The organism is Rhizobium album, assembly GCF_003122325.1.
Taxonomy (GTDB): Bacteria; Pseudomonadota; Alphaproteobacteria; order Rhizobiales; family Rhizobiaceae; genus Metarhizobium; species Metarhizobium album.
In genome coordinates, this window is the sequence record NZ_QFBC01000012.1 from 52,501 (window position 1) to 109,855 (window position 57,355).

Consider the following 57,355-nt stretch of genomic DNA (forward strand, 5'->3'; position numbering starts at 1 on the left):
CGGCAAGACCGTTGAGAAGCAGAGTGCTTATGCCAGGTCGGGAACCTTGCCTGACGACATCTTCCCCGGCGGAGAACCTCACTTCCTGCTTGAAGAGCGAACGAGTGATCTGCTCTTCCTCTACAGAGATAGCGTCCCGCGCCTGTAGATTGGAAATAAGCGCATCAATCATAGTGGGTTCCAATCCATTCTAATGTCGGCAGGAAAATAGGTCGACAAAGCTACGGGAACAGACGCGCAATATCAGCGAGGCGACTTCTGTCATGAACACCTTGGGAGTGAAGCTGCAGCATGAGAAATTCCAAGGATTTCCCCGCTTCAGAGTCAGTGTCAATGCCGCGGGAGGCGCAAGCCTGTTCGTAAACCATACGCAGCTCGTCGAGGCTGGCTATTTTTTGAAGGGAATTGAACGGGGCGGTCATGTGCCCCTCCATATCTTGGGGCGGGAGCACATAGTAACCACCGGCCACCGACGCCCTTTAGATGTGTCGACGATGCATAAGCATCCCACCGCCCCCTGCACGACACAAGCAAATTGATTGACAAAAGTTGGCGATTTCGAGCGGTTTATTTCCAAGAAGAATGTCATTGTTAATTGACGAGCTGCCTTTTACGGCTCATGCGCCAACGCCAGGAGGACGGCGCCATGGAAAGTTTCGCGTACACGCTCACGGTCAAAGGGAAGCAACCAGTGAAGGGCATCGGCTCGGCAAATGACTTGGAATTGCTCGTCGCCCAGATGAATTTGGCAGGCCTGACGCCGCCGGATTGGATCATCGCTAATCCGACAATCACCGGCCTGGATGGATCGAAAACTTATATCCACGATGAAGGTGGCAAGTGCGAATGGCGGCTGCGGTGGGTGCCCTTCACCTAGACGAGAGATGCGGCTTTGACGTCCTGTTCCATCAACCCCCGCCTCAGCTTGCGAACTGCCGACTGAAACCGGCTCAACTCTTCTGGCGTCGCGGGGCGGGCGCGACCGGCCTGGGTCAGAATTTTTGCTTCCTCTTCCAGCGCGGCCATTGCCTGTTTTGCTGGCAGCTTCATAAAGCCCTCTTGCTCCAAGAAGGTGCGGAGCAAATCGATGTTGGCTTCGAGTGAGCCCTTCTGTTCAAGCCGAAGGTTATTGACGGAAAGTTGGCTGATTAAAAAACCGACTGGCAAAATGGAAATCCTTGCTCATTTACAGAATTGGCCAAAATTCGATATGGCGAGAAGCAACCCTTTGGCAATTAAGTGCAGCGCGGAAATAACCTAACTCAGCTCCGGTTAACAAGACTTCGTAGAAGGCTACGGTACAGGTCTTGTTTTTGTTGATCAACCCGAACATCGCACGCTGTTGGAGAATTGTCGTTGTCTTCCCCTCTAGTTCAACGACGACCCTAACCACCAGCTTTGTTTTCTGGGGATTTCGCGAATAGGACGTCGAGCCATCTGCGTGCAGGAACATGTCGAAGTTCGAGGGAGCCGTTTGGCCCGCACGATAGAATTCAAGAAGCATCTGACACCGCCAAATCATTGCCGATGCGGAATTGTAATGGCACGTCCCGCGAGGTGGAAATCCTCCCAAAGGTTGCAAGATCAATCCGAGTGTACTCGCATTGACTGCATGGATTGAATTGACTCGCGAATTGGGTGACGCGTTTTCTAAATGTTCCACTGGAAATATTTTTGTCAGAAACTCAGTCTTGATGTACGCGATATCTGACATGGCGAACTGATTTTATCGTGCGCTCGCCACGAACGATCAAAACAACCCGGTAACATCACAACAATCTAATGTTGCGGCGTCGTAGCGTCTGTTCTTCTCCGACTACAAGCTCTGCAGCCTATTCGGAGGCACGCTTCATAAGGGCATGGATCTCTTCAAAACGCCGTCTCTCCTTCGGGTCCTTGGAGTCCGCTGAATAACATGTCCTAGCAAATACAGAATTCCTGTAATTCGTACGGGGCTTCGCCGCTTTTGAACTCGCATTCCAATTCTGTGTCGATATCCTCCGGCTTCACGCCCTTTTCTGTCGTGTAGGTCAGCCTTACGCCAGGGGGTGTGAGTTCCGGGAATTGAACCGCACGGCGTTTGCCAGAGGCTACTTCGTTAAATAAGCAGTCACGGCGCCGCTATTGAGCCAAATTGAAGAACGTAATAACGTGCTCCCGGAATCTTGTAACCCAGCCAGAGGCCATAAGAGTCATACACGCCGTATGATGACTCAACCGGAAAGCTGGCTATCTTTCATCGAGAGGGTAACTAGGACACCGCCCTCAATCCATTTGTAGTCTATGGACCCGCCGAGCTGACCCGAGATCGTCCGATGCAGCAGCTTGCTTCCATAACCTTCCGTCGACTTTGTCGACTCAGTATCATTGCCCGTCTCGCTCCAGACGATTTTAACGTCGTCTTCGATCAGCGTTCCAGAAATGTCGAGCAGTCCCTTGTCGCTAGGCCCCGTATTTCATTGAATTTGTTGCCAGCTCATGGATAATGAGTGCCAAGCCTGTTGCCGCCTTCTCCCCTAAACCCATACGCGGAACCGCAACGCCTATTCGACCGTAAGCGGAGTTGCCGTATCACGTTGACGGCTGACACCGTCGGATTACGCCACCGCCCGGCTATGGATTCTGCTGCTAGTTCTCATGAAGATAATGAAATCCAGATGTCCAACGCCGCTAGTGGCACATAGATTGCGGTGATGGCGGCGTAAAATTTCCTCTCCCGTAGTAGAAACGCAAGGGCAGGAAGAACGATCATCGGGATGTCCGTGATTGCCCAAGTTGAGGAAACAGGACTGTTGAAGCCAACCACGTTCAGGACGAACCCGCACAATAGGAACACCGTTATGCAGAGCAGAGCGAAACGACCGTCGCGCTCAAAGTAAACCCGTAGTCCCTGTGCCTCATCCTCGCTGCGACTGGGCAGCAGAAGCGCTGCGGTGAGAAACAGGGTAAGGGTCATCAAAACCAGAAAAATGAATTCGCTGAACTGAAACGTCTCTCGAAGAGTGGGGAGTTGATTGATCGCCCACCAATATTCCAATTGCATGCTGAACAAGATGCCGCTCCAGGCAAGCGGTACCCAATCGACAGGCGACGTCCTGCGGATACGGAAAATGGTTACAAGGCCGGTCAAAAGGCGTGTTACCGAGAGGCCCAAGGATCATGGATATGACCGTGGCGAGAATTGGAAAATGCATGATCGGCCTTTGGCGTCCTACTGCGTCCCACCCAGATTATAGCAAGGCCCGTTCTCGTCTAGCGTCCGTTCGCGTTTTGGAAAACTACGTTCGGTCCTAAGCGTCGGCTCAGAGTCTCATGAAATTCCAAGGCAGGAGACTCTCAATCTGTCTTTGCCGGTGCCCGCCGACAATCGCTGTCAATGTGGCGGTGAGGTAGCTCAGTGGATCGACAGCGTTGAGTTTGCATGTCTCGACAAGTGAGGCGACGGTCGCCCAATTCTAAGCCCCTACATCGTGGCCCGCGAAAAGCGCGTTTTTGCGACTAAGGGCTATCGGCCGGATTGTTCGCTCGACGGAATTGTTGTCGATCTCGATGCGACCGTCGGTCAGGAAAATGCAAAGGCCGTCCCAGTATCTGGCGATGTAGGCCAGAGCTTCGCCGAGCGGCGATTTGCCAGCGACGCGGGCGCGATTGTGCGTCAGCCAAGTCCGCATGTCCGCAATCAATGCCGCTGTTCGTTCCTTCCGCCTAGCGAGGCGAGCGTCGGCGGGAAGACCGCGCAGCTCCGCCTCTATCCGATAGAGTTCGCCAATCCGCCTTACACCCTCCTCGGCAATTGATGCCGAACCGCTGCGCGTGATCTCGACCAGCTTGCGACGAGCATGTGCCCAACAATAGGCCAGCCGGATGTCGGGACCGACACGATCCGGCGCGATCAGCCGATTATATCCCGCATATCCATCGACTTGGAGGATGCCTGTGAATCCTTGCAATATCCGCTCGGCATGTAGGCCGCCGCGACCAGGTGCATAGGTGAAGGCTACCCCTGGCGGCGCACCGCCACCCCAAGGTCGGTCATCACGAGCCAGCGCCCAGAAGTATCCGGTCTTGGTCTTGCGGGAGCCAGGATCGAGGACCGGTGCACGGGTCTCGTCCATGAATAGCTTCGTCGACCGCTTCAGGTCTGCGATGAGAGCATCGAAGACCGGGCGGAGTTCGAACGCCGCTCGACCAACCCAATCGGCGAGGGTTGAGCGGTCGAGATCGATGCCCTGACGGCTCATGATCTGAGCCTGCCGATAAAGCGGCAGGTGATCGGCATATTTGGAGACCAGCACATGCGCGATGGTCGCCTCGGTCGGCAATCCGGCGTGGATCAATCTTGCAGGTGCTGGAGCCTGGGCAACGCCATCGGTGCAGGCACGGCAGGCATATTTGGGGCGACGCGTGACGATGACGCGGAACTGCGCCGGGATGATATCGAGTCGCTCGGACACGTCCTCGCCGATGCAATGCAAGCAGCCGCCACAGGTGCAGATCAAGCTCTCCGGTTCGATGATCTCCTCAACGCGAGGAAGGTGGGCGGGAAGAGAGCCCCGATTGGTGGCGCGAGGTTTGGGTTGCTGCGGCCTGGAGGGGCTATCGGCTTCATCCTCGGCGTGGATGGCTGCAATCGCGGTTTCCAAGTCTTCCAGTGCAAGGTCGAATTGCTCAGGATCAGACTTCTCGGATTTACGGCAAAGCTGCCTGTTTGAAAGCGGCGACCAGTTTCTCCAGCCGCTCGATCCGCTCATCCTTGCGGGCTTCACGCGCCTGCGACGCAACCAGCATCGCCTTCAGGGCAGCAATATCGTCTGGAAGATCGACCGCATCCAACATACTGGAAGTTTATCAAATTGGGCGGCGTCCCGCTGTCAAAATTTACGAACCGAGTCATCGTGACGCACCTACTCGATTGCTGTCGGCGCTCTTGTCTCAACGGAGCGGACCCGCCGCCAGTCGAGCCCCGCAAATAGCGCCTCGAACTGGGCATGGCCCAAGGTCATCAGACCGTCTCGGATGTCTGGCCAAGTGAAAGTGTGCTCCTCCAGTCGTTTGTAGGCCATCACCAGACCGCTGCCATCCCAGTAGATCACTTTCAATCGGTCAGCCTTGCGTGATCGGAATACGAAGACCGTCCCCGTAAATGGGTCCTTATGCAACTCGTTCTTGACCAGAGCGGCCAAGCCGTCGTGACCCTTGCGGAAATCGATAGGCTTAGTCGCCACGATGATCCGAACCCGGTTTGAGGGAAAGATCATGACGGAACCGCGCAGGCACGCGCGACAGCGGCGATCCGGGAGGCGGATGCGCCTTCTTCCAAACGGATCGTGACAGCGCCGACGATGATCTCGGGACGGCTGGCTTTTTTAATGGGGTCAGGACAAGAGCAGTCAAAAATCCTGCGCTAAGCTCGAACGGAGCGTGAACGTTCGTCGCGCACTCGCATAATGGTCTGGCGGCTGGTCGCAAGTTTTCTGGCAATAGCCGAAACGCTCAATCCCGCCGCCAGGTCTTCGCGTACGCTCTCTTTCTGTTTTTCGCTCAGCGTCGAGGGGCGTCCCAAGATTTTCCCTTCCGACTTTGCACGCTTCAGGCCTGATTGCGTGCGCTCGATCAGCAGATCCCGTTCGAACTGCGCGACGGCATTGAGGACCTGCATGGTCATGGTGCCAGACGAACTGGTGAGGTCCGCACCGCCAAGCGCAAGGCAATAGACCTTCACGCCCATTCCCGCGAGTGCCTTGACAGTGGTGCTGACATCGATCGCATCACGGCCGAGGCGGTCGAGTTTGGTGACAATCAGAATGTCGCCGTTCTCCAGCCTATCCATGAGTTTGGAAAAGCCGCGGCGCTGCGCGATAGCGGTGCTTCCGGAAACCGTCTCGGTGACGATCCGGCGCGGCTCGATGTGGAAGCCAGCGGCTTCGATCTCTTGAATCTGGTTGTCGGTGGTCTGCCCGGTTGTTGAGACGCGGACATAGGCAAAGGTGCGTGGCATGAGGTCGATTTCGTCCGAATACGATGTCCGAAACATCCGTTCTGTTCGAAATCCTGTCAAGATAATTTGTGGACAGGGTGTTTCGCCCCTGTACGAAATCGAACCTTTGCGTACAGGGCAGGTCCGTTGGCATGCAGATGTAAGGAGTGGCAAATGGCCAAACGGAAACTGCTCAAGGCTCAAGATCGGCAGACGCTTTTCGACATTCCGGCCGACGAGGACAGTTTGATGCGATATTATTGCCTGTCGCCAACTGACCGCCTTGAAATCATGGTCCGTCGGCGTGAGCATAACCGGCTCGGCTTTGCGGTGCAGCTCTGCCTTATGCGGCATCCGGGTCGCCCGCTCCTGGCCAATGAACGGCCTCCTCAGGCGATGCTTCATTATATTGCCGAGCAGATCGGAGCCAACCCGGCGTCTTTCGATTTCTATGCCCACAGAGAGGAGACGCGCATGAACCATGTCGCTCATCTGTTGGGCTATCTGGAAATGAGAAGCGCCACCGCAGAAGACCGGCGTGCGGCACTGCTGTCTGCAATTGACGCCGCCTCGACGACCGACAAGGGCATGCCGATTGCCAATTCTGTCATAGCGGCGTTCCGGGAACGTCGTGTTCTTCTGCCCGTTCCAAACGCGATTGAGCGGATGGGATTGGCGGCTCGCGCCATTGCTCGGCGGCGCGCCGAAACGGGTCTACTCTCGGATGTTGGTCCGGAAAAGCTGAAGATACTCGATGGATTGTTGGAGGTTGACACCGCGATCGGCCACACGCGCTTTCACTGGCTGAAAGCTACCCCGGAGGCGCCCGGAGCAATGAACCTGGTCGGATTGACGGAGCGCATCGCGTTCCTGCGCGCACTCGGCATTGATCCTCGCCTGCAGGCCCGCATCCCTTCCGGCCGTTGGGATCAGATCGTACGGGAAGGAGACGCTACACCGGCCTGGCTTGCCAGCGACTTCAACGCCAATCGTCGGCGTGCAACGATCGTGGCGCAGATCATCAAGCTCGGCCAAAAGCTCACGGACGATGCAGTGACGATGTTCATCAAGCTGATGGGCCGGCTGTTCTCTCAAGCCAACAATCGGAAAAAGCAGCGTCATATGAGTTCCCGTCCGGAAACGTCGAAGGTGTTGCGGCTGTTTCTCGACACGATCGTTGCCTTGCAGGCAGCGAACGACAACGACGCCGATCCGATGACGATGCTGGAGAGGCGCGTGGGCTGGCACAGGCTGCTGCAGATCAAACCCGGTCTTGAGGCGATGGTGGAAACAAACGAGGAGCCCGCATTGGTGATGGCGCGCGAACAACACGCGACCGTGCGCAAATATGCCGGACACTTTCTCCAGACATTCACGTTCCACTCTCGACGGCGCCACGACCCAATGCTGGCCGCAGTCGCCACGTTGAGAGCATTTTATGCGGATGGGCGCCGTGTGTTGCCCGATCGCGTGCCGGTCGCGCACCTGACAAAATCGGAGCGTGAACTTATTTTCGAAAGCGGAAAACCGGATCGAGCACTCTACGAGATCGCAACCCTTGCGCTGTTGCGCGATCGGCTCCGGTCGCGAGATGTGTGGATCGACGGTAGCCACTCATTCCGGCCGATCGACGAACATCTGGTGTCGCAACCGGCCTTTATCGCCCTGAAACAGGAAGAAAAGCTTGGTCTCGGCGTTCAGAGCGACGGAGTGGCATGGCTGGCTGAGGTCAGGGAGACGATGGACTTCAATCTAAAACAGTTTGCCCGGCGAGCTCGTTATGGAAAGCTTGATGGCGTCAGGTTGGAAGCCGGCACCCTGATCGTGACTCCACATGCCAGCGACATTCCCGCGACAGCCAAGGATCTGAAAGCCGAAATCAGTGAGATGTATCCGCTGATCGAAGTCCCGGATCTGTTGCGAGAGGTGCATGAATGGACGGGGTTTGCCGATCAATTTACCCATGTCCGGACAGGGGACGCGCCGCAAAATATTGCCGCCATGCTCGCTGGCGTGCTGGCTGATGGCACCAACCTTGGGCCGAAGCGTATGGCAGGGGCGTCCAAGGGGATCAGCGCTCACCAGATCGGCTGGATGCGAAGCTTCCATGCCCGCTCGGAAACCTATCGGCTCGCGCAGGCCTGCGTGACCGATGCCCATACGCGTCATCCCCATTCACAAATCTGGGGCAATGGCACGACAGCCTCTTCCGACGGGCAGTTCTTTCGGGCCAGCGACCGGGCGGCCAGACGCGGCGACATCAATCTCCACTATGGTAACGAGCCCGGCGTGAAATTCTACAGCGGTCTCTCCGACCAGTACGGCTATTATAGCATCCTGCCGATCAGCCCGACAGAAAGCGAAGCTGTCTATGTGCTCGATGGCCTGTTTGACCATGACACAATCCTCGACATCGAGGAGCTCTTCACCGATACCGGCGGCGCCAGCGACCAGCTATTCGGGCTATTCCCCATAGTCAACCGGCGCTTCTCGCCTCGTTTGCGTAATCTGAAGGATCGGAAATTCCACACATTTGAAAAGGCGGACAGCTATCCGGTGCTGGCCAAGCATATCGGCGCGCCGATCAATACCGATCTCATCCTGGAGCATTGGGACAATCTCTTGCGTCTGGGCGTGTCGATCGCCACGCGCACTGTCGCGCCATCGACGATCCTCAAGTGGTGCTCCACGTCCTCGAAATCCAGTGATCTTGCCAAAGCGCTACGCGAAGTCGGCCGCATCGAGCGAACGCTGTTCATGATCGAATGGTATTCGAGCCCGGCATTGCGCCGGCGCTGCCAAGCTGGCCTGAACAAAGGCGAGGCAGCGCATAAGCTCAAACGCGCTGTCTTCTTCCACGAACGCGGCGAAATCCGCGACAGATCGTTTGACAGCCAGGCCTTTCGAGCCTCCGGCCTCAACCTCGTCGTCAGCGCCATCGTTCACTGGAACACCGTCTATCTTAGCCGCGCTGTCGCCCATTTGCGCCAGCAGGGCCGAAACATCCCTGACGACATCCTCAAACACGTATCGCCGCTGAGCTGGGAGCATATAAATCTCACCGGCATCTATTCCTGGGACGCAGAACAGCAGATGCCGGAGGGCTTCAGACCGCTGCGAACTCCGGGAAAATTCCTTATGGCGGCGTGACGTTCATGCTACGTTCGAGCTTAGCGCAGGATTTTTGACTGCTCTTGTCCTGACCCCAAGTTCAGTTACGAGTGTCCGGCGGGGTTTTCAGTGAAGCGAGACATTGGCGCGGAGAGCGGACCTGGGATTTGCACCTAAATGGGACAAGGAGCCACTCCGGCAAGGGAGGCGCCGGAGTGGCTTCGCTCAGAACAGCGCCACGACCTTGTCGGCGATGGCGTTTCCGAGCTTGATGTTGGTTTCGGCGGAAAAATGGATGCCATCGACGCCGTCGGTGGCTACGTGGTCGCCCGCAGCCAGGAACTCGACCTTGGTGAAATCGGCGAGCGCCTTGTAGAGGCCGGCGAGTTGTTTCGACTTCTCGTAACCGCCGCCAAACATTCCCTCGAACCACGGATCGGGCATCGGCGCGAGCGGCGGCGGGGCGACGACCAGCACCCGCGGCGCCGGATAGGGCGTGCCGACGCCGCCGGCCGAGGTCAGCACCTGGCCGACCAGCTTGCCCATGCCGTTGGCGATCTCATAAGGCGTGCGGTGGAAATAGGATTTCGTATCGTTGGTGCCGAGCATGATGATGACGAGATCGAGCGGCAGATGGCTGGCGAGCGCGGTGGGCAGATAGGCGCTGCCATTCAGCCGGGCGTCGTTCGGATCGTCGAGACTGGTGGTGCGGGCGCTCAGGCCCTCCTCAATGATGTGGTAACCGTCGCCAAGTTTTGCGGCCATGGCGCCGGTCCAGCGCTGCTCATAGGGATAGCGCAGGGTGGGTGCGGATTCCTTCACGGGAATCCATCCCCATGTCAGGGAATCTCCGAAGCACAGGATTGAGCGCTTTTCCGCCATTGACGTCCTCCTTGAATGGCTGTTGACTTTCATTTGCCGGCGCGAAGGCCGTATAAGATGGCCGCGAACAGGATGATCAGGCCCTGTGCGACGAGTTTGCCTGCATCGCCCACGCCGAACATCGTCATCACGACGAAGAGAAAGGCGAAGCAGAGCACGCCGAAGAAGGGTCCCCAGACGCCACCCTCGCCCCGCCCGAAGACGACCCCGCCAAGAATGGTGGCCGCGACCGACAGGATCGGCAGGTCGAGGCCGACGCGCACGCTGCCGACGGCGATGGATGCTGTCTGTACAAGTGCTGCAACCGCAGCCATCAGGCCGGCGAGCGTGTGGGCGAGAATGACCGTGCGCTCCACCGGCACGCCGGAAAAATGCGCGGCCGGCATACTTTCCCCGACGGCGGCGACGAAGCGGCCGAAGACGGTCTGCGACAGGAGCAGCGCCATCAGCGCCGTCAGGACGATCCAGAAGAGCACGGGGCTCGGCACGCCGATGAGGCGGGTATTGAAGAGATCTGCAAAAATCTTCGGCACGTCGCCCGGCGGCTTGCCGCTCGAAAGATATTGCACGAAGCCGACCAGCACGATCGACAGCGCCAGCGTAACGATGACGGCGGAGACACGGCGCTTGGCCACCATCACGCCGTTGAAGAAGCCGATGGAAAGGCCGGTCACTAGCGCCAGCGCGACGTAGAAACCAAGCGAAGCGCCGGGGAAGATGCCGGAGGAGATGCAATAATTGATGAGAAGGATGACGCCTCCGCCGGAGAGGTCGATCGATTTCACCCGCATCACCAACAGCTGGCCGAGCACCAGAATGCCGAGCGGCACGACCTGGCGTACGAAGACGCCGAGCACATTGGCATTCATCATCTGCGGGCGCGCCACGAACAGGATCACCAGCAGCAGGGCGAGCAGGTAATAGGAGGGCGGAATCTTGGAGACGCGTCGGAAGACGGACGAATTGACGAGGGCCGACATGATCAGAGTCCGATCTTCTTGCGCGACTGGAGTGCAACGACGGCCATGAGCAGGATGCCCTTGACTGCCGTCTGCACGAAGGGCGTGATGTTGAGCAGGTTCATGCCGTTGGACAGCAGCGCCAGAACCGCGACCCCGATAACCGTGCCGTGCAGGCTGCCGACGCCGCCGGACAGCTGCGTGCCGCCGATGGCGACCGCCGTGATGGCATCCAGTTCCATCAGCAGGCCGACATTCGGATCGCCGGAGACGATGCGCCCGGCAAGAAACACGCCGGCAAGAGCCGCGAAGAGCGAGCAGATGACATAAGCAAGCAGGATGTTGCGGTTGGCGGGAATGCCGAAATTGCGCGCCGCATCGGTCGAGCCGGAGGCGACACCGCCGCCGATGGCGAAGAGATGCAGGCCATAACGCGAGCCGTAGAGCAATTTCCAGGCGACGAGGATCATGACGATGCCCCAGAAGACCGGCAGTGGAATGCCGAAAAGCGTGCCCTCCACCATCCAGCGCACGCCGTCCGGCACCGTGCCACCGGAAACCGGGCGCAACACACGGGTGATGCCGAGCACGACATATTGCATGGACAGCGTCGCGACGATGGGATGCACGTTGAGCCGTGTGACGCAGTAGCCGTTGCACGCGCCGATCACGCCGGCAAGCAGGAAGACGGCTGGGATGGTGACAAAGCCTGGCAGATCGAGCGCGAGGATCGCCGTGGTAAAGCTGACGACCGAACCGATCGAGAGATCAAGCCCGCCGACAAGCACGACGAACATCTGGCCGACGGCCGTGATCAGCAGCGGCATACCCTGCGCGACGAGATTGGCGAGATTGCTCCATTGGCCAAACTGGCTAGTGGTGGTGGCCAGCCACAATGCCATGGCGAGTGCGATGACCAGTGGCAGCAGCCACAAGCCCTGCCTGCTGCCGCGACCGGTCAGCAATTTTGCAAGGGTGAAAGAAGAAGGCATCATCAGTTTGTCCAGTCCATCAGGCGCTGAGGGCCGCGTCGAGAATGCCGTGCTCGGTCGCATCCGCGGCCCGCATCTCCGAAACGATGGTATTGCCGTGGATCACATAGAGACGGTCGCACAGACCGATCAGTTCGACCGTCTCGCGTGACAGCACCAGCACAGCACCGCCCGCCTTCGCAAAGTTACGCAGGATCCGGTAGATTTCTGCTTTGGCACCGACGTCGACGCCGCGCGTCGGCTCCTCGATGAGGAGCACGTCGGCATCGGTCGCGAGATAGCGCCCAAGCAGCACCTTCTGTTGATTGCCACCCGACAGTGCGCCAACCGCGGCCGAAGGTCCGGATGCCTTGACGTTCAGCCGTTGCATCGTCTCGGTGATGACGGTGCCGTAGCGTTTTGCCGCCTTCAATGCCGGGCGGCCGGCATGCAGCGCAGTGACGATGTTTTGCCCGACGGAATGACCGAGGAACAAGCCCTCGTCCTTGCGATCCTCCGGCACGAAAGCGCCGCCGAGCGCCTGCCAGCGCCTGACACCGCTTTCCTTCGGCACGGGAAGCCGGATGGTTTGCCCATGGCGGGACAACTGGCCTTCGACCGGTGAAAACTGCCCGACCAGGGCTCGCAACGCCTTCTGCTGCCCTTGCCCTTCGAGCCCTGCAAAACCGACGATCTCGCCTTTCTTCACCGTGAAAGAGAACGGCTGCGAATCCGGCTGCAGCTTGAGGCCGGTTACGGAAAGCGCCGCCGTCCCGTCGCCGTCGCCACGCTCGGGAAAGAGGTCTTCCAGCTCTCGCCCGACCATCATCGCGATCAGCGAGGCCGGCGTCATCACCGAAAGCGGCCAGGTGCCGACCAGCTGGCCGTCTTTCAGCACCGTCACCACGTCGCAGATGGCGAAGATCTCGTCCATGCGGTGGGAGATGTAGACGATCGCCTTGCCGGCATCGCGCAGCGCCCGGATATGCCGGTTGAGAACGTCGACGTCGGCGGCATTGAGCGCCGCCGTCGGCTCGTCGAGAATGAAAATGTCGGCATCGGCATCGATGCCGTGGGCGATCTCGACGAATTGCCGTTCGGCAATGGAGAGCTCCGAAACCAGCGTGTCGGGATCGAGCGTGAGGCCCAGACGGGCGAGCGCACCCTTTGTCTCTTCCCACATCTTCCGCCGGTCGATGCCGCCGAAGCGGCCCTTCGGTTCACGGCCAAGAAACATGTTTTCAGCGATCGTCATGTTGGACAGCAGCGATAGCTCCTGGAAAACCGTCGAGATACCGGCTTCAAGGGCCGCGCGCGGATTGGCGAAGCTGACCGCGCTGCCGGCGCGGCGGATCTCGCCGCTGTCAGGCTGATGCACACCGGCCAGGATCTTCATCAAGGTGGATTTGCCTGCACCATTTTCGCCCATGAGGGCGTGAATGGTGCCCGGCGCCAGCGCCAAAGAAACATCGCGAAGTGCGACGCTGCCGCCAAACGCCTTTGATATTCCGGCCATTTCAATGAGATGCGACATGGTTTCCCCCGTATCGATGCCGGGAGACAGGCCTCCGCCCGCCTCCCGGCCCGGTCCGCCTACTGCTTGGCGTAGAACTGCTTGAGCTGTTCCTCGGAGAGTTCCGACGGCCACCAGACGTTGGCCGACAGGTCGTCGCGGTAGTATTTCTTGACCTTTTCGAGGTCCCAACCTGGCGGATTGTAGTCGTAGTGCTTGTGTAGCGCCTTGCCTTCCAGAAGGGCGACGGCAGCGCGGATGCCGGCGGCACCCTGGGCAGGGCTGTATTCCGACGATACCGACTTGAAGCCGTCGGCGATCCACTGGCCGAAGAAGCCGTTGTTGCCTTCGCCGGAGATCGGCGGGATGGGCGTGCCGAACTGCTTGAAGACGTCAACGCAGGCACGCGTCATGTCCGCGCCCGACGACCAGATGCCATCGACATTCGGATCGTTGAGATAAAGCGTCTCGCAGACCTTCTTGGCCTTGTCATATTGCCAGTCACCGTGTTCTTCGGCGGCGATCTTGAGCTCCGTCCCTTCCAGCGACTGCTTGAGGCCGTTGTAGCGGTTGGTGTCCTCCGGATGGCCGGCGAGGCCGCGCAGCACCCAGATATTGCCCTTTCCGCCCAGTTCCTTGACGAGGAAGTCGCCCATCACCTTGCCGAAATGTTCGGCGCCGCCCTGGATTTCCGTCGTATAGGCATCGGATTCGATGCGGCCGGTATGCAGCACGACCGGGATGCCCGCCGCAATGGCCTTCTCGATGCTGGCATTGGCGGAGGTCGAGGTGACCGGCTGGACGATAATCGCATCCACCTTCTGGGCAATCAGGTCCTCGATGTCGGCGACCTGCTTCTTCTGGTCGAAACCGGCATCGAGCAGGACGAACTTGGCGATGCGCTTGTCGCGGTCGGCCGCGGCCTGCGCCTCGTGCGCCACCTGCACGGTCCAGGTGTTGGCATTGACGCCGAAGCTGCTCATGCCGATGACCCAGGGGGCATCCTTCTTGTACTTGCCCTCTTCCACCGTGGGATTGTTCTCGGCACGGGTCGTGACGCCATCGAGCAGCGGCACCTCCTGCGCAAAACTGTTCGTCGCGAAGACCACGCCGGCCAAAAGAACCGACAGGCTGATTTTCCTGATGATGCTGCTCATACTTCTCCTCCAAAAGCAGGCGTCCCATTGGGGAAATTGCCGGCCGGAAGGCATGTGTCAACGACAGCCCGCAACCGATGTCACGCGCTTTGACGGAGCCTCGAAACGACCTGAAACTTTCCTCCGAGCGACACAAAACCACTGGCGCTTTCGCCTGTCAATAGTTATTCAGAATGAATGAATAATATGCCAATCTTGCAAATCGCCCTCGCAGATGCGAAGTCTCAATCCGAAAAGCGGGCCTCCGGCCCGATGGAGGAGACAGTGACGCGCACCGTTCTATGCTTCGGGGATTCCAATACCCATGGCCAGATTCCGGGCGGCAGCCCGCTTGAGCGTTATAATCGCGGGCAGCGTTGGGGCGGCGTGCTGGAGGAACTGCTCGGCTCCGGCTGGCAGGTCATCGAGGAGGGTTTGAGCGGCCGTACCACCGTTCATGACGACCCGATCGAGGGCGCGCTGAAAAACGGCCGCACCTATCTGCGTCCCTGCCTGCAAAGCCACACGCCGCTCGACCTGATCATTATCATGCTCGGCACCAATGACCTGAAGCGACGGTTCAACATGCCGCCGTCGGAGGTTGCCATGGGCATCGGCTGCCTCGTCCACGATATTCGCGAACTGTCGCCCGGCCCAGCCGGCCACGACCCGGAGATCATGATCGTCGCGCCACCACCGATGCTGGACGACCTGCGCGAATGGGAATCGATCTTTTCCGGCGCGCAGGAGAAATCCCGCAAGCTCGCGCTGGAATTTGAGATCATGGCGGATTCGCTGGAGGCGCATTTCTTCGATGCCGGCACGGTCTGCCAGTGCTCGCCAGCCGATGGCTTCCACATCGACGAGGACGCACACCGCCAGCTTGGCGAGGCATTGGCACAGGAAGTTCTGGCGATCGGATGGACCAATGCGTAAGCCTTGCCGCCTGATTGCCGCCATTTGCGGGAAGGAGCGCTGCCTTGCCTGACATGCGTTTCGCACCGCCCAACCCGCTTCGTATCGCCGATCGCGCCAGTGGCCTCAATTCGCTCAGCGTGCGCAGCCACAACGAGCGCCTCGTCCTCTCGCTGCTGCTGCAGAACGAGGCGACGACCCGCCTTGAGATCGGAGAGAAGACCGGCCTTTCGGCGCAGACGATCTCCGTCATCGTGCGCTCCCTGGAACAGGAAGGCCTCGTGGTGCGCGGCGAGGCGCAGAAGGGCCGTGTCGGCCCGCCAACGACGCCGCTGATGCTGAATTCGGAAGGTGCCTATTCGGTCGGCGTCAGCGTCGGCTATCGCAACACCCACATCGTCGTCGTCGATTTTATCGGCACTGTGCAGCATCAACACGTGATGCCGCATAAGACAGCCGATACTTTCGATGCGCCGGAGGCTCTGGCGCTGGCAATCCGCCAAGCCGTCGCCAGTCTTTCTGAAAGCCGGCAAGCGCGTGTCGCCGGCGTTGGCCTTGCCCTACCCACGCCGCCGATGCGCTCAGGCCCGGATCATGACGTGCTGCACCGCTATCTGGAGACGGAGCTTGGCCTTCCCGTCTTCGTCCAGAATGACATCACGGCGGCAGCCGGCGGCGAAAGCCTGTTCGGCACGGCGCGGCAATTGCAGGATTTCCTGTTCTTCTATCTTGGCGCCCGACTGCATGGCCGTCTCGTGCTCAACCACCAGATCTACAACGGCAATTCGCCGCTGAGCTACGATGTCGGCGTGCTGGCGCTGGAGCGCTCTTTGCCGGCCGGCGACCCGACTGCGGCCAGGCTATGGGAACAACATCCGGCCTGGCCGCCGATGGGACCGGCATTCGCCGTCTGGCAGCAGGCCTGTGCGGAAAGTCTTATCAAATCGACGCAGGCGCTGTTGCAATTCATCGAACTGAAAACCGTGCTGCTATCGTCCTTCATTCCCCCCGAGATCTGCAGCGTGCTGTGCAAGCTCGTCCAGCAGGAAATTCCGTCCGTCAATGCCGTCGTCGGCCGAACGTCCGCAGCGCCAAAGGCTGTCGGTGCAGCAAGCCTTCCGTTCAGTTCCCGGTTCATGGTGAACTGATTGGAGATTTAAGGCCCTTGGCAGGGTTCGAACAGCTGCTGTTATTGGCGATCGGCCGCAGCTATGGCCTGAATGATGCCACTTTCATGCTCTGTTAACTTTTTGCAGTCCGAAGAGACGCGCAAGCAGATCGTTCTGATCGCTGACGGTCCAGCCACCGGAAAAGCCGAAACCTTTCCTGCCGTGTTGAAGGATTGGAAGCCGCCGATCCTGGGCATGGTCTTCTTCACCCGGAAGTGGTCGCTCTCGATTGCCTGTTGAAGAGGCTTGGTTACATAATGAACCGTATCCAGATGCAGTAGCCCATCGTCAACCGACGCTTTAGTCGCCGGCGGAAACGTATTGGCGCCATCCGTGCCGATCTTGCCGGGCGACAATAACGGCTCGTCTTTCAGCATCTTGCGGAAGAAGCGCCTGGCGGCATCGAGATCACGCTTCGCCGTCAGCAGAAAATCGACCGGGTTGCCGCATTTATCGATGGCGCGGTACAGAAAGCGCCACTTGCCGCGGATCTTTACATAAGTCTCGTCAATCCGGACCGAACCACAGTGTGGGCGGAACTGGCGCAACCGCTTCTCGATGACAGGTGCATAGGCAAGAACCCAGCGGTTGATTGTGCTGTGGTCGACCTCAAAGCCGCGCTCGCGGAACATCTCCTCAATATCCCGATAGCTGAGCGGACAGCGAAGCTACCAGGCCACCGCCTGCAGAATCAGCCACGCCTCGAAATGCCGGCCTTTGAAGTCATCCTTCGATTGGCGCTTCAGCTTTTCGGCAATGGCATTCAGAAGCATCGGTTCGCTCCGCAACGTTCGGAGCGAAAATTTCTCCTCCCATGGTCAACATCGGGTTAAATACAAAAATTTGCGGCAGGCCCATGTTGCTTCTCCATCCGAACCACCCAAAGATAAACGTCATGAACGGGATCATGACCCTTTCCGACCCAATCCCGTACATATGTTCCAGTAGCGTTGCATACGCCCTCAAAAACCCTCGAGCACGATCTTGCCCCTGGCCTTGCCGCTTTCGATCGTCGCATGCGCCTGTTTCAAGTTGGCGGCGCTGATCGGGGTCAGGACCTCGGTCACGGTGGTGCGGATCTTGCCCGCATCGATCAGCCCTGCCACCTCGCCGAGGAGTTTGCCTTGCTCGCCCATATCCGCCGTCTCGAAGATCGGCCGCGTGAACATGAGTTCCCAATGCGTCGACACTGCCTTGCGCTTGAACGGCATGACGTCGAGTTGCTCCGGGTCGTCGATCAGGCCGAACCGGCCCTGCGGTGCAATCAGTTCGACCACTTCCTTGAGATGACGGTGCGTTTCGGTGGTCGAAAAGACGAAGGCCGGCGCGCCGATGCCGAGGGCCGCCACCTGCTCCGCGAGCGGTCTGGCGTGGTCGATGACATGGTGGGCGCCGAGTTCTCGCACCCATGCTTGCGTTTCCGGCCGCGACGCCGTGGCGATGACCGTCAGCCCGGTCAGCGCCCGGACAAGCTGGATGGTGATCGAGCCGACGCCACCGGCACCGCCGATGATCAGGATCGCATTGGCAGCGCCCGGCACCGGCTTGCGGATATCAAGACGGTCGAACAACATTTCGTAGGCGGTAATCGCCGTCAGCGGCAAGGCGGCCGCCTCGGCATTGGAAAGCGTCTTCGGCTTGTGGCCGACGATCCTTTCGTCGACAAGGTGGAACTGGCTGTTGGCACCCGGCCGGATGATCGAGCCGGCGTAAAAGACCGCATCTCCCACCTTGAAGCCCGTCACGTCGGGGCCGGTCTCCACCACCTTACCGGCGGCATCCCAGCCGAGGACTTTCCATGACCCCTCATCCGCAGAAACTTTGCGTCGCACCTTCGTATCGACGGGGTTGACCGAGATTGCCTCGACCGCGACCAACAGGTCCCTTCCCTTTGCGACCGGACGTTCCAAATCGATATCGCTGAGAGAATCCTCTCGGTCGATGGCGCCTGCCTGCCTGTATCCGATTGCCTTCATCTCATGTCTCCTTGGCATGTGTTGCTGTCAACTGAAGATCGTCCTATGCTGCCTGAAGTGCAATACACACAAACAATGCACATAGTATCAAAAAGGGTACTGCAATGGCCAAGGCCCGACACTCCCGTTTCGACTGCAGCCCCGGATGTTCCGTCGAAGCCGCGATCGGCCTGATCGACGGCAAATGGAAATCCGTGATCCTCTTCCACCTTCTCTCCGGCACGCTGCGTTTCAACGAAATCCGCCGGCATATCGTCAACGTCACGCCGCGCATGCTGACAAACCAGCTGCGCGAACTCGAGGACGATGGGCTGGTCGAGCGGAAAGTCTACGCCCAAGTGCCCCCGAAGGTCGAGTATAGCCTCTCGCCACTCGGCCGCAGCATGCAGCCGGTCCTGCATGCGCTGAAGGCCTGGGGCGACAGCAATATCGGCCTCTACGGCAAACCGAAGGAGGTTCCGCCTCCACAGCAGGCCGACCCGGGCGAGCGCACCGGGGCTTGATGCCAGACGGGGATCACGCCGATTTCCTTTCCGGACCGGAATTTTGGCGCGTCAGCGCCATCAGCATCGGGCCGAGCGAAAACTCTCCGCGCGCCGCCTTGCGGGTCAGGTCGCGCAGATAACCGCCGGCCGACTGGATATGCCCTGCCCTTTCGAGAATGCAGGCGATGGCGGTGGCGGCATTTTCCGGCCCCATCACGTCACACGCCTCCTGATAGGCCGACGGACTGACGCCCAGCATCGACCGGACGACGACCGCGGCCGTCATCAAATCACGCCATTGGGTTATCATGCCACCAGATCCGTAATCGCCAATCTGCGGGCAGGCTTTCAGCACCATGCCAAGCGGGAAAGGCATGGCAGGTTCGGTCATCTGTCTGCGCTGCGGCCTGCCGTCCTGCTTGATTTTCAAGCGAGGTTCAGATTCATGGATGGAGTCTGTGTTTGAATTCTGTATGTGACGGTCATTTCCGACAGCATTGCCGGCTGTTTTTTTCGATTCTGCCTGAATTTCCAGCCGGTTGACGATTTCGTCACGAAGCAACGCCATCTCGTCGCGCAACTCCTCCAGATGCTCCGTGCCAGGCGTGCGCGGAATCCGCGATACCAGTTTCAGAAACATGGCTTCCACCGCCAACCAATCACCCGGCGCACCTTCCTTCATCGCCGCTGAAAGCAGCTTGCGCACGTCGCGTCGGCAGATCGAGAGACCTTCTTTCGCCACCAGGAAGCGCCGCCGTTCGGCAGCCACCTGCTGCGCCATCGACGCAAGCTCCTCGGCTCGGGCCAGCATCGGCGCAAGACTGAAGCCATAGGCTTGGTCGATTGCCCCCTCGCCGTCCTTGCGGGCATAACGCTTGCCGTTCGGGCTGTCCTTGCGGATGATCAGCCCCGCCTCGACGAGTGCGGCAAGATGCCGTCTCAACGTCGTTCCGGTGATGCCATGCGCCCGGATGGAGAGCTGCGCATTCGAGGGAAACACCACAAGCCCATGCTCCTCGCCGAGTTCCGCGTGCGGATAAAACGTCAGCAGCGCGTCGAGGACGGCCAGCGCTCTGTCCTGGACACCGAGCATGGCACGCGCCTCGCAGGCATCGCGAAACACCTTCCACTTGTCGACGCTCTTCCCCGTCGGCACCTCGGCGCTCTGCAACTGCCGTCTCACCAAGGCAAGCGTTATCGGCCGCCGCCCGAAGGGCGTCGTCACATTTCCAATCTGCATTTCTTTCACCTTGCTTCAGGCAAAAGAAAATCGATCACCAAAACGGCGCTAAAGACTCTTGACTGCGATTCGAGGAAATGCGATTCTCAAGGTGCTAACACGAGAAGGGCTTCCACGACGGCGACGTTTGGGGGCCTTTTTCTTTTGCTGTTCAGTCTCCCGTTTCCTGCTTGAATTCCTTGTAGAGGCTGTCGAGCCTCCGCTGCACGTAATCGTCGAAACCGGGCGCGGCCTTTCCATCGAAAACGAAAGTCGTTTTGCTGCCGATTCGCTTGAAGGTGACCGGCACGTTGCCGATCCGGCTTTCCGCCACGGTGAATTTCGCCTTTTCAGCCTTGGCGCTGGCCAGCAACAGGGCGCGCTGGAAGCGCTCGTTGCTGGGCAAGGCCTTGAGGTCGTCCGCGGACGACAGCGCCGCCAGCAAAACCTCCGGATCGCCGGATTCCAGCCGTTCGCCGAATTCCATCCAGCGGCGCCTGCCGATATCAGGCGCGGAGCCGATCAGCATGATCAGCGGCAAGGGCACCTGCCGCATGACGATCAGCATCTTCGACAGCGCCTGCTTGTCAACGCCGAGCGCCGCCATGATCGTCTCACGGCCGAAGGCGCGCTCTTCCAGCCGCTGGGCAAAAAGGGCGCGTTCTATATAAGAAAGGTTTGCCCGGGCGTTGTTCTCCTGGCCCTGGCTGACGACAAGCTGGTCATCCGTCAGTTCGCGGACGACGGCGCGAACCTTGCTGCCCAGTTGCCTGGCTGCGGCAAGGCGCCGATGCCCGTAGGCGACTTGGTAACGCCCCCTGCTTTCGGGATGCGGCCGCACCAGGATCGGCACCTGCTGGCCATGTTCGCGGATCTGCTCGACCAGCATAGACAGGTCCGCCGGATCGATCTCGAGCCGGTCCTTGACGAAGGAGCCGTCGATCAGCGCCGGATCGATCTCGACGATCATCTGGCCGGCGGCAAGTTGCCGCTCCAGATCCTGCGCCCTCTCCACCTTCTCGGTGATATTGCCGAGCGTCTTGGTGATGCCGCCCACGGGCGAGGCCGCCCGCATCTGCGGTGTGAGCCCGGCGATCGGTCGGTCGCTGCCGGTTGTCGCGCCGGTCTCCGGCCGCAGTTGCAACGGGGTGGAAACCTCGATGAGATTTTTGCGCGCCATCGATTACTTCCTTCCCCAGGTCGCGCGGATCAGCGCTTCGACCTCGCCATTGACGAGGCCGAGGGATTCCATCGCCCGGTCGTATGTGCCGCGGTTGAACTGCGAACGATCGACTTCGTACAGGGTCTGCTTGGTCACCCCGGCATCGGCGACCGCCGTCGACTTGAGCATGGCATTCTGCAGCATGCGATTGCCGAAAATCGCCCGCATGAAACCGGTCATCTGGCTCTGCGGACCGTCATTCGGCTCGAAGCGGGTCACGAGATAGCGCATCCAGTCGTAGCTGGTGCGACCGCCGGCACGCTCGACGACGGACATCAGTTCGCTCGTCATCGTCAGGAACTGCGACATCGACATGACGTCCAGCATCTGCGGATGCACCGTGATCAAGACTGAGGTCGCCGCACACAAAGCCGACATGGTGAGGAAGCCCAGTTGCGGCGGGCAGTCGACGACGACGATATCGTAAAAACTCTCGATCTCGGTCAGCACCTCGCCAATCCGGGCGAAAAACATCGATTCCACCCGCCCCGACGACATCGCCTTCGGCGTCTCGTGCTCGAATTCCATCAGCTCGAGATTGCCGGGGATCAGGTGGAGATTGGGCGTGTAGGTCGCCCGGACGATATCGGCGATCGGCCGCGGATCCTCGTAGCGGATGGCGCCGTACAGGGTTTCCCCCTCGCCGACATCCAATTCGGGCTGGTGACCGAACAGCGCCGACAAGGATGCCTGCGGATCGAGGTCGATGGCCAGCACCCGGTATCCCCTGAGCGCCAGATATTGCGCCAGATGGGCGGCGGTCGTCGTCTTGCCCGACCCGCCCTTAAAATTCATCACCGAAACGACCTGCAGCTTTTCATGGGTGCGGCGGGTCGGCACGTATTTCGCCGTGCCGTTTCGCTCGTCGAGGACCTTGCGGATGTTCTGCATGTCGTCGGCGGTGTAGAGGCGGCGGCCATTGGCGAGCGGATCCGGGCCATGCCCTTCCGCCGCCACCTGCCGCAGATACCCCTCGCCTATGCCGATGAAACCCGCAGCCTCGGCTGGAGAGAAGGCGCGAAGCACCTTGCGCGACAGCGGCGGAAAAATCTTCGCCTGATGCTGCTGCAGCTGATAGGACAGCTCCTGGGCATCCGTTGCGAGAAGCGACGGAAGATGCTCTTGTGTGTCGTAGGAAACCGGACTCGGCTGCATTCTTGAAACCTCGGGAAACTGCGCATTTTTCGTAAAATGACGATGAACTGCGCAGTTACAGTATGCTCCGATTCGTTACCAATTGACAAACGCTTAACCATGGCGGTTTTGCAGCTCCGAAAACCGGTCGTCCGCGGACGACTGCAGCGGGCCAAACAAAGCCGCCGGGCAACAGGATACTCCGATTGAGAAAATTTATTCTGCGATTTACATAAACAAGAAAATTGTCGTCCTTTGTGTCCGTTCGGACAGGATCTAAGGAAGAACCATATTTCGGATCAGATTTACCCATGTCTTTGCTCGTCGCCGAACACGTCTCCCATGCCTTTGGTTCGACCAAAGCGCTGACCGATTCGCATCTGTCCGTTGAAGCGGGGGAAGTCGTGGCGCTGATGGGCGCCAACGGCGCCGGGAAGTCCACGCTGGTGAAGATCCTCTCTGGTGTGATCCGCCCCGATGCCGGTCGCGTGACATTAAACGGCAAGCCCTATGCGCCGGAGAGCCCGGCGGATGCGGCGACCCGCGGCGTCGTCACCGTGCACCAGTCGACCGACGTCGTCGGCATTCCCGGATTGACGGTGGCGGATGCGTTGCTGCTGCAGCATTATGTGGAGAAGCGCTCGCCGTTTTTCCTGTCGCGCGCATCGGTCCGGCGGCAGGCGCGACGCGTCCTCGACGAAGCCGGCTTCCATTTGCCGCTCGACCGCGATTTCGCCGAACTGGGGGCTGCCGACCGGCAGATGGTGGCGATTGCCCGGGCGCTGTCGAACAAGGCGGAGCTGCTCATCCTTGACGAGCCGACCGCAAGCCTGTCGATGCAGGAGGCGAGCCGGCTCTATGACATCGTCCGCGGCCTGAAGGCACGCGGCATCGCCGTGCTTTACATCTCCCATCGCACCGCCGATCTGGCGGCACTGGCGGACAGGGTGGTGATCCTGCGCGGCGGACGCAATGTCGGCGCCTTCTCGCGGCCCGTCGATTTCGACGCCGCCATCGAGACGATGATCGGCCGGCCGCTCAGCGCCGCGCGCCCCAAAAAGCGCGAGCGTTTCGGAAGGCCGGTGATCGAGTTGAGAGGGGCTCGCCTGTTTCCAGACAGCGCGCCTTTCGATCTGGTCGTCCGGGAAGGCGAGGTGGTTGCCGTCACCGGCGTGCTCGGCGCCGGCAAATCCCGGCTGCTGTCGTCGCTCTTCGGCCTGAAGCGGCTGGCGGACGGCGAGGTCCTGCTCGACGGCAAACCTTATGCCCCGAAGAATCCCGAGGAGGCCATTGCCGCCGGCGTCGTGCTAGCCGGCGAAGACCGGCATCGCTCCTCGCTGATCCCGGCCGGCTGGCCGGGCGAGACGATTGCCGCGACGATCAGCCTGCCGCACCTGCCACGCTGGTATCCTTCCGGCTTCATGTTCTCCGGCCGGGAGCGGCGGGAAGGAAATCTCGCGATCAACCGGCTTGGCATCAAGGCGCTCGATGCCTTGGCCTCCGTCTGGTCGCTGTCGGGCGGCAACCAGCAGAAAGTCGTCATCGCCCGCTGGGAGGCGGAACCCAGCCGCGCCCTGCTGCTCGACGAGCCCTTCCAGGGTGTCGATGTCGGCGCAAGACAAGATATCATCGCCGCCATTCGTGCCCATGCCGACCGCGCCACGCTGATTGCCACCTCCGATTCGGAGGAAGCGCATGAGGTGGCCGACCGTGTCATCGAAATCGATCATCACAGCCTGATCGACAAGGCGCATGGCGGCGAAAACGGCCAGCAAGAGGAAAGCATCTGATGAGCCCGGTCACCGAAAACGCCCATGGCGAAACACCGAGACACACTGACGTCGTCAAGGACGTGGTGCGCAGGGGCGCCGTTTTCATCCTCTTGGCTTTGCTGGTCGTCGGTTTCTCCTGGACGCAGCCGGCCTTTGCCAACATCAACAACCTGATGAGCATTCTGCAGGCGGTCTCCGTGGTGGCGATCATCGGCACCGGCGTGACCGTGACGCTGGCCATCGGCGGCTTCGATCTTTCGGTCGGCGCCGTCGCTGCCTCCGCCGTCATGGCGGCCAGCTATGCAATGATCGTGCTCGGCCTCAACGCCTACCAGACCGTGCCGGTGGTGCTGGCCTTCGGCGCCCTCGTCGGCCTCGTCAACGCCTTCCTCATCGTCCGGCTGCAGGTGCCCGATCTCCTGGCAACGCTGTCCATGATGTTTTTGCTGATGGGACTGCAGCTCATCCCCACGGCAGGCCGCTCGATTTCGGTCGGCCTCATCCTGCCGGACGGTTCGACGGCATCTGGCAGCTACGATCCGATGTTCCTGATGATCGGCCGTTCCAGCCTGTTCGGCCTGGTGCCTCTGGCGGTCGTTCTGATGCTGCTGACGGCGGTGACGCTTTACATCCTCACCGAACGCACGAGGCTCGGCCGGCTGCTTTACGCCACCGGCGGCAACGAATTGGCGACCCGGCTTGCCGGTGCCAACACCGCACGGATCAAGACGTTCGCCTATGTCCTGTCCGGCGTGCTGGCAGCACTCGGCGGCGTCATCGTCGCGGCGCGGGTCGGGCGGGGCGACGTGTCGTCCGGGGCCTCGTTGCTGATGGATTCCGTTGCCGCCTCGCTGATCGGCTTCGCCGTGCTCGGCCTCCGGCGTCCGAACGTCCTCGGCACCGTGATCGGCGCCGTCTTCGTCGGCGTGCTGCTCAACGGCCTCACCATGCTCAATGCCCCCTACTATACCCAGGATTTCATCAAGGGCGCCGTGCTCGTCGGCGCGCTTGCCCTCACCTACGGCGTCAGCCGCGCCAAAAGCTGACACCGGACGATCGCTCGCCAGCAATAACAACGTGGATAGGAAACATGCTCAAGACGTTTAGAACTTTCGCCGCGGCCATTCTGGCCGGCTCCCTGCTCTCCACCGCCGCCGTCGCCGAAGGTATCAGCGGTGCGCCGGCGCCGTTCGATTCCCGCCAGGTCAACATCGCCGTGGTCAGCTTCCTTGGCGGCGGCGACTGGCTGCAGGCCTTTGAGGCCGGCGTCAAGCGCCAGGCCGATGCCCTCGGCGTCAACCTGACGATCTCGCAGGCCCGCAACGACAACGACACCCAGCGCAATCTCGTCGAACAGGCGATCAACCTCGGCGTCGACGGCATCATCATCAACAACGGCCGGCCGGAAGTCTTGAAGGACGTGGCCGAAAAGGCGCTTGAAAAGGGCATCAAGGTCGTCGCCTACGACGTCAACCTCGACAATCCGGCGATCCCGCAGATCGAGCAGAGCGACAAGGACATGGCCAGCCTCGTGCTCGAACAGGCCGTGAAGGACAAGGGCGACGGTTTTGTCGGCGGCGCCGTCTATGTCGCCGGCTTCGCGCCGCTCGACCGCCGCTATGCCGTCTGGAAGGATTTCGTCACCAAGCACAATCTGACGGAAAAGGCCGTCTGGGGCGTGGTCAACGACACCGTGCCGGCGTCCGTTGCCGACCAGACCAAGGCGGTGCTGCGCGCCAACCCGGATATTTCCGTGATCTTCACCCCCTGGGATGAATTCGCCAAGGGCGTCAAGCTCGCCATCGACGAGCTCGGCCTGTCGCAGCAGGTGAAGATCTACGGCGTCGACATCTCCACCGCCGACATCCAGCTGATGGTGGAGCCGGATAGCGCCTGGGCAGCCACCGCCGCCACCAATGCCGCCGTCGTCGGCGAAGTCTCCGTCCGCGCCGTCTCGCTGGCGATTGCCGGCCAGTCGCCCGGCCAGTCGGTGCTGTTGCAGCCGACGCTGATCACCCGCGGCGACCTGACCGGCAACGATATCAAGACGATCGAGGATCTGCAGCAAAAGTTCCCGGCCTTCCTGAAGAGCGATGCGGCAACCGCATCGTGGATTCCCGCAGCCAAGTAAATATTCTGCGAAGCGGCGTCGCGGATGGCGGCGTCGCGCCCCTCCTTGTCAACAGGACAGCAACGGACCATGGCCCAGATCGATCTTCCGACCCCCGACTTCGCCCGCAACATGCGCCTTGTCGGCCATAGCGATATCGGCGGCCGTGGCGACGGTCTGCAGCTGATGGTGCATCGCGGCCATGCCTATATTGCCCATCCCTGGTCGCAGGGATTTTCCATCGTCGACGTCCGCGATCCGCGCAATCCGAAGACGGTGAACTACATCCAGGCGCCGGCCAACACGTGGAACATCCACCTGCAGACCCATGAGGACCTGCTGCTGGTGATCGACGCCCTCGACCTGTTTGCCGATGTCGAGACATTTTCGGACGAGAAGACCTATTATACCCGGTCGGTCGGCGAGACGGTCGCCGCGAAAAAGCGCGAGCGCGCCTGGACGGCGGGCATGACGGTCTACGATATCTCCCGGCCGGATGCGCCGAGGAAGATCGGCCAGCTGAATATCGAAGGCGTCGGCCTTCACCGGCTGTGGTATGTCGGCGGGCGCTATGCCTATGCATCGGCGCTGCTCGACGGCTTCAGCGACTACATCTTCGTCACCATCGACATGGCCGACCCGACCCGGCCAGAACTCGTCGGCCGGTGGTGGCTGCCGGGCATGAACAGCGCCGCCGGCGAACAGCCGGACTGGGGGCAGGGGAGACGGTATGCGCTGCACCACGCGCTCGTGCACGGCAACACGGCCTATGCCTGCTGGCGCGACGGCGGCCTGACGCTGCTCGACATCACCGACCACGCCGCGCCAAAACTGATCAAGCATTACAACTGGTGCCCGCCCTATGGCGGCGGCACCCATTCGCCGCTGCCGCTGCCGGGCCGTGATCTGCTGGTCGTTGCCGACGAAGCGGTGCTCGACAACGAAGAGGACGGCCGCAAGCACACCTGGATCTTCGATATCCGCGTGCCGGAAAACCCGATCAGCATCTCGACCTTCCCGATTCCGAACGAAATCGACTACGTCAAGAAGGCCGGCCACTTCGGCCCGCACAATCTCCACGAAAACCGTCCCGGCTCCTTCGTTTCGGAAACGCTGATCTTCGCCACCTGGCAGAATGCCGGCATCCGGGCCTTCGACATCTCCGATCCCTATCATCCGGTCGAAACGGGCGCACTCGTGCCCGCCGGGCCGACGACCATGACGGACCGCCGGCCGGGTCGGCCGAAGGTCATCCAGTCCGCCGACGTCTTCGTCGATGCGGACGGCCTCATCTATGCGACCGACTATAATGCGGGTCTGGAAATCATCGAATACGGCGGCTAACCGTACCAGGCCCTACGGGTCCGTGCCGAAAAGCCGCTTGAGGATGCCGCCGCCAGCGGCGACATGCACCTCGTTGGACATCAGGAAGGCGGCCGGCTCCCAGCTTGCCTTCAAATCCTCGGAAATATCGAATGCATGTTCGGCTTCGTCGAGCAGGGGGTCGCGTGCGATACCTTGCTGATCATCTCTGTTGAGCGGAACGGACTGGGCCATGAGACCTCCTTGCTTTGCCAAGCTGCGGTTCATCGTCTCAATTGCACTTCACCCCAAAATTATAGGGCAGTGAGCCTGCGAGTTCAACAGCCGCGCCCAAGCCGGCAGGGCAGGGCAGCGGCCAACGGAAAATCTCCCGTCTCACAACACGCCGACTTGATTTTCAAAGCTTCCTTTTTGGGTTAAGTAAGGCCGAATTTTATGGCGCCCGTTGCGCCGGAGACAATCATGACGAGCACGATCAGGCGTTTCTTTGCCTACTACGCACCCCACAAGCGACTGTTTTTCCTGGATTTTTTTAGCGCGATCGCCTCCGGCCTGCTGGAGCTCGCCTTCCCGGTCGCCGTGACCCTGTTCATCGACAGACTGCTGCCGACCAACCAGATCGGCCTGGTCGCGCTGGCGGCTGCGGGGCTGCTCGCCATCTATTTCATCAATGCCGGCCTGCAGGTCATCGTCACCTATTGGGGCCATATGCTCGGCATCAACATCGAGACGGAGATGCGGCGCAAGGCGTTCGATCACCTGCAGACGCTGTCCTTCGGCTATTTCGACAATGCCAAGACCGGCCATCTCGTCGCGCGGCTGACCAAGGACCTCGAGGAAATCGGCGAGGTGGCGCATCACGGCCCGGAAGACCTGTTCCTGGCGATCATGACGCTGATCGGCGCATTTGCGATGATGTTCTGGGTGCATGTGCCGCTGGCGCTGATCACCGTGGCCATCGTGCCGCTGACGGCGCTCGTCACCGCCCATTACGGCGGCCGCATGACGACGACCTGGCGCGCGCTCTATCACCGCGTCGCCGACTTCAACACCCGCATCGAGGCCAATGTCGGCGGCATCCGTGTCGTCCAGGCCTTCGCCAACGAGGATCACGAGCGCAAGCTGTTTGCCAAGGACAACGGCAACTACCGTCGCACCAAGCTGGAAGCCTACCGTTTCATGGCGGCTTCCATGTCGCTCAATTATTTTTCGATGCGCTTCGTCCAGGTCGTCGTCATGCTGGCCGGCGCCTGGTTCGTGACCCGCGGCGAATTGAGCGCCGGCGGCTTCGTCGGCTTCCTGCTGCTGGTCAACGTCTTCCTGCGGCCGATCGAGAAGATCAGCTCGGTCATCGAGACCTATCCGAAGGGCATTGCCGGTTTCCAGCGATACCTAGAGTTCCTGGCGCAGAAGCCCGAAATCACCGACCGGCCGGAGGCAAGGATGGTCGGGCGGCTCGAAGGCGATATCCGTTACGACGGCGTCCGTTTCGGCTACAGCGACAAGCGCCCGATCTTCGACAATCTCAACCTGTCGATCAAGGCCGGCGAGATGGTGGCCTTCGTCGGCCCCTCCGGCGCCGGCAAGACGACGCTGTGCTCGCTGCTGCCGCGGTTTTATGACGTCACCGGCGGTGCCATCAGCATCGGCGGCGTCGACATCCGCGATGTGGCGCTGAAATCGCTGCGCAGCAATATCGGCATCGTCCAGCAGGATGTCTTCCTGTTTGCCGGCACCATCCGCGAAAACATCGCGTACGGTCGGCTCGACGCCACAGAAGAGGAAATATGGGACGCCGCCCGCCGCGCCCGCCTCGACGACGTCATCACCGCGCTTCCCGACGGTCTCGACACGATGATCGGCGAACGCGGCGTCAAGCTGTCCGGCGGCCAGAAACAGCGCATGGCAATCGCCCGCATCTTCCTGAAGAACCCGCCGATCCTCATCCTCGACGAAGCGACATCGGCGCTCGACACCGAGACGGAACGCGCCATCCAGGCATCCCTGGCGGAACTGTCGAAGGGCCGCACGACGCTGGTGATCGCCCACAGGCTCGCCACCATCGTCCGGGCGGACCGCATCCTCGTCGTCGATCGCGGCGCGATCATCGAGCAGGGAACGCATTCGCAACTGGTGACGCTGCGCGGCGGGCTCTACCGCAAGCTTCACGATGCCCAGGCGGAGCAGGAGCCGCCGACGCTTCTGGAGCAGCGGCCGTAATCCACGTCGCACAAAAACGCTGTGAATACAGGAGAATAGCCATGACCGACACCGTTCTCGATCGTTTCCTCCGCTACGTGGTTGTCGATACGCAATCCGACCCGGATTCGCCGGCGCAGCCCTCGACGGAGAAGCAGAAGGACCTGGCACGCATCCTGGTGGCGGAACTGCAGGCCATTGGCCTAACCGACGCCCATCTCGATGAGCACGGTTATGTCTATGCGACGCTTTCCTCCAACAGCGACAAGACGGTGCCCGTCATCTGCTTCTGCTCACATATGGACACGGCGCCAGATTTCACCGGAACCGGCGTCAAGCCGCAGGTCGTTCGAAACTATGCCGGCGGCGATATCCGGCTGCCGGCAGACCCGCAGCAGGTCATCCGGGTCGCGGAGAACCCGGCGCTGCGCGACCAGATCGGCAACGACATCGTGACATCGGACGGCACGACGCTGCTCGGCGCCGACGACAAGGCCGGGATCGCCGAGATCATGACAGCCATGCAGGTCCTCATCGGCAATCCCGACATCCGGCACGGTACGATCAAGGTCCTGTTCACGCCGGACGAAGAGATCGGCCGCGGCGTCGACAAGGTCGACATCGAAAAGCTCGGTGCCCGGTTTGCCTATACCATGGACGGTGAAACGGCCGGGCATGTCGAGGACGAATCGTTTTCCGCCGATGGCGTCGAGATCGCCATCCAGGGCGTCGCCATCCATCCCGGCTTCGCCAAGGACAAGATGGAAAACGCCATCAAGATCGCCGGCGAGATCGTCGCGGCCTTGCCGAAAAACCTTTCTCCGGAAGCCACCGAAGGCAGGGAAGGCTTCATCCACCCGACCGACATCAAGGGATCGATGAAGAAGGCGCAAATCAGCCTGATCGTCCGCGATTTCGTGGAAGAAGGGCTGGCAGACAAGGAAGCGCTGCTCGAAGACATCGTCAAGGGCGTAATGCAGGCCTATCCCGGCTCTTCCTACAGTTTTGCCGTGCGGCAGCAATATCGCAACATGAAAGCGATCCTCGATCGCCATCCCGAGATCAGCGACAACGCCGTGGAGGCGATCCGGCGGGCCGGGATGACACCGGTGCGCGGCAGCATCCGCGGCGGCACCGATGGCTCGCGCCTCTCCTTCATGGGCCTGCCCTGCGCCAACATCTTCGCCGGCGGCCATGCCTTTCATTCGCCGCTGGAGTGGGTCAGCCGCCAGGATATGGAAAAGGCGGTCGCCACCATCGTCGAACTTGCCCGGATTTGGGAAGAAAGGGCCTGACAGCGCCGGCGCATATACTTTTGCCTTAAGTCTCTCTCAATGCCCATGACTTATAAATTGCAAGCATGCGCATAAACGAGATCACCAATTGGGCTTATGGCTTCACGGTTCTGCTGACGGCATTGTCCGGCGCGGCCTTCATGCTGTCTGCAAACAGCGCCAACCAGGAACGCATCGCCGTCGAACAGCATCTGGCCCTGGACGGCCTTGCAAAACATCTGGCGCTGGTGGCGGAAGAACGCACCGACGAAGCGCGTCTCTACGTCATCCGCGGCCACGAACGCCATTTCGAAGCGTTCGCCGCCAAGGAAAACGAAGAGCGAAATCTTGAACATACCATCGAGCGCATAAAAGAATTCGGCGCCTCGGACGAAGAACTGCGTGTCCTGCAGTCCGTCGGCGCCGCCGCAGACGCGCTGGACAGCACCGAACAGGCCGCCGTCGCGGCCTACAGGCGAAACGACGTTTCCGGCGCCAGGCAATTGTTGTTCGGCCCCGAGCACGAACGTCTTCAGGCCCTGCTGCTCGGCCAGGTCGAGCAGTTCTCGACGTTGACGAACGCGCGGACCGGACAGGCGCTGGAAGTCGCCCGTATCCGCAGCGACTGGCTCGGACTTGCTGCCAAGGTCATGCTGGCCCTCACTGCCGCGCTGTTCCTTGGCGTGCTCTACTTCATCCTCAAACGGCGGATTTCCATGCCGCTGACGCGGATGACAGGCATCGTCCGGCGGCTTGCGAACCAGGATTATACGGTCGATGTTCCAATCGATCGCCGCCAGGATGAAATCGGTGACATGCACCAGGCCATCCAGATCTTCCGCACCAACGGCATCGAGCGCGACCGTATGGACGCCGAACGCCGGCAGGACCAGCAGACCAAGGATCTCATCCTGCAGATGATGCACCGCCTGCAGGCATGCCAGAACCGGCAGGAACTGGCGGATATCGTTTCGCGTTTTGCGCCGCAGATCTTCCCGAACCTCGCCGGGCATCTCTACGTGATGAACGACGGCAGGACCTCGCTCTTCCGGATCGGCACCTGGCTCGAGCCGCAGCATTGCAGCGAAACCTTTGCCCCCGACGCCTGTTGGGCATTGCGGCGGGGGCATGCGCATATCAGCAACAGCGCCCACGACGACATTCCCTGCCATCATCTCGACAACCACGTCACGGCCGGCCTGTGTGTGCCGCTGATGGCGCAGGGCGATACGATCGGGCTGCTGTATTTCGAGGAGAGGGAAGGGCATCAGGGCGTCAACGAGGCCTCGCGGCTTTACCTCGAACTGATCGCGGAAAACATCGGCCTCGCCACCGCAAACCTGCAATTGCGCGAAAGGCTGACCAGCCTCGCCACCAGCGATGCCCTGACCGGCCTCCTGAACCGCCGCAGCCTGGACGAAGCACTGAACCATCTGGCACGTGACAACCGGGACGAAGCGGTCGCCTGCCTGATGATCGACATCGACCACTTCAAGCGTTTCAACGACAATTATGGCCACGATGCCGGCGATGTCGTCATGCAGCATGTCGGGCAGATCATGCGCGATACCGTCGGCAAGGCGGGCAAGGTGTTCCGTTTCGGCGGGGAAGAATTCACCGTGCTGCTGCCGCAAGCGACGGAGGCGCAGGGGCTGGAGCTTGCCGAGCGCCTTCGCGAGCAGATCGCCGCAACACCCTTCTCGCATCGTGGACGCATTCTCGGCTCGGTGACGATTTCCGTCGGCGCGGCCTCGTCGCCGCAGGACGGCCCGGTCACTACCCTTGTGACACGCGCCGATGCGGCGCTGTTCCGCGCCAAGTCCGGCGGCAGGAACCGCACCGTCGCTGCTTCGGTTTATTCCCCCGCCGCGTGACGGGTGGCCGGATTTGGCAGCCGATGGACCCAGGCAATTTTCTCCTTTATTCTGAGCATCCAGCGACCGACGTAAACATGTCCATCATGTAGCGTTGCCATAAATGCGCCGGTTTGAACCAAAGACGATGTCTGGCGTTCTGCGAATGCGGCCGGCACGAATCGGTATCTGCCCGTTTCCGCCCGGAGGAAAGGATAAGCGAATACCCCGTCCAGCTCCATTTTTCGCACCTCCGACCCTGCTGCATCGCACAATTGCGTGATCGGTCCGTGATCTTATTACTAAACTTTAATTTCCACTTTTGCTCCATTGCTGTGACTATAGGCGTGATGGTGCGTTGCAAAATGACGAGGTAGGTCATGATGAAGGTCGTGACAGGGTTGTTCCTGATCGTGCTGGCGGCTGTGGCCGGCGGCGCCGCTGTGCATTTCCGCTGGATCGACGCGAGTTCCGTGCTCGACGTGGCCCCGGCGACAGCCAGCCAGCCGGCGAACCGGACGCCATCTGCGACGGCGGTCGAGGTTTCCACCGCAGAAGAAACGATCGCGACCACCGACATCAATGCCATCGGCACGCTGCAATCCGATGAATCCGTGCAGCTTGCGCCGGAAGTCGCCGGTCGCGTTGCGGCCATCCGCTTCGACGAAGGCCGCCCGGTGAAGGCCGGCGACATCCTCGTCAGCCTCGACAACTCGCTCGCCAGGGCATCGGAAGACGAAATCAAGGTGCGGCTCGACCTGGCCACCAGCAATTACGACCGGGCACAGCGCATGGCCGGCAACGGCACCGGGACTGCGCGCGAACTCGACACGGCGCTGGCCGAGCGCAACACCGCCACGACGCTGCTGAATTCACAGCGCGTGCAACTGGCCAAGCTGGATATCGCCGCTCCTTTCGACGGGGTCGTCGGCCTGCGGCGCGTATCCGTCGGCAGCTACGTCGCCGTCGGCACGCCGCTGGTGAATATCGAGAAGATCAATGTGCTCAAGGTCGATTTCAAGGTGCCGGAAACCAACCTGCAGCAGGTCCGCGTCGACCAGGAGGTGGAGATCTCCGTCGATGCCATGCCCGGCAAGGCGTTCACCGGCACGATCTATGCGATCGATCCGATGGTCGATGTCAACGGCCGCGCCGTCAGCATCCGCGCGCGCCTGCCGAATGACGATCTGACCCTGCGTCCCGGCCTGTTCGCCCGCATCCTGATCAAGGGCATGGATCAGAAAAAGGTCGTGACGGTGCCGGAAGCGGCCATCGTCGCCCGCGGGCAGGATCGCCTGGTGTGGACCATCGTCGATGGCAAGGCGCAGGAAAACAAGGTGACCATTACCGGCCGCAAGGCCGGCATCGTCGAACTCGAAGGCCTCGTCCCCGGCGCAACCGTGGTGGTTGCCGGCCAGGCGCGCCTGCGCAAGGGTGCCGCGGTCGATATCGTCAACGGCGCCGCGCCGCAGGCATCGGCAAGCTGAGGAGCGCTTCATGGGATTCTCGGAACTCTGTATCCGTCGTCCCGTCTTCGCGACGGTTCTGAGCCTGCTGATGCTGCTGGTCGGCATCGTTTCCTACGATCGCCTCAGCGTGCGTGAATATCCCAGTATCGACGAGCCGGTGGTCTCGGTCGTCACCAGCTATCCCGGCGCCTCCGCCAGCATCATCGAAAGCCAGGTGACGCAGGTCCTCGAAGGGTCGATTGCCGGCATCGAGGGCATCGATGTGCTGGAATCCAACAGCCGGGCGGAATCGAGCCGCATCACCGTGCGCTTCCGCCTCGAAATCGACCCCGCCGTTGCCGCCAGCGATGTCCGCGACCGCGTCAGCCGCGTGCGCCAGCGCCTTCCCGACGAGATCACCGAGCCGGTCATCTCCAAGGTCGAAGCCGATGCGCAGCCGGTGGTCTTCGTCGTCTTCCGCAACGACAACATGTCGCCGCTGGAGCTGACCGACTATGTCGACCGCAACATCGTCGACCGCTTCAAGAACGTCACCGGCGTGGCAGACGTGCAGATCTACGGCGAGCGGCGCTATGCCATGCGCATCTGGATCGATCGCGAACGGCTGGCCGCCCTCGGGCTGACGGTGCAGGAGATCGAAAACGCGCTGCGCTCCCAGAACGTCGAAATCCCGGCCGGCCGCCTGGAGAGCAACGATCGCGAGTTCACCGTGCTGTCGAAGACGGCGCTGAGCACGGTCAAGGAATTCGAAAACGTCATCGTCAAGCGCGACGGCGGCACGCTGGTCCGCCTGAGCGAGGTTGCCCGGGTACAACTCGGCGCCGCCGACGAACGGCGGGCCGGCCGCTTCAACGGCGAAAGCGCCATCGTCGTCGGCATCATCAAGCAGGCAGTGGCCAATCCGCTGGATGTTTCCGCCGGCGTCAACGCCATCCTGCCCGGCATCAACGAAAACCTGCCCGATGGCATGACCGGCGCCATCGGCAACGACAATTCCGTCTTCATCGAAAAGGCGATCGGCGGCGTCTATTCGACGATCGTCGAGGCCATCATCCTCGTGCTGATCGTCATCGTCGTCTTCCTGCGGTCGCTGCGCGCCTCGATCATCCCGATCGTCACCATCCCGATTTCGCTGATCACCACCTGCGCCATCATGTATGCGCTGGGTTTCAGTATCAACACGCTGACCCTGCTGGCCATGGTGCTGGCGATCGGGCTTGTCGTCGATGATGCCATCGTGGTGCTGGAAAACATCTTCCGGCATATCGAAGAGGGCATGAAGCCGTTCCAGGCGGCGCTCAAGGGCACGCGCGAAATCGGCTTCGCCGTCATTGCCATGACGCTGACGCTTGCCGCCGTCTACGCACCTGTCGCCTTCGCCGCCGGCCGCACGGGACGGCTGTTTTTGGAATTCTCGCTGACGCTGGCCGGTGCGGTCATCGTTTCCGGCTTCGTGGCGCTGACGCTGACGCCGATGATGTGTTCGCGGCTGCTGCGCCACGAGGCGAAGCCCGGACGGATCTCCTCCTTCATCGAGCGCGGCCTGACCGGGCTGGAAAACGGCTATCGTAGCCTGCTGACCGCCTCGCTACGCATCCGCCCGCTGGTCGCCCTTCTGGCCCTGGTGGTGGCCGGCGGCAGCGTCTATTTTTACATGAAGCTGCCGCAGGAACTGGCACCGATCGAGGATCGCGGCGTCATCCGTGTCATGGGCACGGCACCGGAAGGCTCGACGCTTGCCTATACGGAGCGTTATTCGAAACAGGTCGAGGAACTGCTGAAACCGATCACCGAGGTCGACAGCATCCAGACGATTAACGGCATGCCGGAAGTCAACCGCTTCCTGGTCTTCGGCCGCCTGAAGGGGTGGGATGCCCGCGACAAGCGGCAGCAGGAACTGGTTGCCTCGATATTGCCGGAGCTCCGGCGCATTGCCGGCGTCAATGCTTTCTCCAACAATCCGCCGTCGCTCGGCACGTCGAGCAATGCCCGGCCGATCGAATTCGTGCTGCAGAGTTCCGGCACCTATGAAGAACTCGACCAGTTGACGCGCCGGTTCCTCGACCGGATCGCCGATTATCCCGGCCTGACCAACGTCGATACCGACCTCAAGCTCAACAAGCCGGAAATGACGATCGACATCGATCGCGAAAAGGCGTCCGATCTCGGCATCGATATTTCCGTCGTCGGCCGCACGCTGGAAACGCTGCTCGGCGGCCGCCAGGTGACCCGCTTCGAGACGGATGGCGAGCAATACGACGTCTATGTGCAGCTGGCCGCCGAAGACAGGGCCTCGCCCTCGACGCTGTCGACAATCTTCCTCAAGTCGCCGTCGGGCGAGATGGTTCAGCTTTCCAACCTCGTCACCGTCAAGGAAAGCGTCGCGCCGCAGGAGTTGCGCCGTTTCAACCAGCTGCGGGCCGTGACTGTCTCCGCCAACCTGACCCCCGGCACCTCCACCGGCGAGGCGTTGACCTTCATGGAAAATGCCGCGCGCGAGGTGCTGCCGGACAGCGTGCAGACGGATGTCTCCGGCCAGAGCCGCGAATTCCGGGCGGCGGGGCAAAGCCTTGCCATTGTCTTCGTCCTGGCGCTCGGCTTCATCTATCTCGTGCTTGCCGCCCAGTTCGAAAGTTTCCGCGATCCGCTGATCATCATGATCTCGGTGCCGCTGTCGATGACCGGCGCATTGGCCGCACTCTATTTCGCCGGCGGCTCGCTGAACGTCTATTCGCAGATCGGCCTGGTGACGCTGGTCGGCCTGATCACCAAGCACGGCATCCTGATCGTCGAATTCGCCAACCAGCAGCAGGAGGCCGGCAATCCGCGCCTGACCGCCGTCATCGAGGCGGCGACCCTGCGCCTGCGGCCGATCCTGATGACCACCGGCGCCATGGTGCTCGGTGCCGTGCCGCTGGCGATCGCGCATGGAGCAGGGGCCGAAAGCCGCCAGCAGATCGGCTGGGTCATCGTCGGCGGCATGTCGCTCGGCACGATCCTGACGCTGTTCGTGGTGCCGATGGTCTATTCGCTGGTCGGGCGCAATTCGGCAAGGCACGAAGAGCCGGCAACCAACGTCGAGCGCCTGCCTGCCGCGGCCGAATGACTGGAATGGATGCGGTTACCGGGCGCCGGGAACGGCGCAGGCTTCTCCGCCGCCGAACAGGCGGGAGCGGGTGAGGAAACGTTTTTCGCGGCCGTTGTCCAGCGAGAACATGCCGCCCCTGCCGGGCACGACGTCAATGATCAATTGCGTGTGTTTCCATGCCTCGAACTGGCTGCCGCTGATATAGACCGGCACGCCGCCGATCTCGCCGAGCTTCACGTCGGTCTCGCCGACGCGGAATTCGTTGGCCGGATAACACATCGGCGACGAGCCGTCGCAACAGCCGCCGGACTGGTGGAACAGAATCTCCGGATAGTCGCTGCGGATTTCGTCGATCAGGGCGAGGGCGGCGTCGGTCGCCAGCACCCGCGGTTCGCCGTTGACAGTCGCTTCTATGTCGTCCTCCTCCGCCATGCGCCATCAAAATCGCCTCTCCCCGGGGGAGGGGAGAGGCGGAATTGCAAAAACCACACTCTGGCGGCTCAGAAGAATCCGAGCGCCTTCGGGCTGTAGCTGACCAGCATGTTCTTCGTCTGCTGGTAGTGGTCGAGCATCATCTTGTGCGTTTCGCGGCCGATGCCCGACTGCTTGTATCCGCCGAAGGCCGCGTGGGCCGGGTAGGCGTGATAGCAATTGGTCCAGACGCGGCCGGCCTGGATTTCCCGGCCGAAGCGATAGGCGCGGTTGCCATCACGGGTCCAAACGCCGGCGCCGAGGCCATAGAGCGTATCGTTGGCGATTTCGAGGGCTTCCTTCTCGTCCTTGAAGGTGGTGACGGAGACCACAGGCCCGAAAATCTCCTCCTGGAACACACGCATCTTGTTGTGGCCCTTGAAGATCGTCGGCTTGACGTAGAAACCGCCCGAGAGATCGCCGCCGAGATCGTTGCGCGATCCGCCGGTGAGGACTTCCGCTCCTTCCTGCCTGCCGATATCGAGATAGGCGAGGATCTTTTCCAGCTGCTCGCTGGACGCCTGGGCGCCGATCATCGTTGCCGAATCCAGCGGGTTGCCCTGCTTGATCGCCTCGACACGCTTGACGGCCTTTTCCATGAAGCGGTCATAGACCGATTCCTGGATGAGCGCCCGGCTGGGGCATGTGCAGACCTCGCCCTGGTTCAGCGCGAACATCGCGAAACCTTCGAGCGCCTTGTCGAGGAAGTCGTCATCTTCCGCCGCAACGTCGGCAAAGAAGATGTTGGGCGACTTGCCGCCGAGTTCCAGGGTCACCGGAATGAGGTTCTGGCTGGCATACTGCATGATCAGCCGGCCGGTGGATGTTTCGCCGGTGAACGCGATCTTGGCGATGCGCGGGCTGGTGGCGAGCGGCTTGCCGGCTTCGAGGCCAAAGCCGTTGACGATGTTGAGCACGCCGGGCGGCAGCAGGTCGCTGACGATCTCGGCCCAGACGAGGATGGAGGCCGGCGTCTGCTCGGCAGGCTTCAGCACGACGCAGTTGCCGGCGGCGAGCGCCGGGGCGAGCTTCCAGGCCGCCATCAGGATCGGGAAATTCCACGGAATGATCTGGCCGACGACACCGAGCGGCTCATGGAAATGATAAGCGACGGTATCGTGGTCGATCTCGCCGATCGAGCCTTCCTGGGCGCGGATGCAGGACGCGAAATAGCGGAAATGGTCGATCGCCAGCGGGATGTCGGCGGCCATGGTCTCGCGGATGGGCTTGCCGTTGTCCCAGGTCTCGGCCTGCGCCAGAACCTCCAGCTTGTCCTCCATGCGCTGGGCGATCTTCATCAGGATGTTGGAGCGTTCCGCAGCCGATGTGCGGCCCCATTTTTCCTTGGCGGCATGGGCAGCGTCCAGCGCGGCGTTGATGTCGTTTTCGTCGGAACGCGGAATATCGCACAGCTTGCCGCCGGTCACCGGCGTGGTGTTCTCGAAATAGCGGCCGCCGATCGGTTCGCGCCAGTCGCCACCGATGAAGTTGCCGTATTTCAGCTTGAACGGAGATTCGACGATTTTCTGATGCAGCATGTCATCCTCCCTGAGATGGATCGGGTTCGAGTGAACCGATGGAGGAAATCTGCGCGTTTCCGGGGTTTGGAACCAGCACCCCGAGGCCATACCGCATTGCACAGTGTCGCAGGGCTGCGACACCCCGGCTGCGCGGAAACGTCAATGCAGGTCGAGTTTTTTCATCTTGCGGTGCAGCGTCGCCCGGCTGATGCCGAGTGCCGCGGCGCAACGCGAAACATTGCCGTTGTTGCGCGACAGCGCCTGCAGCAGGGCCGCCCGTTCGGCTTCGATGAGGTCGGCACCCGGCGCGCGGCTTTCCTGCAGCACGTCGGCGGCCGGCAGGCCGGCGGCGATGCGCTTGTCGTCCAGCTTCAGGGTGAGGCGCGCCGCGCGCGTGGCGCCGATCACCAGGTCGTGCCGGTCCACGGCCAGAAGTGCTGCGGCGGAATTGGCGCCGAACGGCAACATCACGAACCGCGCGCCCGGAAAGGCGCTGCGAAACACATTGAGCTCGATACGCGTGGCCGCATCGCGCACCGTCTGCGACAGGATCGCCAGCGTCATCTCGTTGACGTCGTCCCGGCAGGTCGAGATATCGAGCGCGGCAAAGATCTGGCCGCGATGATCTCGGATCGGCGCCGTGGTGCAGCTGAGGCGGATGTTGGACGAGAAGAAATGCTGGTCGCGGAAAATGCTGACCGCGCGTTCATCCGCAAGCGCCGTGCCGATGCCGTTGGTGCCGATGCTGGCTTCGGTCCAGACCGAGCCGGTCCACAGGCCGAGCGAACGGAACTCACGGTCGTCGCCGGCAGCCCCCCGGCGCTCCAGCGCGATGCCGCTGCGATCAGTGAGCAGCAGGCAGCAACCGCCCTTGCCGAAAGTGGCGAACAGGCGATCGAGTTCATCCGTGGCGTGGGCGACGAGTTGTTCCGCCTCCTCGCGGGCCAGGCGGAATTCCTGCTCCATCAGCCGCAGCGGGACGCGCTGATCCTCCGGGGCCAGCTGGTGCATGGTCATGCACCGCCGCCATGAAGCAACGATCGGCGAACTCGCAGCGGCTGAGCTCTGCTGCGCGGAGGCATAGACATGATCCGCATGTGCAGTCTGTTCGTGCATCGGCTCCTCCCAACGGAACTGAGCATATTCTTTTGCAGAATAAAGTCTCGTTTTTCAATTCGACCAATGGATGGCATGCGACGCGCGTAAATTTTCATGGCGCAAACTGTCGCAATCCTGAGATAGCGGCCTCCTCCAGGCCTCCGGCTCTCCGGTCGTAAATTTTCGACAACGGCCTTGCTCGTCCGGTGTTTGCGGACTAGCGTAATATTTCATGAAATATAACGAATGGAAAGCCCCATGTCTCTTCTGGCAAGTTACAAGCACGGCCAGCCGGTATTCATGAACGCCTTGAGCCTGCCCGTCCCATCCTCCCCGGCGAGCGGTGTGCAGGACGCCGGTCGCAACCTGCGGCGCAAGACATGGGACATATCGCCGACCTTCCATTGCTCGATCGTCGGCACCTGCCTGACGACAACAGAATTGCGTCAAGTGCTTGCCAAGCTGGATGACACCGACCTCAAGCGCGCCAGCGACCATGTGCTGCACAGCCGCGGCGTCCGGGCGGCCGGGCAACGCGACCTTGCGGGAAAGCTGCTCAACAAGGCGCTCGACCGGCGGCACGACGTGATGATCAAGCGCTTTGCCAGGCTTTCCAATCCGGACGACATCCGGCAGCTTTGGCTGGAGTGCCTGGAACGCGGCGAAATCGCCGGCGCCTATTGGGCCGTGGTCAGCCATCCGGCGACCGATCAGCCTTTGCTGCAGGAGGTTTTCGGCGAGGTGCATATGCTTTCGCATCTCGTGGGCAGTTCCAACCGGCTCGACATCGCCCGCCTGCGCACGCTGCAGGCGGAACTCGATACACAAGCGGCCAAGATCCGGCGCCAGGAGGAACGACTCGGCCTTGCTGCCACGGAACGCGACAGTCTGCTCCAGCAGATAGAGGCCCTGGAGGCTTCGCTCATCCAGGCGCAGGCGCGCGTCGACGCGACGGAAGAACCGCGCAGCAGGCCGGATGACGCAGGCGAAACCCTGCAGACGGAAACGGCAAGGGCCGACAACGAGCGCAAGCGGGCAATGGATGCCGAGGCGCAATTGCGGGAAACCGAAAAACGCCTGCAGCTGGCAGAACGCCAGAACAGCGAAATGGAGCGTTCCATCGCCTTTCTCGAAGAGATGCTGGCGCGGGAAGCAAGCCCGGAGAAGGAGGCGTTATCCGCCGAAGAGCAGGGGATTCCGGTTCTTTACGTCGGTGGCAGGCGCAATCTCTTCGATCGCCTGCGCAGCCTCGCATCCCGGCAGGGCGTGACCTTGCTGACCCATGACGGCGGCATCGAGGACAACAATTCGCTGCTGCCGGGCCTTGTCAGCCAGGCGAAGGCTGCGTTTTTCCCGGTCGATTGCATCAGCCATGCCGCAGCCGGCATGGTCAAGCGGCTCTGCCAGGAGCATGAAAAGCCCTTCGTGCCGCTGCGTTCGGCAAGCCTGTCCAGTTTCCTGGCCTCCGTGGCGGACACATCGCTGCTGCCCGAGAGGCTGACGGCGGTTTGAACCGTCAATATTCCCGTTCGCCCCCTGTGCAATCAAAGGCCCCGCGACTAGGTTAGCTCCGAACCCCGAGGACATGCATGGAGGAAAATACATGTCGCAGCCAAACGGTGCGGATATTCTCTGCGAAAGCCTGCTCGCCAACGACATCGACGTCTGTTTTGCCAATCCAGGCACTTCGGAGATGCATTTCGTCGCGGCACTCGACCGCAATCCGCGTATGCGCTGCGTGCTCGGCCTGTCGGAAGGCGTGGTGACGGGGGCGGCGGACGGCTACGCCCGCATGGCGGACAAGCCGGCGGCGACACTGCTGCATCTCGGCCCCGGCCTCGCCAACGGGCTTGCCAACCTGCACAATGCCCGGCGCGCCCGCACGCCGATGGTCAACGTCGTCGGTGACCATGCCACCTATCATCTCGTGCACGATGCGCCGCTGACCAGCGATATCGGCAGCCTGGCGAGGCCGATGTGTGACTGGGTCGGCAAGGTTCGCAATGCCGCCACGCTTTCGGCCGATGCGGCGGAGGCCATTCGCCACGCGGTCTCGCCGCCCGGCATCAGCACGCTGATCCTGCCGGCCGACTGCGCCTGGAGCCCGGCGCCGCCGCAGGCGGTCAAGCGTGTCGAGGCCATTGCGCCGCAGCGCGTAACGGACGAGGCCGTCGCCAAAGCCGCCCGCGTGCTGCGGTCCGGCGCGAGGGTGGGGCTCTTGCTCGGCGGCCGGTCCTTGCGGCAGAAGCCGCTTGCCATTGCCGGCAGCATCGCCGCCGTCGCCGACGTGGCGCTGCTGACCGAAACCTCGAATGCCCGCATCGAGCGCGGGGCAGGGCGGGTGGCCGTCGACCGCATACCCTATCCGATAGACCTCGCCATCGAGATGCTGAAGGAATTCGATGCGCTGATCCTGGTCGGCGCCAAGGATCCGGTGGGTTTCTTCGCCTATCCCGGCAAGCCCGGCCGACTGGCGCGGGAGGATTGCCGCATCGTGACGCTCGCCACGCCGGATCAGGATCTGCCCGACGCCCTTTCGCGTCTGGCCGAAGCGGTCGGCGGCGGCACGGCGCAACGGGCCGGCATTGCCGCGCCGCACCGCGACGAAGGCACGATCCCCGACGGCACCTTGTCATCGGAGGTGATCGCCATGCTCGTCGCGCAGATGATGCCGGAAGGCAGCGTCATCTGCGACGAGGCGCTGACCTCGGCGCGATCCTTCTTCTCCCATTCGCAACATTCCGCACCGCACGACTATCTCGCCATCACCGGCGGCGCCATCGGCATCGGCATTCCGCTGGCGACCGGCGCGGCCGTGGGCGCCCCCGGCCGCAAGGTGATCGGCCTGCAGGCGGATGGCAGCGGCATGTACACGGTGCAGGCGCTGTGGACGCAGGCACGCGAAAAACTCGACGTCGTGACCATCGTTTTTGCCAATCAGGCCTATCGCATCCTTGAAGGCGAGTTGCGCAATGTCGGCGTCGAGCAGGCCGGGCCGAATGCGCGGCGCATGCTCGAACTCAAGGACCCCGCCGTCGACTGGGTCAGCCTCGCCAAGGGGCTGGGCGTCGAGTCCGTACGGGTCGACAGCATCTCGGCCTTCCGGCACGCCTTCGATGCCTCATTGCGGCGGCCGGGACCATTCCTCATCGAGGCGATCGTCTGAGAAACAGCCGACGGGATTTTCGAGAACCGGATTGTGCGATCGACGGCGGCGTTATATCGTTCCTCTCGGAACGTGTGGCCAAGCGCCGCCGCATCAAGGGGAAGACACGGCGCAACCAGCGCCGGATCTAACGACAACGCGCCGTTTCGCGAAGAAAGCACCATGGAGAGAATCGTAAGGATCCGGGATGAGTTCGTTTCCACGCCTTCGGCGCGGACGCTCCATGCCGAACTTTTACGGCTCTGCGCCCGCATCGGCTATTCGCCCCATCCCTGCCTTTGACCTTGTTTTCACCAAGACCAAAGACGCAAGGACACAACAATGAACATCACCAATCACAAGTACAAGCTGCAGGAACTGCAGCAACTCGATGCTGCGCATTACCTGCATCCTTTCACCGACCACAAGGAACTGCGCAACGCCGGTTCGCGGATGATCGTGCGCGGCGAGGGGCCGTTCATCTATGACAGCGAGGGCACCGAAATCCTCGACGCCATGGCCGGCCTCTGGTGCGTCAACATCGGCTACGGCCGCGACGAGCTGGCCGACGTGGCCGCCGAGCAGATGCGCGAGATGCCCTACTACAACTCGTTCTTCAAATGCGCCACGCCGTCGCCGGTGCAGCTTTCGGCCAAGATCGCCGAAATCGCGCCGCCGAACATCGAACAGGTGTTCTTCGGTTCGTCCGGCTCGGAATCGAACGACACGGCCTTGCGGCTGGTGCGCCACTACTGGGCGCTGGAAGGCAAGCCGGAGAAGAACATCATCATCTCGCGGCAGAACGCCTATCACGGCTCGACCGTCGCCGGCGCCTCGCTGGGCGGCATGTCGCACATGCACAAGCAACTGGGCGGTGCCGTGCCGAACATCGTGCACGTCATGGCACCCTACGCCTATGAACTGGCCGAACCAGGCGAAAGCGACGAGGCTTTTGGCCTGCGCGCGGCACGGACAATCGAGGATGCCATCCTGGCGGCAGGCGCCGACAAGGTAGCCGCCTTCATCGGCGAGCCGATCATGGGTGCGGGCGGCGTCAAGATCCCGCCGGCGAGCTACTGGCCGGAAGTCCAGCGCATCTGCAAGAAATACGACATCCTGCTGATGCTCGACGAAGTGATCACCGGCTACGGCCGTACCGGCGAATGGTTTGCGGCAACCACCTTCGGCATCGAGGCCGACACGATCACCACCGCCAAGGCGCTGACCTCCGGCTACCAGCCGCTTTCGGCGCTGCTGGTCGGCGAACGGATCGCCAAGACGCTGGTGGAGAAGGGTGGCGAGTTCTATCACGGCTACACCTATAGCGGCCATCCGGTCTGCTGCGCCGTCGGTCTCAAGAACATCGAGATCATCGAAGAGGAAGGCCTGGTCGATCGCGTCCGCAACGACACCGGTCCCTATCTCGCCGAACAGCTCGCCAAGCGCATCGCCGTGCATCCGCTGGTCGGCGAAACGCGCTCCGTCGGCCTGATGGGCGGCATTGAGATCGTCAAGGACAAGGCGGATCGCAGCCGCTTCCAGCCGGGCGGTTCGGCCGCCACCAAGGTGCGCGACCACGCCATCGCCAACGGCCTGATGATCCGCGCCACCGACGACACGCTGATCATGTCGCCGCCGCTGATCTGGACCCGCGAGACCATCGACCTCGCCTTCGACCGTCTGCTCGTCGCCCTCGATCTCGCCGAGGCGGAGCTTGCCTCGCAGCGTTGATCTGAAATGATGGACTCCCCGGCCGGGATATTCGCCCGGCCGGGGAGGGGAACTTGTGACGGCCTTCGTTCAACCGCGGCCACCGGTCAGGACCGGAAAATCGCTCCATTCGAAAGCCGTCGAACGGCAGATATTCGGGCAGTCGGCGAATTTACTGCAGTTCGAACAGCGATTGTTTTTCCGGACGCGGCTTGATCGTCGCCAGCACGACGCCGCCAAGCACGATGAAGGCGCAGCCGGTCGCGACGCCGACGGTCGGGATCTCGTTGAAAAACAACAGCCCGATCAGCGAGGCGAAGATCAGCCAGCTGTAATCCACAGGGCCGACGACCGAAAGATCGGCCATGCGGTAACCACGAATGACGCAATATTGCGCGGCGATACCCATCGGCCCGAGAAGCACATACGGCAGCGCCTGCCATACCGTTACCGGCTGCCAGACGAACCAGGCGGGCACCGCCAGCAGCAGCAGGCCGAAGATGTTGACATGCAACATCACCACCATCGGCCGGTCGGATTGCGCCAGCAGCTTGATCATGATGCCTTCGACGGCCAGCAGCAGCGCCCCGAACAGGGCAAGCAGCGCAGGGGCGATGTAGGCGACGTCCACATGCCGGAAGGCGCCGCGCGAGGTGACGACGAGGGCAGCACCGGCAAAACAGGCGAGGATGCCGGCGACATGCCGCCAGCCGAGGCGTTCGCCGAGGATCATCACCCCGAGCAGCACGACAAAAACGACGTAGAGCAGGCTGATCGCCGTCGCATCGACGATCGGCATGTCGGTGGAGGACTGGATGATGGTCAGGCCGCCGGAAACGCCGAAGACCGTGCGGATGAAATGAAACAGCGGCCGTCCGCTGCGATAGGAGGACAGTTTCTGGCGCTGGAAGGAGGCCAGCACGATGAGTGTCGCAGCCCCGCCCATGTAACGCATGACGTTCACCTGCAGCGGCGGGGCGAGTTCACCGGCAAACTTGCCCGAGGCGAAGATGATCGAAAACAACGCCGTCGCAATGGTCACCCAGACGATCGCTTCCGCATTCCTGCTCCACCCAGTCTTCATGTCGCGTCCCTGCCTCCGGGCCGCCTTTCTGCAACGCTACGAGACGGAAATCAAACGAGATTTTCTTCAGATAAGATTTGCCTGGACGCCGGTTCAGGCCGGAAGAAGGCCGGTGAGAATATCGGCGACCGCCTCGCCGTCATGCTGGCCGCGCTGCCAGGCATCTTCGTACTCGCCGAGCAGCAATTCGGCGCCGAGGTCGGCGCACATCTCGCGGATCGCGCCGTTGGGCACATAGGGCGTCGAGCCCAGCCGCTTTTCGAAGGGCAGGAATTGCCGGTTGGCGACGACATGCGTCAGCGGCACTGCTGTCCCGCCGGTACGTTTCCGCCAGGTGGCGGCAAAACTGCCGAGGAGATCGGCAAGGTCGCAGCCGCGGGTTTCCCGGCATTGCAGGATATTGCCGACGAACACCTTGCCCGCACGGATGTTGCCGGCCACCGCCTCGGCCACGCCGTCGATCAGCAAATGCGGCAGGATGCTGGTGTAGAAGCTCCCCGGCCCGAAGACGATCAGATCGGCTTTCTGCACCGCCTCAACGACCGCGCCGTTTGCCGCGATGCCGGCCGAAGCTTTGCCCGCGATCAAGGCGATCCGCTCGATGCCGGCAGCCGAATCCGCCTCCCCCATCGTCGTGATCAGGTGTTGCTGCGGCAGTTGTTTGCCGTTGTTCAAGACGGCGCGCAACTCGATATCGTTCTGCAGTGAAGCGGGCCAGACATTGCCGGCGATGCCGCAGATCTTGCGGAACACAAAGATGGCGGTGTTGATATCCTTGTTGTGGGCGAGATAGGCGCCGGTGAGGATAAAGTTGCCGATGCTGCCGTTGCGGTAATCGAAGTTTTCGCCGGCGCGGCTGCGGAACAGGTTGAGATAGTTGAGGATGGCGGCCCGCAACCCCGGCGACATGCGCTCCAGCAGCGGATGGCGGCCTTCGGCATAAAATTCGAACTCGCAGAAGGCATCGCGGGGATCGGCCCCATCCGACAGCCGCGTATTGCACACCTTGACGACGTCGCCCGCCCGCCCCTCGCCATGCGCCATGGTCATCAGCGCCTGGCGGATATCGCCGACCGAGAGGATATCGAAGGATTGCCGGATGGTTTTCGAACTGCCGCCGCTGTCCCAGGCGGGCACGATGCGGGTGATGTCGAGCCCCTTGCGCGCCAGCGCCATGTTGATCGAGCGGCAGGCGCTGCCGCCGGAAAACAGCGCGATCTTCGGCACGGGCATTTGGGGCATCGATGATCCTCCGTCATGCCAACCGCACTAGCGATTTTCGGCCAGCAGTGCAATCGCCACCCGCAGGCGGTCGCAGAAATGCAAAATTCAGGGCTTGCCAAACTGGCTCCCGCCGTTCTAAGCAATAGGAACACAGGGGTGCTCCGTATTGCCGGGGCTGAGATTCGGTCGCATGACCGTGGACCCTCAAGCTGATCTGGATAATGCCAGCGGAGCGAGGCGAGCGATGTTTTCAGGCGCACAGATTTCCCTGTACCCGATGTCCGATGATTTTATCGGCGTCATCATGAATGCCCTTTCGGCATTGGACCCCTATCGCGACCGGCTGCGGATCGAGACCGACGACGTCTCGACGCTGCTGGTCGGCACACCGGACGTGCTGTTTGCGGCGATGCGCGATCTCTTCGTCGCCGCGGCCAAGACCGGCACCCATACCGTGCTGCATGCCACCATATCGCGCGGCTGCCCCGGCGAACCGGACGACCCAATCTGCCAGACACCGGCGCTCGGCGGACCGCTTTCGCCGCTTGCCGAACGCAAGCAGCAGGCACTGGCTGCCGTCGCCCAAACCCCGGTTTCCGGCCAGCCGACCGCCGCGCAATTCTCGCTCTATACGCTCGGCATTGACCAGCACATGGACGAAATCTACGGCTGCATCGATTTCATCAAATCGTCCGGCGTCTTCGACCGGTCGAAGAATTTCTGCACCAAGCTGCGCGGCGATGCCGGCGCCATCTTCGCGACGGTGCATGAAGCCTTCGTGCGTTTCGGGCCGCCGGCCGGGCATGTGACCATCGACCTCACCGTTTCCGCAAACAGCCCCACCCCGCTCTGACGCGCGGGCTGCGGCCGCTTTTCCGGTTTGGTTCGATGTTTGCCTCATCCCGCCTGCGGCGCCTCGCCGCCTCGTTTCGTCAGCCATTTGCACGCGCCTTTCCGGCTATACTCGCCGTCGGGCTGCTGTATTTGGCCTGGGAGGCCTATGCCCGCTTCTCCGGCATTTCGCCCACGACCCTGCCCGCGCCCTCGCGCGTACTTGTCCAGGCCTATGAATACCGGGAAGCGCTCTGGGACAATACGCTGCCGACGATCCGCGCCACGCTGCTCGGTTTCGCCTGCTCGCTGGCCGCCGCTTTCGTCTTTTCGGTGCTGATCGACTTCTTCCAGCCGCTGCGCCGGGCGCTGTTTCCGGTGTTCATCATCAGCCAGACCTTGCCGCTGGTGGCGATCGCCCCGCTGGTGGTGCTGTGGTTCGGTTTCGGGCTGACACCGAAAATCCTGCTGATCGCACTCGTGACCTTCTTTCCGATGCTGGTGGCGCTGACCGAAGGGTATGAGGCGACGGAAGAGGAGATAGAACAACTTCTCGCCTCCATGGGCGCGCCGCGCTGGAAACGCTTCCTGCTCGCCCGGCTGCCCTCCGCCCTGCCTTATTTTTTCGCCGGCCTGCGCATCTCCATCACCTATGCGGTGGTCGGCGCGATCTTCGCCGAATATGCCGGCTCGGCCAAAGGCCTCGGCATCTACATCCTCAACGCCAAGAACAATTTTCGCGCCGATCTCGTGCTCGCCGCGGTGCTGGTCAGCGCCATCCTCACCCTCGTCCTGTTTGCAGCGACGCTGCTCGTCCAGCGCCTCGCGATGCCCTGGACGCAAGGCCGGCGCGGAGGCCGCCGATGACGCCGCCGAGATTGGAGCTTCGCGGCATTTCCAGCGGCTACGGCGACATGCCGGTTCTGGACGATATCTCGCTATCCGTCGGGCGCGGCGAGTTCGTTTCCATCCTCGGCCCCTCCGGGGCCGGCAAATCCACCCTCTTCCGCCTGCTGACCGGGGCGATGGCGCCTAGAGCCGGCGAGATGTTTTTCGACGGCGCGCCGCTCGACCGCAATGCCAGACCCTTCGCCTTCATGCCGCAACGCGACGCGCTGATGCCGTGGCGGCGCATCATCGACAATACGACGCTCGGCCTTGAAGTGCAGGGCATGCGGCGCAGCCAGGCCCGAACGATCGTTGCCCCTTTCTTTCACGAGTTCGGGCTGGCCGGTTTCGAAAACCATTATCCGGCCGAACTCTCCGGCGGCATGCGCCAGCGCGCCGCCTTGATGCGCACCGTTGTGCAGGGCCGGCCGATGCTGCTGCTCGACGAACCGTTCGGCGCGCTGGACGCCTTGACGCGCACGGCCATGCAGCGCTGGCTCGAGGAGATGCGTGCCCACCATGGCTGGACCGTCCTGCTGGTGACCCACGACGTGCGGGAAGCCGTCTATCTCTCCGACCGCATCTACGTGCTGTCGCCGCGCCCGGCGCGGGTCGTCCGCGAGATCGGCGTCCCCCTGCCTCGCCCGCGGCATCGGCACAATGCGCGCACCAACGCCGCCGACATCGAAAACCTCATCCTCGAAACCCTGCTCGAACCCCATGAAGGACCCTCGCCATGACCATGCCGATCCTCACCCGCCGCGCCGCGCTTGCCTCCGCCGCCGGCCTTGCCCTCCTCGCCGTACCGCTCAGAGCACAGGACAGCACGCGGGTCACCGTCGCGCTCGACTGGACGCCGAACACCAACCACATCGGCCTGTTCATCGCCCGTGACATGGGATTTTACCGCGATGCCGGCCTTGACGTGGAAATCCTGCCCTACACCGATACCTCGGCGGCGACGCTGGTCGCCAACCATGTCGCCGATTTCGGCATTCTCGGCTCGATCGGCCTGTTCACCCAGCGCACCGCCGGCGCCGATCTCGTCGCCGCCTATGCCGTCACACAGACGGAGACCGGCCGGCTGGTGTTCAAGGCCAACCGCAGCGACATCAAGAGCCCGAAAGATCTCGACGGGTTGACCTATGGCGGTTTCGGCAGCGCCTGGGAAAATGCGCTGATCGGCTCGATCATCCGCCATGACGGCGGCAAGGGCACGTTCGAGACCGTGACGCTCGGCACCTCCGCCTACCAGGCGCTGGAAAACGGCGCGGTGGATTTCACCCTGGAGGTCTACACCTGGGAAGGCGTCAAGGCGGAGCTGGAAGGAGCGGCGCAACGCGCCTTCCGCTACGCCGACTACGGCGTTCCGGACGAACATACCGCCCTCATCGGCTCCAGCGACGCCTACCTCACCGCCAATCCGGACACCGCCCGCGCCTTCGTGGAGGCGACACGCAAGGGTTATGAATTTGCGGTCGATCACCCCGACGAGGCGACGGACCTCTTGGTATCTGCCAGCAAGGACGCGCTGACCGACCGCACCTTCGTGCGCGCCTCGCTGCAGGCCCTGATCGACGGCCATTATTTCCGCACGGCGGACGGCATCACCGGCCGCATCGATCCCGCCAAGATGACGGCGATCGGCGATTACCTCTTCACATCGCAGATCCTCAAGGACGGTGAAGGCAAGGTGCTGGCGGAAAAGCCGGATTTTTCCGGCTATTTCACCAACCTGTTCTTCGGCGGCTGATGCAAAGGGACAGCGGGTTTTCGCCTCCCTTCCAGTCGCGAAGACCCGCTATATGTCGGTTGCAGGCGTATCCCGCTCTTCGATGAAGATACCCCAGGCCGAGATGAAAAGCGCTGCGATCAGCGGGCCGATGATGAAGCCGTTGATGCCGATCAGGGCAATGCCGCCGATCGTCGAGATCAGCACGACGTAGTCGGGAAGCCGCGTTTCCTTGCCGACCAATGGCGGCCGCAGAAAGTTGTCGACCAGGCCGATGACCAGGACACCGATCGCCACGAGGATGATCGCCTTGATCCACACGCCGGTGAGCGCGAGATAGAGGGCGGCAGGCGCCCAGATGAGGGCGGCGCCGACCGCCGGCAGCAAGGACAGGACACTCATCAGCACGCCCCACAGGAACGCCGGCTCGATGCCCAGCGCCCAGAAGGCGACGCCGCCGATCGTTCCCTGCAGCACCGCGATGATGACGTTGCCGCGCACCGTCGCCCGGACCACGGAGGTGAATTTCGAGGTGAAACGAAGCGTATGCGCATCGCTGAGCGGCAGCGCCCGGCGAATGGCGCCGGCCAGATACCGGCCGTCGCGGAACAGGAAAAACAGGAGATAGAGCATCACGCCGAAGGTGATGAAGAATTGCAGCGTGTTCTGCCCGAAACTCAGCGCCCGCCCGGCAAAGAAGCTGCCGCCCTGCATCAATGTCGAGGAGATGCGGCTGCGCAGTTCCTCGACGCCTTGAAGATCCAGCGTCTCGATCCGCTCGCGGATGAAATCCGGCAAGGCCGCCATCAGTTGCTGGAACAGCAGGCGGAGGTCGATCTGGCCGCTTTCGATGCTCTGGTAGAGCTTGTTGCCCTGCTGCACCAGCGAACTGAGAATGACCAGACCCGGAATGATGACCAGGCCGAGGCAGATCAGCACCGAAAGTGCGGCTGCGCTGTTGCGCCGGCCGCCGAGGGCAGTCTCCAGCCGCGCATGGAGCGGAAAGAAGATGATCGCAAACACCACCGCCCAGAAGATCGCCGAATAGAACGGCAGGATCACCGCGGCAAAGGCGATGGTGACCAGGACGAGGAGGATATAAAAACTGACACGCTGGACGAACATGCGACCTCTTTCCGCTGCGATTGCGGTGTTACGGTAGCATAGTTGTCGCCCGGCCGTCGGGGATCAACCGTCCGCGGCCGAATTTCTGCCGGAGCTTGAAGGCAGGGCAAGAAGGCCCGGAACCGGTCCGGACCTTCGCTTTTGTCTTTACTGGGCGCGCTTCAGCGCATCGCCGAGGATGGAGACGATCTTTTCGATCTCTTCCTTCTCGATGATCAGCGGCGGCGACAGCGCGATGATGTCGCCGGTGACGCGGATCAGCAGGCCCTTGCGGAAGCAATCGACGAAGACGTCGTAGGCGCGGGCGCCCGGTGCGCCGTCGCGCGATGTCAGTTCGACAGCGCCGACGACGCCGAGATTGCGGATATCCGCGACATGCGGCAGGCCCTTCAGCGAATGCAGGGCGTCCTGCCAGGTGTCGGCCAGGCCGGCGCCGCGGGTCAGAAGGCCCTCTTCCTCATAGATATCAAGCGTGGCGATGCCGGCGGCGCTGGCCACCGGGTGGCCGGAATAGGTGTAGCCGTGGAACAGTTCGATCTGGCCTTCCGGTCCGTTCATCAATCCGTCATAGACCTTGCGGCTGGCAAAGACGGCGCCCATCGGGATCGCGCCGTTGGTAATGCCCTTGGCGGTGGTGACGAGATCGGGGACGACGCCGAAATAATCCGTGGCGAACGGCGTGCCGAGGCGACCGAAACCGGTGATCACTTCGTCGAAGATCAGCAGGATGCCGTATTTGTCGGCAATCGCCCGCAGGCGTTCCAGATAACCCTTCGGCGGCAGGATGACGCCGGCGGAGCCGGACATCGGTTCGACGATGACGGCGGCAATGGTTTCGGCGCCATGCAGCGCCACCAGGCGCTCGAGGTCTTCGGCGAGTTCGAGACCGTGCGGCGGCAGGCCTTTGGAGAAGGCGTTGCGTTCGATATCCAGCGTATGGCGCATGTGGTCGGCCGGGATCTGCGGGAAGACACGACGGTTGTTGACCAGGCCGCCGACCGAGATGCCGCCGAATCCGACCCCATGATAGCCCTTCTCACGGCCGATGAGGCGGGTCCGCGTGCCCTGGCCGATCGACCGCTGATAGGCGATGGCGATCTTCAGCGCCGTATCCACCGATTCGGAACCCGATCCGGTGAAGAAGACCCGATCAAGCCTTGCATCCGGGCCGCCCGGCGCGATGGCGGCCAGCCGCTCGGCGAAATCGAAGGCAACCGGATGGCCCATCTGGAAGGTGGGCGCGAAATCGAGCGTCCGCAGCTGGCGTTCGACCGCCTCGGTGATACGCTTGCGGCCGTGGCCGGCATTGACGCACCACAGGCCGGCGGTGCCGTCGAGAACCTTGTTGCCGTCGATATCGGTGTAATACATGCCCTCGGCCGAGGCCAGAAGGCGGGGTGCCGCCTTGAACTGCCGGTTTGCCGTGAACGGCATCCAGAAGTTTTCGAGAGAGGGCGTGTTCGATTTGCTGAGATGATCCATCGCTGTGTCTCCATACGCGTCGGGCCATGTTTCAGCGATTTTGCGTGATCGAACAAGTCCTTTTCTCTTTGGCTGCAAGCAATTGAAATTATGTGTTTCTAACCTATGATGTTTCGATATTCGCAACACATGAAACGCCGGGGTTTTCCATGTCCGTCGATATCGGCAACCGCCTTCGCCATCTGCGCATGGCGCATAATCTGTCGCAGCGCGAACTGGCAAAACGGGCGGGCGTGACCAATTCGACGATTTCGCTGATCGAATCGAACTCCTCCAATCCCTCGGTGGGCGCGCTGAAACGGATTCTCGACGGCATTCCCATCGGGCTGGCGGAGTTTTTCGCCTTCGAGCCGGAAAAGCCGCGCAAGGCCTTCTACGCCGCCGAAGAACTGGTCGAAATCGGCAAGGGGCCGATCTCCTACCGGCAGATCGGCGAAAGCCTGTTCGGCCGCAGCCTGCAGATCCTCAAGGAGTGCTACCAGCCGGGCGCCGACACCGGCAAGGTGCCGCTGGTGCATGAAGGCGAGGAAGGCGGCATCGTGCTGTCCGGCCGGCTGGAGATTACCGTCGACGACGAGCGGCGCATCCTCGGCCCCGGCGACGCTTATTATTTCGAAAGCCGCCGGCCGCATCGTTTTCGCTGCGTCGGTCCCGTCGCCTGCGAGGTGATCAGCGCCTGTACGCCGCCGACCTTCTGAGAGTCCGGCTTTACAGCTTCAGGCGCTGGAAACGCGACAGGAGCACGACCGGCAGCACGCCAATGGCGACGATCGCCAGGGCGGCGATGGAGGCTTCTTCATAGGTTCCACGCGCCGCCTCGCCGTAAAGATGCGTCGCAAAGGTCTCGACGTTCAACGGCCGCAGCAAAAGCGTTGCCGGCAGTTCCTTGACGCAATCGACGAAGACGAGCAGGCCGGCGGCAAAGATCGCCGGCTGCGACAGGGGCAGCAGCACCTGCCGGAACGTGCCCAGTTGCGACTGTCCCAGCGTGCGGGCGGCGTGGTCGAGCGACGGCGGGATGCGCGACAGGCCGGCATCGATGCCGCCGGCGGTGATGGCGAGGAACCGGACTGCATAGGCATAGACCAGCGCGGCGCCCGACCCCATGAACAGCAGACCGGTGGACACACCGAACCAGTCCTGCGCGTTGCGATCGATGAAACGATCGACGCTGGCGAGCACGATCAGCACGCCGATGGCGATCACCGTACCGGGTGCCGCATATCCCATGGTCGCAAGACGGAAGGACCAGGCCGATACCCGGTTCGGCCGCACGCGCAGCGTATAGGCGACCACCAGCCCGCACAGGATCGTCAGCACAGTCGCCACCGTGGCCAGGAGGATCGTCGTGCCGGCTTCGTGGACGAAATTCGGCGACAGGCCGGCGAAGCGGAACCGTTTCCACGCCTCTGCGGCAAGATAGGCCGCCGGTGCGACAAAACCGAACAGCACCGGCAGGCAACCCGCCAGCAGCATCGCGCTACCCGTCCAGAAGGGCACCGGTCTCGGCTGCAGGCTGCGGCTGCGCTGGACATCGGCGGTGTAGCGCTGCCGCCGGCGCGCCCATCGTTCCATCGCCACCAGCGCCACCACGATCAGCAGCAGCGAAAGGGCAATCTGCGAGGCGCCCGGCAAATCCGTGCGGGTGATCCATGTGGTGTAGATCGACACCGTCAGCGTGCGGACGCCCAAAAACTCCACCGCCCCGACATCGTTCAGCGCTTCCATCAGGGCAAGGCTGATACCGACGGCGACGGCGGGGCGCGCCAGAGGAAGCGCCACCCGCCAGAAGACGGCGCGCCGCGAAACGCCGAGCAGGCGGGCGGCATCGATGAGATTGGCCGACTGGGTGAGGAACATCGCCCGCGTCGGGATGTAGACGTAAGGGTAGAGGACAAAACCCATCAGCAGGATGCAGCCGGTCATCGAGCGCACGTCGGGCAGGCGGAATTCACGCGGGCTGGAGTAACCCAGAAGCCAGCGGACCACCCCCTGGAACGTACCGATGGGATGCAGGATGTCGAGATAGGCATAAGCGATGATGTAACTCGGCACGGCGAGCGGCAGAAGCAGCGCCCATTCGAGAATGCGCTGCCCCGGAAACGCATAGGCCGTCACCAGCCAGGCCGACCCGGTGCCGATGACCGCCGTGACGAGCCCGACGCCGCAGAGCAGGACGATGGTATCGACAAGCGCTACCGGCAGGACCGTGGCGAGCAGATGCGGCCAGAGCCCGGCCGATCCCTGCACCGCCTGGGCCAGAAGCCCAAGGACCGGCAAGGCCACGGCAAGGGCGATGATGCCGGCAGCAAAAAGCCAGCAGCGACCATCACACCGCCGGGGACGGCCCACCGCTGCACTTTCCGGCATCAGATCATCCATCGAATCAAAACCGCGCCCTCAGGGTTTTGAGAGCGCGGCCCGGTCTTAGTTGTCGAAGCCGACCTTGTCGACCAGCTCGCTTGCCTGCTTGCGATGGCTGACCACCTCGCTCAGCGGCTTGGAATCGATCTTCAGCTCGCCGAAGGACGCGATGATCGGATCAGCCGCGACATTGACCTTCACCGGATATTCGTAGTTCGCTTCGGCATAGATCTTCTGGGCCTCGTCCGAAACGAGATATTCCAGGAACTTCACGGCGTCGGCCTTGTTCGGCGAGTGTTTTGCAACCGCTGCACCGCTGATGTTGACCTGCGTGCCGCCATCCTTGAAGGTCGGCAGGACGACCTTGATCGCCTCGGCCCATTTCACCTGGTCTTCGCCGCCCTTGCCGGAGCGCATCAGGCCGACATAGTAGGAATTGGCGACAGCGATGTCGCAAATGCCGCCGAGGATGTCCTTGGCGCCGTCGCGGTCGCCGCCGGCGGCCTTGCGGGCCAGGTTGTCCTTCACCGCCGTCAGCCACTTTTCGGTTTCTTCCGCGCCGTGATGGGCGAGATAGGCGGCAAACAGAGCCGTGTTGTAAGGATGCTGGCCGGAGCGGATGCAGATCTTGCCCTTCCACTTCGGATCGGCAAGCTCTTCATAATTGAAGGTGGCGAGATCGAGATCCTTGGCGGCATAGATCACGCGGGCACGCATGGAAAGGCCGAACCAATGGCCGTTGGCATCACGCAGTTGCTCGGGGATCGCATCGCTGAGAACGGCGGAATCGACGGGCTGGGTGATGCCCTTCTCGACGAGATCGACAAGATTGCCGGCATCGACGGTCATCAACAGATCGGCCGGTGAGCTCTCGCCTTCCGTGGCGACGCGCTCGGCCAGACCGTCCTTGAGGAAGACAGCGTT

Annotated in this window: 49 protein-coding genes and 2 pseudogenes (2 of these 51 running past the window's edge); 22 read left to right on the forward strand and 29 right to left on the reverse strand. The window is 61.9% G+C overall.

The window, feature by feature from the left end; all coding sequences use genetic code 11:
• Nucleotides 1-172, reverse strand: partial view of a Crp/Fnr family transcriptional regulator gene (locus DEM27_RS22240; RefSeq protein WP_109460445.1) — the start only. The gene continues 548 nt to the left of window position 1, outside the view; only the first 172 of its 720 coding nucleotides appear in the window; the start codon lies at nt 170-172; the stop codon falls past the left edge of the window.
• Between the two features lie 49 nt (nt 173-221).
• Nucleotides 222-422 carry a hypothetical protein gene (locus DEM27_RS22245; protein ID WP_109460446.1) on the reverse strand — a complete coding sequence of 67 codons (201 nt, stop codon included), beginning with the start codon at nt 420-422 and terminating at the stop codon, nt 222-224.
• Between the two features lie 224 nt (nt 423-646).
• Here DEM27_RS22245 and DEM27_RS22250 point away from each other — a divergent pair, with 224 nt between their 5' ends.
• Nucleotides 647-877 carry a hypothetical protein gene (locus DEM27_RS22250; protein ID WP_109460447.1) on the forward strand — a complete coding sequence of 77 codons (231 nt, stop codon included), beginning with the start codon at nt 647-649 and terminating at the stop codon, nt 875-877.
• Here DEM27_RS22250 and DEM27_RS22255 read toward each other — a convergent pair.
• The 6 genes and pseudogenes from DEM27_RS22255 to DEM27_RS22285 all read right to left on the reverse strand — a co-directional run bounded on the left by DEM27_RS22255 (nt 874) and on the right by DEM27_RS22285 (nt 5,998).
• Nucleotides 874-1,167, reverse strand: coding sequence for a hypothetical protein (locus tag DEM27_RS22255; RefSeq protein ID WP_109460448.1), 294 nt, complete (start codon nt 1,165-1,167; stop codon nt 874-876). The two genes, DEM27_RS22250 and DEM27_RS22255, sit on opposite strands and share 4 nt — an antisense overlap.
• A 19-nt stretch (nt 1,168-1,186) precedes the next feature.
• Nucleotides 1,187-1,504, reverse strand: a complete 318-nt coding sequence (locus DEM27_RS22260; RefSeq protein ID WP_109460449.1) for a hypothetical protein — start codon at nt 1,502-1,504, stop codon at nt 1,187-1,189.
• A 1,131-nt stretch (nt 1,505-2,635) separates the two neighbouring features.
• Entirely contained in the window at nt 2,636-3,052 is a 417-nt protein-coding gene (locus DEM27_RS22270) for a hypothetical protein (protein WP_205908944.1), read from the reverse strand.
• A 250-nt stretch (nt 3,053-3,302) separates the two neighbouring features.
• Nucleotides 3,303-4,836 (reverse strand): annotated as a pseudogene (gene tnpC, locus DEM27_RS22275) (IS66 family transposase).
• Nucleotides 4,837-4,904: 68 nt separating this feature from the next.
• Complete coding sequence (gene tnpB / locus DEM27_RS22280) at nt 4,905-5,258, reverse strand: IS66 family insertion sequence element accessory protein TnpB (protein ID WP_133251702.1); 354 nt, start codon at nt 5,256-5,258, stop codon at nt 4,905-4,907.
• 146 nt (nt 5,259-5,404) lie between these two features.
• Nucleotides 5,405-5,998, reverse strand: a complete 594-nt coding sequence (locus tag DEM27_RS22285; protein WP_109460563.1) for a recombinase family protein — start codon at nt 5,996-5,998, stop codon at nt 5,405-5,407.
• Nucleotides 5,999-6,151: 153 nt separating this feature from the next.
• On the opposite strand from DEM27_RS22285, the gene DEM27_RS22290 reads away from it, so the two are divergent.
• Nucleotides 6,152-9,127, forward strand: coding sequence for a Tn3 family transposase (locus tag DEM27_RS22290; protein ID WP_109460450.1), 2,976 nt, complete (start codon nt 6,152-6,154; stop codon nt 9,125-9,127).
• Between the two features lie 186 nt (nt 9,128-9,313).
• Here DEM27_RS22290 and DEM27_RS22295 read toward each other — a convergent pair whose 3' ends face one another.
• Genes DEM27_RS22295 through DEM27_RS22315 form a run of 5 tightly spaced genes read right to left on the reverse strand, consistent with a single transcriptional unit; the run spans nt 9,314 to nt 14,570 of the window.
• Nucleotides 9,314-9,970, reverse strand: coding sequence for an SGNH/GDSL hydrolase family protein (locus tag DEM27_RS22295; protein ID WP_109460451.1), 657 nt, complete (start codon nt 9,968-9,970; stop codon nt 9,314-9,316).
• Nucleotides 9,971-9,999: 29 nt separating this feature from the next.
• On the reverse strand, nt 10,000-10,950 hold the full coding sequence (locus DEM27_RS22300) for an ABC transporter permease (protein WP_109460452.1): 951 nt from the start codon (nt 10,948-10,950) through the stop codon (nt 10,000-10,002).
• Nucleotides 10,951-10,952: 2 nt separating this feature from the next.
• Complete coding sequence (locus DEM27_RS22305; RefSeq protein ID WP_109460453.1) at nt 10,953-11,924, reverse strand: ABC transporter permease; 972 nt, start codon at nt 11,922-11,924, stop codon at nt 10,953-10,955.
• Nucleotides 11,925-11,940: 16 nt separating this feature from the next.
• Nucleotides 11,941-13,434 (reverse strand): sugar ABC transporter ATP-binding protein, encoded by a 1,494-nt coding sequence (locus DEM27_RS22310; RefSeq protein WP_109460454.1) that lies wholly within the window; start codon nt 13,432-13,434, stop codon nt 11,941-11,943.
• 59 nt (nt 13,435-13,493) lie between these two features.
• Nucleotides 13,494-14,570 (reverse strand): ABC transporter substrate-binding protein, encoded by a 1,077-nt coding sequence (locus tag DEM27_RS22315; protein ID WP_109460455.1) that lies wholly within the window; start codon nt 14,568-14,570, stop codon nt 13,494-13,496.
• A 264-nt stretch (nt 14,571-14,834) separates the two neighbouring features.
• Between DEM27_RS22315 and DEM27_RS22320 the strand changes: the two genes are divergently transcribed.
• Entirely contained in the window at nt 14,835-15,485 is a 651-nt protein-coding gene (locus DEM27_RS22320; RefSeq protein ID WP_205908945.1) for an SGNH/GDSL hydrolase family protein, read from the forward strand.
• Between the two features lie 53 nt (nt 15,486-15,538).
• On the forward strand, nt 15,539-16,612 hold the full coding sequence (locus tag DEM27_RS22325) for an ROK family transcriptional regulator (protein WP_109460457.1): 1,074 nt from the start codon (nt 15,539-15,541) through the stop codon (nt 16,610-16,612).
• Between the two features lie 84 nt (nt 16,613-16,696).
• On the opposite strand, the pseudogene DEM27_RS22330 reads toward DEM27_RS22325, so the two are convergent.
• The 3 genes and pseudogenes from DEM27_RS22330 to DEM27_RS22340 all read right to left on the reverse strand — a co-directional run bounded on the left by DEM27_RS22330 (nt 16,697) and on the right by DEM27_RS22340 (nt 18,609).
• A pseudogene (locus DEM27_RS22330) lies at nt 16,697-17,406 on the reverse strand (IS6 family transposase).
• A complete protein-coding gene (locus tag DEM27_RS34110; RefSeq protein ID WP_165823530.1) occupies nt 17,357-17,542 on the reverse strand; it encodes a hypothetical protein in 186 nt (61 codons plus the stop codon). Before DEM27_RS34110 ends, DEM27_RS22330 begins: the two are co-directional and overlap by 50 nt.
• 53 nt (nt 17,543-17,595) lie before the next feature.
• Nucleotides 17,596-18,609, reverse strand: coding sequence for a zinc-binding alcohol dehydrogenase family protein (locus tag DEM27_RS22340; protein ID WP_109460459.1), 1,014 nt, complete (start codon nt 18,607-18,609; stop codon nt 17,596-17,598).
• Nucleotides 18,610-18,713: 104 nt separating this feature from the next.
• On the opposite strand from DEM27_RS22340, the gene DEM27_RS22345 reads away from it, so the two are divergent.
• The gene (locus DEM27_RS22345; protein WP_109460460.1) at nt 18,714-19,112 is read left to right on the forward strand and encodes a winged helix-turn-helix transcriptional regulator; all 399 of its coding nucleotides are present in this window, start codon (nt 18,714-18,716) and stop codon (nt 19,110-19,112) included.
• 13 nt (nt 19,113-19,125) lie between these two features.
• Here DEM27_RS22345 and repC read toward each other — a convergent pair whose 3' ends face one another.
• The 3 genes from repC to repA form a co-directional block, all read right to left on the reverse strand.
• Nucleotides 19,126-20,334, reverse strand: a complete 1,209-nt coding sequence (repC, locus tag DEM27_RS22350; RefSeq protein ID WP_109460461.1) for a plasmid replication protein RepC — start codon at nt 20,332-20,334, stop codon at nt 19,126-19,128.
• 151 nt (nt 20,335-20,485) lie between these two features.
• Nucleotides 20,486-21,493, reverse strand: a complete 1,008-nt coding sequence (repB, locus tag DEM27_RS22355; protein WP_109460462.1) for a plasmid partitioning protein RepB — start codon at nt 21,491-21,493, stop codon at nt 20,486-20,488.
• A 3-nt stretch (nt 21,494-21,496) separates the two neighbouring features.
• Nucleotides 21,497-22,690 carry a plasmid partitioning protein RepA gene (repA, locus tag DEM27_RS22360; protein ID WP_109460463.1) on the reverse strand — a complete coding sequence of 398 codons (1,194 nt, stop codon included), beginning with the start codon at nt 22,688-22,690 and terminating at the stop codon, nt 21,497-21,499.
• A 290-nt stretch (nt 22,691-22,980) separates the two neighbouring features.
• Between repA and DEM27_RS22365 the strand changes: the two genes are divergently transcribed.
• The 4 genes from DEM27_RS22365 (at nt 22,981) to DEM27_RS22380 (ending at nt 27,895) form a co-directional block, all read left to right on the forward strand.
• Nucleotides 22,981-24,459, forward strand: a complete 1,479-nt coding sequence (locus tag DEM27_RS22365; protein WP_109460464.1) for a sugar ABC transporter ATP-binding protein — start codon at nt 22,981-22,983, stop codon at nt 24,457-24,459.
• On the forward strand, nt 24,459-25,487 hold the full coding sequence (locus tag DEM27_RS22370) for an ABC transporter permease (protein WP_109460465.1): 1,029 nt from the start codon (nt 24,459-24,461) through the stop codon (nt 25,485-25,487). The genes DEM27_RS22365 and DEM27_RS22370 overlap by 1 nt, the downstream gene beginning before the upstream one ends.
• A gap of 44 nt (nt 25,488-25,531) precedes the next feature.
• Entirely contained in the window at nt 25,532-26,572 is a 1,041-nt protein-coding gene (locus DEM27_RS22375) for a substrate-binding domain-containing protein (protein WP_109460466.1), read from the forward strand.
• A 69-nt stretch (nt 26,573-26,641) separates the two neighbouring features.
• Complete coding sequence (locus DEM27_RS22380) at nt 26,642-27,895, forward strand: LVIVD repeat-containing protein (protein WP_109460467.1); 1,254 nt, start codon at nt 26,642-26,644, stop codon at nt 27,893-27,895.
• A gap of 12 nt (nt 27,896-27,907) precedes the next feature.
• Here the strand turns inward: DEM27_RS22380 and DEM27_RS22385 are convergent, their stop codons facing one another.
• Complete coding sequence (locus DEM27_RS22385; RefSeq protein ID WP_109460468.1) at nt 27,908-28,108, reverse strand: hypothetical protein; 201 nt, start codon at nt 28,106-28,108, stop codon at nt 27,908-27,910.
• 228 nt (nt 28,109-28,336) lie between these two features.
• On the opposite strand from DEM27_RS22385, the gene DEM27_RS22390 reads away from it, so the two are divergent.
• The 5 genes from DEM27_RS22390 (at nt 28,337) to DEM27_RS22410 (ending at nt 37,775) form a co-directional block, all read left to right on the forward strand.
• Nucleotides 28,337-30,094: an ABC transporter ATP-binding protein gene (locus DEM27_RS22390; RefSeq protein ID WP_109460469.1), complete on the forward strand. Its 1,758-nt coding sequence runs from the start codon at nt 28,337-28,339 to the stop codon at nt 30,092-30,094.
• Nucleotides 30,095-30,135: 41 nt separating this feature from the next.
• Nucleotides 30,136-31,368, forward strand: a complete 1,233-nt coding sequence (gene pepT, locus DEM27_RS22395) for a peptidase T (protein WP_109460470.1) — start codon at nt 30,136-30,138, stop codon at nt 31,366-31,368.
• Between the two features lie 65 nt (nt 31,369-31,433).
• Nucleotides 31,434-33,221, forward strand: a complete 1,788-nt coding sequence (locus DEM27_RS22400) for a diguanylate cyclase (protein ID WP_109460471.1) — start codon at nt 31,434-31,436, stop codon at nt 33,219-33,221.
• Nucleotides 33,222-33,580: 359 nt separating this feature from the next.
• Nucleotides 33,581-34,687: an efflux RND transporter periplasmic adaptor subunit gene (locus DEM27_RS22405; RefSeq protein WP_245446036.1), complete on the forward strand. Its 1,107-nt coding sequence runs from the start codon at nt 33,581-33,583 to the stop codon at nt 34,685-34,687.
• Nucleotides 34,688-34,697: 10 nt separating this feature from the next.
• Complete coding sequence (locus DEM27_RS22410) at nt 34,698-37,775, forward strand: efflux RND transporter permease subunit (RefSeq protein WP_109460472.1); 3,078 nt, start codon at nt 34,698-34,700, stop codon at nt 37,773-37,775.
• A 15-nt stretch (nt 37,776-37,790) separates the two neighbouring features.
• Here the strand turns inward: DEM27_RS22410 and DEM27_RS22415 are convergent, their stop codons facing one another.
• The 3 genes from DEM27_RS22415 to DEM27_RS22425 all read right to left on the reverse strand — a co-directional run bounded on the left by DEM27_RS22415 (nt 37,791) and on the right by DEM27_RS22425 (nt 40,864).
• The gene (locus tag DEM27_RS22415) at nt 37,791-38,171 is read right to left on the reverse strand and encodes a DUF779 domain-containing protein (RefSeq protein WP_109460565.1); all 381 of its coding nucleotides are present in this window, start codon (nt 38,169-38,171) and stop codon (nt 37,791-37,793) included.
• A gap of 86 nt (nt 38,172-38,257) precedes the next feature.
• Entirely contained in the window at nt 38,258-39,766 is a 1,509-nt protein-coding gene (gene adh / locus DEM27_RS22420; RefSeq protein ID WP_109460473.1) for an aldehyde dehydrogenase, read from the reverse strand.
• Between the two features lie 141 nt (nt 39,767-39,907).
• Nucleotides 39,908-40,864, reverse strand: a complete 957-nt coding sequence (locus DEM27_RS22425; RefSeq protein WP_109460474.1) for a helix-turn-helix domain-containing protein — start codon at nt 40,862-40,864, stop codon at nt 39,908-39,910.
• A 240-nt stretch (nt 40,865-41,104) separates the two neighbouring features.
• Between DEM27_RS22425 and DEM27_RS22430 the strand changes: the two genes are divergently transcribed.
• The 3 genes from DEM27_RS22430 (at nt 41,105) to DEM27_RS22440 (ending at nt 45,722) form a co-directional block, all read left to right on the forward strand.
• Complete coding sequence (locus tag DEM27_RS22430) at nt 41,105-42,358, forward strand: DUF2325 domain-containing protein (protein WP_165823531.1); 1,254 nt, start codon at nt 41,105-41,107, stop codon at nt 42,356-42,358.
• 91 nt (nt 42,359-42,449) lie between these two features.
• Nucleotides 42,450-44,012 (forward strand): acetolactate synthase large subunit, encoded by a 1,563-nt coding sequence (locus DEM27_RS22435; protein ID WP_109460476.1) that lies wholly within the window; start codon nt 42,450-42,452, stop codon nt 44,010-44,012.
• Between the two features lie 321 nt (nt 44,013-44,333).
• A complete protein-coding gene (locus tag DEM27_RS22440) occupies nt 44,334-45,722 on the forward strand; it encodes an aspartate aminotransferase family protein (protein ID WP_420028846.1) in 1,389 nt (462 codons plus the stop codon).
• 151 nt (nt 45,723-45,873) lie between these two features.
• On the opposite strand, the gene DEM27_RS22445 is transcribed toward DEM27_RS22440, so the two are convergent.
• Nucleotides 45,874-46,785: a DMT family transporter gene (locus DEM27_RS22445; protein WP_109460477.1), complete on the reverse strand. Its 912-nt coding sequence runs from the start codon at nt 46,783-46,785 to the stop codon at nt 45,874-45,876.
• A 93-nt stretch (nt 46,786-46,878) separates the two neighbouring features.
• The gene (locus DEM27_RS22450; protein ID WP_245446038.1) at nt 46,879-48,027 is read right to left on the reverse strand and encodes a gluconeogenesis factor YvcK family protein; all 1,149 of its coding nucleotides are present in this window, start codon (nt 48,025-48,027) and stop codon (nt 46,879-46,881) included.
• 226 nt (nt 48,028-48,253) lie between these two features.
• Here DEM27_RS22450 and DEM27_RS22455 point away from each other — a divergent pair, with 226 nt between their 5' ends.
• From DEM27_RS22455 to DEM27_RS22470, 4 genes are read left to right on the forward strand one after another with little or no spacing between them, the layout of a single operon-like run.
• Nucleotides 48,254-48,862, forward strand: coding sequence for a YkoF family thiamine/hydroxymethylpyrimidine-binding protein (locus DEM27_RS22455; protein WP_109460478.1), 609 nt, complete (start codon nt 48,254-48,256; stop codon nt 48,860-48,862).
• A gap of 35 nt (nt 48,863-48,897) precedes the next feature.
• A complete protein-coding gene (locus DEM27_RS22460) occupies nt 48,898-49,707 on the forward strand; it encodes an ABC transporter permease (RefSeq protein ID WP_165823532.1) in 810 nt (269 codons plus the stop codon).
• Nucleotides 49,704-50,468 (forward strand): ABC transporter ATP-binding protein, encoded by a 765-nt coding sequence (locus tag DEM27_RS22465; RefSeq protein WP_109460479.1) that lies wholly within the window; start codon nt 49,704-49,706, stop codon nt 50,466-50,468. The genes DEM27_RS22460 and DEM27_RS22465 overlap by 4 nt, the downstream gene beginning before the upstream one ends.
• Before the next feature lie 2 nt (nt 50,469-50,470).
• Complete coding sequence (locus tag DEM27_RS22470; protein ID WP_109460569.1) at nt 50,471-51,481, forward strand: ABC transporter substrate-binding protein; 1,011 nt, start codon at nt 50,471-50,473, stop codon at nt 51,479-51,481.
• 48 nt (nt 51,482-51,529) lie between these two features.
• Here the strand turns inward: DEM27_RS22470 and DEM27_RS22475 are convergent, their stop codons facing one another.
• Together DEM27_RS22475 and aptA are read right to left on the reverse strand one after the other, a co-directional pair.
• Nucleotides 51,530-52,585 (reverse strand): AI-2E family transporter, encoded by a 1,056-nt coding sequence (locus DEM27_RS22475; protein WP_109460480.1) that lies wholly within the window; start codon nt 52,583-52,585, stop codon nt 51,530-51,532.
• A 147-nt stretch (nt 52,586-52,732) separates the two neighbouring features.
• A complete protein-coding gene (aptA, locus tag DEM27_RS22480) occupies nt 52,733-54,067 on the reverse strand; it encodes an omega-aminotransferase AptA (protein ID WP_109460481.1) in 1,335 nt (444 codons plus the stop codon).
• Between the two features lie 149 nt (nt 54,068-54,216).
• Here aptA and DEM27_RS22485 point away from each other — a divergent pair, with 149 nt between their 5' ends.
• Nucleotides 54,217-54,765, forward strand: a complete 549-nt coding sequence (locus DEM27_RS22485) for a cupin domain-containing protein (RefSeq protein WP_109460482.1) — start codon at nt 54,217-54,219, stop codon at nt 54,763-54,765.
• A 10-nt stretch (nt 54,766-54,775) separates the two neighbouring features.
• Here the strand turns inward: DEM27_RS22485 and DEM27_RS22490 are convergent, their stop codons facing one another.
• Together DEM27_RS22490 and DEM27_RS22495 are read right to left on the reverse strand one after the other, a co-directional pair.
• Nucleotides 54,776-56,437 carry an ABC transporter permease gene (locus DEM27_RS22490; protein ID WP_109460570.1) on the reverse strand — a complete coding sequence of 554 codons (1,662 nt, stop codon included), beginning with the start codon at nt 56,435-56,437 and terminating at the stop codon, nt 54,776-54,778.
• Nucleotides 56,438-56,494: 57 nt separating this feature from the next.
• A protein-coding gene (locus DEM27_RS22495) for an extracellular solute-binding protein (RefSeq protein WP_109460571.1) crosses the window boundary here: on the reverse strand, nt 56,495-57,355 show its 3' portion. Its footprint extends 99 nt past the window's final position; the window shows 861 of its 960 coding nt (coding positions 100-960); its start codon lies off the right edge, out of view; its stop codon occupies nt 56,495-56,497.

Coding starts and splice junctions, on each gene's coding strand:
- DEM27_RS22245 (WP_109460446.1), bottom strand. CDS start 422: ATGACCGCCCCGTTCAATTCCCTTCAAAAAATAGCCAGCCTCGACGAG.
- DEM27_RS22250 (WP_109460447.1), top strand. CDS start 647: ATGGAAAGTTTCGCGTACACGCTCACGGTCAAAGGGAAGCAACCAGTG.
- DEM27_RS22260 (WP_109460449.1), bottom strand. CDS start 1,504: ATGCTTCTTGAATTCTATCGTGCGGGCCAAACGGCTCCCTCGAACTTC.
- tnpB (WP_133251702.1), bottom strand. CDS start 5,258: ATGATCTTTCCCTCAAACCGGGTTCGGATCATCGTGGCGACTAAGCCT.
- DEM27_RS22285 (WP_109460563.1), bottom strand. CDS start 5,998: ATGCCACGCACCTTTGCCTATGTCCGCGTCTCAACAACCGGGCAGACC.
- DEM27_RS22290 (WP_109460450.1), top strand. CDS start 6,152: ATGGCCAAACGGAAACTGCTCAAGGCTCAAGATCGGCAGACGCTTTTC.
- DEM27_RS22295 (WP_109460451.1), bottom strand. CDS start 9,970: ATGGCGGAAAAGCGCTCAATCCTGTGCTTCGGAGATTCCCTGACATGG.
- DEM27_RS22300 (WP_109460452.1), bottom strand. CDS start 10,950: ATGTCGGCCCTCGTCAATTCGTCCGTCTTCCGACGCGTCTCCAAGATT.
- DEM27_RS22305 (WP_109460453.1), bottom strand. CDS start 11,924: ATGATGCCTTCTTCTTTCACCCTTGCAAAATTGCTGACCGGTCGCGGC.
- DEM27_RS22310 (WP_109460454.1), bottom strand. CDS start 13,434: ATGTCGCATCTCATTGAAATGGCCGGAATATCAAAGGCGTTTGGCGGC.
- DEM27_RS22315 (WP_109460455.1), bottom strand. CDS start 14,570: ATGAGCAGCATCATCAGGAAAATCAGCCTGTCGGTTCTTTTGGCCGGC.
- DEM27_RS22325 (WP_109460457.1), top strand. CDS start 15,539: ATGCGTTTCGCACCGCCCAACCCGCTTCGTATCGCCGATCGCGCCAGT.
- DEM27_RS34110 (WP_165823530.1), bottom strand. CDS start 17,542: ATGATCCCGTTCATGACGTTTATCTTTGGGTGGTTCGGATGGAGAAGC.
- DEM27_RS22340 (WP_109460459.1), bottom strand. CDS start 18,609: ATGAAGGCAATCGGATACAGGCAGGCAGGCGCCATCGACCGAGAGGAT.
- DEM27_RS22345 (WP_109460460.1), top strand. CDS start 18,714: ATGGCCAAGGCCCGACACTCCCGTTTCGACTGCAGCCCCGGATGTTCC.
- repC (WP_109460461.1), bottom strand. CDS start 20,334: ATGCAGATTGGAAATGTGACGACGCCCTTCGGGCGGCGGCCGATAACG.
- repB (WP_109460462.1), bottom strand. CDS start 21,493: ATGGCGCGCAAAAATCTCATCGAGGTTTCCACCCCGTTGCAACTGCGG.
- repA (WP_109460463.1), bottom strand. CDS start 22,690: ATGCAGCCGAGTCCGGTTTCCTACGACACACAAGAGCATCTTCCGTCG.
- DEM27_RS22365 (WP_109460464.1), top strand. CDS start 22,981: ATGTCTTTGCTCGTCGCCGAACACGTCTCCCATGCCTTTGGTTCGACC.
- DEM27_RS22370 (WP_109460465.1), top strand. CDS start 24,459: ATGAGCCCGGTCACCGAAAACGCCCATGGCGAAACACCGAGACACACT.
- DEM27_RS22375 (WP_109460466.1), top strand. CDS start 25,532: ATGCTCAAGACGTTTAGAACTTTCGCCGCGGCCATTCTGGCCGGCTCC.
- DEM27_RS22380 (WP_109460467.1), top strand. CDS start 26,642: ATGGCCCAGATCGATCTTCCGACCCCCGACTTCGCCCGCAACATGCGC.
- DEM27_RS22385 (WP_109460468.1), bottom strand. CDS start 28,108: ATGGCCCAGTCCGTTCCGCTCAACAGAGATGATCAGCAAGGTATCGCA.
- DEM27_RS22390 (WP_109460469.1), top strand. CDS start 28,337: ATGACGAGCACGATCAGGCGTTTCTTTGCCTACTACGCACCCCACAAG.
- pepT (WP_109460470.1), top strand. CDS start 30,136: ATGACCGACACCGTTCTCGATCGTTTCCTCCGCTACGTGGTTGTCGAT.
- DEM27_RS22400 (WP_109460471.1), top strand. CDS start 31,434: ATGCGCATAAACGAGATCACCAATTGGGCTTATGGCTTCACGGTTCTG.
- DEM27_RS22405 (WP_245446036.1), top strand. CDS start 33,581: ATGATGAAGGTCGTGACAGGGTTGTTCCTGATCGTGCTGGCGGCTGTG.
- DEM27_RS22410 (WP_109460472.1), top strand. CDS start 34,698: ATGGGATTCTCGGAACTCTGTATCCGTCGTCCCGTCTTCGCGACGGTT.
- adh (WP_109460473.1), bottom strand. CDS start 39,766: ATGCTGCATCAGAAAATCGTCGAATCTCCGTTCAAGCTGAAATACGGC.
- DEM27_RS22425 (WP_109460474.1), bottom strand. CDS start 40,864: ATGCACGAACAGACTGCACATGCGGATCATGTCTATGCCTCCGCGCAG.
- DEM27_RS22430 (WP_165823531.1), top strand. CDS start 41,105: ATGTCTCTTCTGGCAAGTTACAAGCACGGCCAGCCGGTATTCATGAAC.
- DEM27_RS22435 (WP_109460476.1), top strand. CDS start 42,450: ATGTCGCAGCCAAACGGTGCGGATATTCTCTGCGAAAGCCTGCTCGCC.
- DEM27_RS22440 (WP_420028846.1), top strand. CDS start 44,334: ATGAACATCACCAATCACAAGTACAAGCTGCAGGAACTGCAGCAACTC.
- DEM27_RS22445 (WP_109460477.1), bottom strand. CDS start 46,785: ATGAAGACTGGGTGGAGCAGGAATGCGGAAGCGATCGTCTGGGTGACC.
- DEM27_RS22450 (WP_245446038.1), bottom strand. CDS start 48,027: ATGCCCCAAATGCCCGTGCCGAAGATCGCGCTGTTTTCCGGCGGCAGC.
- DEM27_RS22455 (WP_109460478.1), top strand. CDS start 48,254: ATGTTTTCAGGCGCACAGATTTCCCTGTACCCGATGTCCGATGATTTT.
- DEM27_RS22460 (WP_165823532.1), top strand. CDS start 48,898: ATGTTTGCCTCATCCCGCCTGCGGCGCCTCGCCGCCTCGTTTCGTCAG.
- DEM27_RS22465 (WP_109460479.1), top strand. CDS start 49,704: ATGACGCCGCCGAGATTGGAGCTTCGCGGCATTTCCAGCGGCTACGGC.
- DEM27_RS22470 (WP_109460569.1), top strand. CDS start 50,471: ATGCCGATCCTCACCCGCCGCGCCGCGCTTGCCTCCGCCGCCGGCCTT.
- DEM27_RS22475 (WP_109460480.1), bottom strand. CDS start 52,585: ATGTTCGTCCAGCGTGTCAGTTTTTATATCCTCCTCGTCCTGGTCACC.
- aptA (WP_109460481.1), bottom strand. CDS start 54,067: ATGGATCATCTCAGCAAATCGAACACGCCCTCTCTCGAAAACTTCTGG.
- DEM27_RS22485 (WP_109460482.1), top strand. CDS start 54,217: ATGTCCGTCGATATCGGCAACCGCCTTCGCCATCTGCGCATGGCGCAT.
- DEM27_RS22490 (WP_109460570.1), bottom strand. CDS start 56,437: ATGCCGGAAAGTGCAGCGGTGGGCCGTCCCCGGCGGTGTGATGGTCGC.